Origin of the sequence: Streptococcus sp. AM43-2AT (assembly GCF_003603405.1) — a bacterium.
GTDB lineage: Bacteria > Bacillota > Bacilli > Lactobacillales > Streptococcaceae > Streptococcus > Streptococcus ilei.
In genome coordinates, this window is the sequence record NZ_QTND01000001.1 from 690,183 (window position 1) to 747,853 (window position 57,671).

The 57,671-nt window shown below is 41.6% G+C and carries 48 protein-coding genes and 1 pseudogene (2 of these 49 cut by a window edge); 6 read left to right on the forward strand and 43 right to left on the reverse strand.

Annotated elements, in window-relative coordinates:
- The 6 genes from obgE to cdaA all read right to left on the reverse strand — a co-directional run.
- A protein-coding gene (obgE, locus tag DW930_RS03425; protein ID WP_023022769.1) for a GTPase ObgE crosses the window boundary here: on the reverse strand, positions 1 to 386 show its beginning. Its footprint begins 928 nt before the window's first position; 386 of the gene's 1,314 nt are visible here — the first part of the coding sequence; it begins with the start codon at positions 384 to 386; its stop codon lies beyond the left edge, outside the window.
- A 45-nt stretch (positions 387 to 431) separates the two neighbouring features.
- Positions 432 to 563, reverse strand: coding sequence for a DUF4044 domain-containing protein (locus DW930_RS03430; RefSeq protein WP_023022768.1), 132 nt, complete (start codon positions 561 to 563; stop codon positions 432 to 434).
- A gap of 194 nt (positions 564 to 757) precedes the next feature.
- The gene (locus DW930_RS03435) at positions 758 to 2,077 is read right to left on the reverse strand and encodes an Ig-like domain-containing protein (protein ID WP_123159328.1); all 1,320 of its coding nucleotides are present in this window, start codon (positions 2,075 to 2,077) and stop codon (positions 758 to 760) included.
- Between the two features lie 42 nt (positions 2,078 to 2,119).
- The gene (gene glmM / locus DW930_RS03440) at positions 2,120 to 3,475 is read right to left on the reverse strand and encodes a phosphoglucosamine mutase (RefSeq protein ID WP_023022766.1); all 1,356 of its coding nucleotides are present in this window, start codon (positions 3,473 to 3,475) and stop codon (positions 2,120 to 2,122) included.
- A gap of 27 nt (positions 3,476 to 3,502) precedes the next feature.
- The gene (locus DW930_RS03445; RefSeq protein WP_123159329.1) at positions 3,503 to 4,243 is read right to left on the reverse strand and encodes a CdaR family protein; all 741 of its coding nucleotides are present in this window, start codon (positions 4,241 to 4,243) and stop codon (positions 3,503 to 3,505) included.
- On the reverse strand, positions 4,240 to 5,088 hold the full coding sequence (cdaA, locus tag DW930_RS03450; RefSeq protein WP_123159330.1) for a diadenylate cyclase CdaA: 849 nt from the start codon (positions 5,086 to 5,088) through the stop codon (positions 4,240 to 4,242). Before cdaA ends, DW930_RS03445 begins: the two co-directional genes overlap by 4 nt.
- Before the next feature lie 182 nt (positions 5,089 to 5,270).
- On the opposite strand from cdaA, the gene murT reads away from it, so the two are divergent.
- The 3 genes from murT to DW930_RS03465 are packed head-to-tail and all read left to right on the forward strand — an operon-like array spanning position 5,271 to position 7,711.
- Positions 5,271 to 6,611, forward strand: a complete 1,341-nt coding sequence (gene murT / locus DW930_RS03455; RefSeq protein WP_023026640.1) for a lipid II isoglutaminyl synthase subunit MurT — start codon at positions 5,271 to 5,273, stop codon at positions 6,609 to 6,611.
- The gene (gatD, locus tag DW930_RS03460; protein ID WP_023022762.1) at positions 6,611 to 7,399 is read left to right on the forward strand and encodes a lipid II isoglutaminyl synthase subunit GatD; all 789 of its coding nucleotides are present in this window, start codon (positions 6,611 to 6,613) and stop codon (positions 7,397 to 7,399) included. The genes murT and gatD overlap by 1 nt, the downstream gene beginning before the upstream one ends.
- A gap of 9 nt (positions 7,400 to 7,408) precedes the next feature.
- Positions 7,409 to 7,711, forward strand: a complete 303-nt coding sequence (locus DW930_RS03465; protein ID WP_023026638.1) for a lipopolysaccharide assembly protein LapA domain-containing protein — start codon at positions 7,409 to 7,411, stop codon at positions 7,709 to 7,711.
- An 86-nt stretch (positions 7,712 to 7,797) separates the two neighbouring features.
- Here DW930_RS03465 and DW930_RS03470 read toward each other — a convergent pair whose 3' ends face one another.
- From DW930_RS03470 to DW930_RS03605, 26 genes are all read right to left on the reverse strand, one after another.
- Complete coding sequence (locus tag DW930_RS03470; protein ID WP_120702133.1) at positions 7,798 to 8,973, reverse strand: MFS transporter; 1,176 nt, start codon at positions 8,971 to 8,973, stop codon at positions 7,798 to 7,800.
- A gap of 109 nt (positions 8,974 to 9,082) precedes the next feature.
- Complete coding sequence (locus tag DW930_RS03475) at positions 9,083 to 10,261, reverse strand: MFS transporter (RefSeq protein WP_123159331.1); 1,179 nt, start codon at positions 10,259 to 10,261, stop codon at positions 9,083 to 9,085.
- Between the two features lie 25 nt (positions 10,262 to 10,286).
- Positions 10,287 to 11,159, reverse strand: coding sequence for an XRE/MutR family transcriptional regulator (locus tag DW930_RS03480; RefSeq protein ID WP_023022758.1), 873 nt, complete (start codon positions 11,157 to 11,159; stop codon positions 10,287 to 10,289).
- A gap of 4 nt (positions 11,160 to 11,163) precedes the next feature.
- Entirely contained in the window at positions 11,164 to 11,517 is a 354-nt protein-coding gene (locus DW930_RS03485) for a hypothetical protein (RefSeq protein ID WP_123159332.1), read from the reverse strand.
- A gap of 30 nt (positions 11,518 to 11,547) precedes the next feature.
- Positions 11,548 to 13,452 carry an ABC-F family ATP-binding cassette domain-containing protein gene (locus DW930_RS03490; RefSeq protein ID WP_123159333.1) on the reverse strand — a complete coding sequence of 635 codons (1,905 nt, stop codon included), beginning with the start codon at positions 13,450 to 13,452 and terminating at the stop codon, positions 11,548 to 11,550.
- A gap of 82 nt (positions 13,453 to 13,534) precedes the next feature.
- Entirely contained in the window at positions 13,535 to 13,906 is a 372-nt protein-coding gene (locus DW930_RS03495) for a hypothetical protein (RefSeq protein WP_023022755.1), read from the reverse strand.
- Entirely contained in the window at positions 13,903 to 14,628 is a 726-nt protein-coding gene (locus DW930_RS03500; RefSeq protein ID WP_117744057.1) for a matrixin family metalloprotease, read from the reverse strand. The genes DW930_RS03495 and DW930_RS03500 overlap by 4 nt, the downstream gene beginning before the upstream one ends.
- Before the next feature lie 166 nt (positions 14,629 to 14,794).
- The gene (locus DW930_RS03505; RefSeq protein WP_207801601.1) at positions 14,795 to 15,607 is read right to left on the reverse strand and encodes a DNA/RNA non-specific endonuclease; all 813 of its coding nucleotides are present in this window, start codon (positions 15,605 to 15,607) and stop codon (positions 14,795 to 14,797) included.
- Positions 15,608 to 15,712: 105 nt separating this feature from the next.
- The gene (locus tag DW930_RS03510) at positions 15,713 to 15,901 is read right to left on the reverse strand and encodes a DNA-directed RNA polymerase subunit beta (RefSeq protein WP_023022752.1); all 189 of its coding nucleotides are present in this window, start codon (positions 15,899 to 15,901) and stop codon (positions 15,713 to 15,715) included.
- Entirely contained in the window at positions 15,891 to 17,174 is a 1,284-nt protein-coding gene (gene murA / locus DW930_RS03515; protein WP_023026629.1) for a UDP-N-acetylglucosamine 1-carboxyvinyltransferase, read from the reverse strand. Before murA ends, DW930_RS03510 begins: the two co-directional genes overlap by 11 nt.
- A gap of 66 nt (positions 17,175 to 17,240) precedes the next feature.
- Positions 17,241 to 17,471, reverse strand: coding sequence for a DUF1146 family protein (locus tag DW930_RS03520; protein ID WP_023022750.1), 231 nt, complete (start codon positions 17,469 to 17,471; stop codon positions 17,241 to 17,243).
- Positions 17,472 to 17,711: 240 nt separating this feature from the next.
- Positions 17,712 to 18,131, reverse strand: coding sequence for a F0F1 ATP synthase subunit epsilon (locus DW930_RS03530; RefSeq protein WP_023026627.1), 420 nt, complete (start codon positions 18,129 to 18,131; stop codon positions 17,712 to 17,714).
- A 13-nt stretch (positions 18,132 to 18,144) separates the two neighbouring features.
- Positions 18,145 to 19,551, reverse strand: coding sequence for a F0F1 ATP synthase subunit beta (atpD, locus tag DW930_RS03535; RefSeq protein WP_123159335.1), 1,407 nt, complete (start codon positions 19,549 to 19,551; stop codon positions 18,145 to 18,147).
- A 92-nt stretch (positions 19,552 to 19,643) separates the two neighbouring features.
- Entirely contained in the window at positions 19,644 to 20,525 is an 882-nt protein-coding gene (locus tag DW930_RS03540; protein ID WP_123159336.1) for a F0F1 ATP synthase subunit gamma, read from the reverse strand.
- A gap of 15 nt (positions 20,526 to 20,540) precedes the next feature.
- The gene (gene atpA / locus DW930_RS03545) at positions 20,541 to 22,046 is read right to left on the reverse strand and encodes a F0F1 ATP synthase subunit alpha (RefSeq protein ID WP_123159337.1); all 1,506 of its coding nucleotides are present in this window, start codon (positions 22,044 to 22,046) and stop codon (positions 20,541 to 20,543) included.
- Between the two features lie 15 nt (positions 22,047 to 22,061).
- Entirely contained in the window at positions 22,062 to 22,598 is a 537-nt protein-coding gene (locus tag DW930_RS03550) for a F0F1 ATP synthase subunit delta (RefSeq protein WP_023022745.1), read from the reverse strand.
- A complete protein-coding gene (gene atpF, locus DW930_RS03555) occupies positions 22,598 to 23,092 on the reverse strand; it encodes a F0F1 ATP synthase subunit B (RefSeq protein WP_023022744.1) in 495 nt (164 codons plus the stop codon). Before atpF ends, DW930_RS03550 begins: the two co-directional genes overlap by 1 nt.
- Before the next feature lie 18 nt (positions 23,093 to 23,110).
- On the reverse strand, positions 23,111 to 23,827 hold the full coding sequence (gene atpB, locus DW930_RS03560; protein WP_031573421.1) for a F0F1 ATP synthase subunit A: 717 nt from the start codon (positions 23,825 to 23,827) through the stop codon (positions 23,111 to 23,113).
- A gap of 32 nt (positions 23,828 to 23,859) precedes the next feature.
- Entirely contained in the window at positions 23,860 to 24,060 is a 201-nt protein-coding gene (locus DW930_RS03565) for a F0F1 ATP synthase subunit C (protein ID WP_023022742.1), read from the reverse strand.
- Positions 24,061 to 24,327: 267 nt separating this feature from the next.
- The gene (locus DW930_RS03570; protein WP_123159338.1) at positions 24,328 to 30,261 is read right to left on the reverse strand and encodes a ZmpA/ZmpB/ZmpC family metallo-endopeptidase; all 5,934 of its coding nucleotides are present in this window, start codon (positions 30,259 to 30,261) and stop codon (positions 24,328 to 24,330) included.
- Positions 30,262 to 30,662: 401 nt separating this feature from the next.
- Positions 30,663 to 32,090: a glycogen synthase GlgA gene (gene glgA, locus DW930_RS03580; RefSeq protein WP_123159339.1), complete on the reverse strand. Its 1,428-nt coding sequence runs from the start codon at positions 32,088 to 32,090 to the stop codon at positions 30,663 to 30,665.
- Positions 32,090 to 33,226, reverse strand: coding sequence for a glucose-1-phosphate adenylyltransferase subunit GlgD (gene glgD, locus DW930_RS03585; RefSeq protein WP_117744047.1), 1,137 nt, complete (start codon positions 33,224 to 33,226; stop codon positions 32,090 to 32,092). Before glgD ends, glgA begins: the two co-directional genes overlap by 1 nt.
- The gene (locus tag DW930_RS03590; RefSeq protein ID WP_117744046.1) at positions 33,216 to 34,358 is read right to left on the reverse strand and encodes a glucose-1-phosphate adenylyltransferase; all 1,143 of its coding nucleotides are present in this window, start codon (positions 34,356 to 34,358) and stop codon (positions 33,216 to 33,218) included. The genes glgD and DW930_RS03590 overlap by 11 nt, the downstream gene beginning before the upstream one ends.
- 117 nt (positions 34,359 to 34,475) lie before the next feature.
- A complete protein-coding gene (gene glgB / locus DW930_RS03595) occupies positions 34,476 to 36,377 on the reverse strand; it encodes a 1,4-alpha-glucan branching protein GlgB (RefSeq protein WP_120702147.1) in 1,902 nt (633 codons plus the stop codon).
- A 383-nt stretch (positions 36,378 to 36,760) separates the two neighbouring features.
- A complete protein-coding gene (gene ptsP / locus DW930_RS03600) occupies positions 36,761 to 38,497 on the reverse strand; it encodes a phosphoenolpyruvate--protein phosphotransferase (RefSeq protein ID WP_123159340.1) in 1,737 nt (578 codons plus the stop codon).
- 2 nt (positions 38,498 to 38,499) lie between these two features.
- Positions 38,500 to 38,763, reverse strand: a complete 264-nt coding sequence (locus DW930_RS03605; RefSeq protein ID WP_006596636.1) for a phosphocarrier protein HPr — start codon at positions 38,761 to 38,763, stop codon at positions 38,500 to 38,502.
- 429 nt (positions 38,764 to 39,192) lie between these two features.
- Here DW930_RS03605 and nrdH point away from each other — a divergent pair, with 429 nt between their 5' ends.
- From nrdH to nrdF, 3 genes are all read left to right on the forward strand, one after another.
- On the forward strand, positions 39,193 to 39,411 hold the full coding sequence (gene nrdH / locus DW930_RS03610) for a glutaredoxin-like protein NrdH (RefSeq protein ID WP_006596951.1): 219 nt from the start codon (positions 39,193 to 39,195) through the stop codon (positions 39,409 to 39,411).
- 131 nt (positions 39,412 to 39,542) lie between these two features.
- The gene (nrdE, locus tag DW930_RS03615) at positions 39,543 to 41,702 is read left to right on the forward strand and encodes a class 1b ribonucleoside-diphosphate reductase subunit alpha (protein ID WP_123159341.1); all 2,160 of its coding nucleotides are present in this window, start codon (positions 39,543 to 39,545) and stop codon (positions 41,700 to 41,702) included.
- Positions 41,703 to 41,824: 122 nt separating this feature from the next.
- The gene (gene nrdF, locus DW930_RS03620) at positions 41,825 to 42,784 is read left to right on the forward strand and encodes a class 1b ribonucleoside-diphosphate reductase subunit beta (protein ID WP_023026617.1); all 960 of its coding nucleotides are present in this window, start codon (positions 41,825 to 41,827) and stop codon (positions 42,782 to 42,784) included.
- Positions 42,785 to 42,892: 108 nt separating this feature from the next.
- On the opposite strand, the gene alaS is transcribed toward nrdF, so the two are convergent.
- The 11 genes and pseudogenes from alaS to DW930_RS03675 form a co-directional block, all read right to left on the reverse strand.
- Positions 42,893 to 45,511: an alanine--tRNA ligase gene (alaS, locus tag DW930_RS03625; RefSeq protein WP_123159342.1), complete on the reverse strand. Its 2,619-nt coding sequence runs from the start codon at positions 45,509 to 45,511 to the stop codon at positions 42,893 to 42,895.
- A 36-nt stretch (positions 45,512 to 45,547) separates the two neighbouring features.
- A complete protein-coding gene (locus tag DW930_RS03630) occupies positions 45,548 to 46,030 on the reverse strand; it encodes an LURP-one-related family protein (protein WP_123159343.1) in 483 nt (160 codons plus the stop codon).
- Positions 46,031 to 46,337: 307 nt separating this feature from the next.
- Positions 46,338 to 47,492, reverse strand: a complete 1,155-nt coding sequence (locus tag DW930_RS03635) for a GIY-YIG nuclease family protein (protein WP_123159344.1) — start codon at positions 47,490 to 47,492, stop codon at positions 46,338 to 46,340.
- Complete coding sequence (locus tag DW930_RS03640; protein WP_123159345.1) at positions 47,485 to 49,410, reverse strand: DEAD/DEAH box helicase family protein; 1,926 nt, start codon at positions 49,408 to 49,410, stop codon at positions 47,485 to 47,487. Before DW930_RS03640 ends, DW930_RS03635 begins: the two co-directional genes overlap by 8 nt.
- Positions 49,407 to 52,205, reverse strand: a complete 2,799-nt coding sequence (locus DW930_RS03645; RefSeq protein WP_123159346.1) for a DNA methyltransferase — start codon at positions 52,203 to 52,205, stop codon at positions 49,407 to 49,409. Before DW930_RS03645 ends, DW930_RS03640 begins: the two co-directional genes overlap by 4 nt.
- Before the next feature lie 264 nt (positions 52,206 to 52,469).
- Positions 52,470 to 52,583, reverse strand: a pseudogene (locus DW930_RS03650) (spermidine/putrescine ABC transporter substrate-binding protein); the annotation flags it as partial.
- Positions 52,584 to 52,592: 9 nt separating this feature from the next.
- Positions 52,593 to 53,534: a peptidylprolyl isomerase gene (locus DW930_RS03655; RefSeq protein ID WP_123159347.1), complete on the reverse strand. Its 942-nt coding sequence runs from the start codon at positions 53,532 to 53,534 to the stop codon at positions 52,593 to 52,595.
- 77 nt (positions 53,535 to 53,611) lie between these two features.
- Positions 53,612 to 54,325, reverse strand: coding sequence for an O-methyltransferase (locus DW930_RS03660; RefSeq protein ID WP_123159348.1), 714 nt, complete (start codon positions 54,323 to 54,325; stop codon positions 53,612 to 53,614).
- 1 nt (position 54,326) lies between these two features.
- A complete protein-coding gene (gene pepF / locus DW930_RS03665) occupies positions 54,327 to 56,129 on the reverse strand; it encodes an oligoendopeptidase F (protein WP_123159349.1) in 1,803 nt (600 codons plus the stop codon).
- Between the two features lie 69 nt (positions 56,130 to 56,198).
- Positions 56,199 to 57,149 carry a competence protein CoiA family protein gene (locus tag DW930_RS03670; protein WP_123159350.1) on the reverse strand — a complete coding sequence of 317 codons (951 nt, stop codon included), beginning with the start codon at positions 57,147 to 57,149 and terminating at the stop codon, positions 56,199 to 56,201.
- 154 nt (positions 57,150 to 57,303) lie between these two features.
- Positions 57,304 to 57,671 carry the 3' portion of a hypothetical protein gene (locus tag DW930_RS03675; protein WP_123159351.1) on the reverse strand. 187 nt of this gene lie beyond the right edge of the window, so only the last 368 of its 555 coding nucleotides appear in the window; its start codon lies off the right edge, out of view; it ends in the stop codon at positions 57,304 to 57,306.

The window sequence follows — 57,671 nt, forward strand, 5'->3', positions numbered from 1 at the left end:
ATATTTCCGCGTCCTCCACGTCCGCCATGGGCTACAATATATTCTTGCCCATTTTCAACCAAGTCGGTAATGACCTTACCAGTCTCCGCATCTCGGACAGTTGTCCCTTGCGGTACTCGCACATAGAGGTCTTCTGCTCCCCGTCCGTGCATCCCTTTGGTCATCCCCTTCTCACCATTTTGAGCTTTAAAATGCCGGTTATAGCGGAAGTCCATCAGCGTGCGCAAGCCTTCGTCTACAACGAAGATGACATTGCCTCCGCGTCCTCCATCACCTCCCCAAGGTCCGCCATTGGGAACATACTTTTCACGACGGAAGGCGACCATGCCATCTCCACCATTCCCAGCCTTGACCTTGATTTTGGCTGTATCTAAAAACATACTCATAATTTAACGTTTTCCTTTTATTACCAAGTGCTGCTTGGAATCCTCTTAGTAGGATAGTGCACCAAATGCTGCAGCAAAAATTGCTCCAACCGTTACAATTAACATAATCACAATGACTAGCATAGTCAATTTTTCAAAAAATGTTTTTTTGCGTTTTCCGTTATCTCCAAAAGCCACGTTTTTTACCTCTATTACAATAAATTCATTAGCCCTATTTTACCACGAAAAAGGGCATTTTTCAAACATCCACCTTTTACAAGAAAGATAGCTAATTTATGGCAGGTGTTTTTTACAACCATACTTTTGCATATTTATTTCTAGCATCCAATTAAAAAAGACTGGAGTAATTTCCAGCCTTTTAAAAACGAGGATTATTTTGTTAACTTCTTAGAGCGAAATACTGTAATAGCAACTGCACATCCCAAGATACCGACAAGGAAGATAACAGGCGTCATCTTTTCACCTGTACTTGGAAGAACTTTTTTCTTCCCAGTTTTTGGAGTTTCTTCTTCTTTGACAGAAGTTGATGATGAGTTTGATGAAGTACTAGAACTTAACGAAGATGATGAACTTGACGAAGAGCTAGAACTTGATGAAGACGATGAACTTGACGAAGAGCTAGAACTTGACGAAGAACTTGAACTTGATGAAGAACTTGAACTTGGTGTCGGTGGGGTTTGTTCTTTCTCACCCAATCCTTCGCCAGACCCCGATTCTAATCTTACTTCGCGTGTTAAGCTACGAGGCTCAGGGAAATTGGTTGCTTTCCATGTCAAAGTATTATGAACTAGATCGCCTACTTTTGTACCCGGAGCCACTCTAGTAGAGTATTCAATATACATTGGCCAATTGTAGTTATCTCCAAATTCAATAGTAAATCCTGTGATCTGACCAGCTGCATTCTTGTCGAAGACAGCTTTTTTACTGAAATTATCTAAAACTGGCAGACTTAAAATATGGGCTTCGTTTCTAATTCCACCATCTACTGGACTAAAGCGAACCGCACGGAAACTACCTTCTACCAGTGTCAAGCCATCTCCAAATTGATCTTTAATGACCATGCCACGAAGAATATCTTGACGAGCATTTAAGATAATCCGCCATTTTACAATCGTTGGATCCGTTTGGTCTTGGTAGCCATATTTCATTTCATAGTCACCAGCTTGACCATCTGTTTTTTCGTAGTTTAATGAAAAATCTGTATTGCCAATTTTAAAGGTCAATGGGGATGTTTTTGTAACAACCTCTGGATCCACTTTCACATCAAAACGCAAAGAAACGCGTTTATTGAGGGGGTGTGAAGCAAAGTAATCGTTAAATGTAACCGTTACGGTCTTGTTTGCCGAATTAACAACAGCTTTCCCGACTGTCTGACCATTTGTTTGGCCTTCTTCTACCACATCAAATTCTAGAGCTGTATAGAAGGTTAATTCTTTAGGCAAAGACAAGGTCAGGGTGTCTCCTGCTTGAATGGATTGTGTATCTGGAAAGGCTACATTGATGGTAGCTGACAATTTTTCATTTGATAAGACTGTAGTTCCATTGGTTACTACTTGGTTGTCCTTGCTTAGGCTTGCTGTTTGCGTATAAGACAGGACTTCTGACGCCTGAATCGTTTGCACAAAAGCCTTCGAAAAGAGGACAGTAGCAACAAGGGCTAGAGACCACATCATTCGACGTAAATATTTCATATTGACCTCCTCAACTCTCGCTTGGAGAGTTTACTTCTTTATTTAATCTTCAAGACCAATTTCATCTTTGACCACAGCGGCAATTGTATCCACATAGTAATCCACTTCGTCATCAGTCGGAGCTTCTGCCATAACACGAAGCAGTGGCTCGGTACCACTTGGACGCACTAAGATGCGGCCATTCCCTGCCATTTCAGCTTCCATTTTTTCAATAATTGCGCGAATAGCCGGAACTTCCATAGCCTTATCTTTCATGCTATTTTCAACACGGATATTGACCAATTTTTGAGGATAGATGGTCACTTCTGATGCAAGGTCTGATAAGGTTCGACCAGTTTCTTGCATAATCTTAGTCAATTGAACGGCACTCATCTGGCCATCTCCAGTGGTATTGTAGTCCATAACAATCACGTGACCAGATTGCTCTCCACCAAGATTATATCCGGACTTCCGCATCTCTTCAACTACATAGCGGTCTCCTACCGCAGTTACAACCTTATTAATACCTTTAGCATCCAAGGCTTTATGGAATCCTAGATTGGACATGACCGTCGTTACGATGGTGTTATCTTTTAAGAGGCCCTTATCAGAAAGGTAGGTTCCAATGATGTACATGATTTTATCACCATCGACTAGGTCCCCATTTTCGTCAACCGCAATCAAACGGTCACTATCACCATCAAAAGCCAAACCAATAGCTGCACCAGACTCTCGAACAGCCTCCTGCAAAGCCTCAGGATGGGTAGAGCCTACTTGATCATTGATATTAAGACCATTTGGGCTTTCTCCAATAACTGTTAAACGTGCTCCTAAGTCAGCAAAGACTTGGCGGGCACTTGTAGACGCTGAACCATTCGCAGCATCTAGAGCCACGTGCATTCCTTCAAGCTGGGTTCCAGTTGAAACTAAGTATTCTTGATACTTACGAAGTCCTTCAGGATAGTCCATTACCGTTCCAAGACCTTCCGCACTAGGACGAGGAAGAGTATCAGACTCCGCATCCAATAAGGCTTCAATCTCTAGTTCACGGTCATCGTCTAATTTATAGCCGTCATTTCCAAAGAATTTAATCCCATTGTCTAAGGCTGGATTATGACTGGCAGAAATCATGACCCCAGCACTTGCACCTTCAGAACGAACCAAATAAGCTACACCTGGTGTCGCGATGACACCGAGTTTATAAACTTTAATCCCTACAGATAGGAGACCTGCTACGAGAGCACTTTCTAACATTTCACCAGAAATACGGGTATCTCGTCCCACGAAAACAAGGGGAGTTTCTTTCTCATGTTGGCTGAGAACGTAACCTCCGTATCGACCGAGCTTAAAGGCCAACTCTGGCGTCAATTCGACGTTTGCTTCTCCACGGACTCCGTCCGTTCCAAAATATTTACCCATTATGATAATCCTTTCGATGATTCTTTATTAATTGCTATTATTTGATGAGGAACTAGATGAGGAGGAGCTAGAACTTGTCTGTTTCAACTCAACCTTCATGTATAGTTCTGATGGAGAGATAATAACTGGTAAATCATTTCCCTCGCTATCTACTGCCTTCAAGGAGACGGTTGCCGTATAGGTATTGTTTAAAAGATCTCCTTCAGGGAAGATGGCTTCTACATGATCAACTTTGGCTAAAGTGTCCTGGTCGCTGGTTACAGAGACCTTATCCTCAGAAAAAGTAACATGTGAGAGACTCCACCCTGGGGCAATTTGTTTGTCTGGTACCGTGACAGAAACATCAAACTTTTTCGTTTTTTTCTTACCAATTTTTGCAGTAACTTTCTGAGGTTCGATGGTTGCAGTCAATCCTGAAGGCAGGTCTTCGACCTTTAAGGTGATTTCATGCTGGCCCTCTTTCAGATTGCTCAGATCAGCTACCACTTTAAATTTACGAGTACTAGCCTGCATTTCTGATGCTAAGGCGACACGGTTAGATCCCTTCAGAAAAACTGTTACTTCTGAACTAATCCCGCTAACAAAATATTTACTATCGTTATATTTTACATCAATCGGAATATTGGTTAAGGTGTTCGTGTAAGTTTCAGAGCTCACTTGACGCGCACTACTGTTATTCTGGAAATTAACAGAGGTGGCAATGATGAATAAGAGACTTGAGAAAAAGACTGATGTCACAATATAGACAATTTTTCTTTTTGGAATCATTTGATACGTCCTCCAAAAATTCTTGATTTCAAATCTTTTTTTCCTTGATCTTCTGGAATAATGAAGGAACGCAATTCTTGTTCAAATTCTTCGATACTGAGGTCGTGTCTAAAGCTCCCATTTCTCGCAATGGAGATACCACCCGTTTCTTCCGAAACAACAAAGGTGAAGGCATCACTTACCTCAGACAAGCCGATTGCAGCCCGGTGTCGCGTACCGAACTCTTTTGAAATTCCCGTGCTTTCTGTTAAGGGGATATAAGCACAAGATACAGCAATTTTATCATTGGTGACAATCACTGCCCCATCGTGAAGCGGGGTGTTGGGAATAAAAATATTAATCAGAAGTTCACCCGAAACATCTGCATCGAGGGGAATACCCGTAGAAATATATTCTTGAAGGGTTCTACTCCCTTGAATAGCAACCAAGGCACCAATCTTTCGAGGACTCATATAAGCAACGGCTTTTACATAGGATTGAACCAATTTTTCTTCTGTACTAATCTGGTTGGTTGAGAAAAATTCAGTTGCTCGACCTAATCGTTCTAATCCCGTCCGAATTTCCGGAGAGAAAATCACTACCGCAGCAATGACCCCGTATGTGATGATTTGGTTGATCAACCAAGAAATGGTCGTCAGACCAATCATATTGGCAACTAACTCAAATAAGAAAAAGGTCAAGACACCACGGACTAAAATCATAATTTTAGTGCCGACAATGGCTTTTATAAAATAATACAATAACCAAGCTACTAGGGCAATGTCAATCAGGTTGACAACCACACTCCAGGGAGTGGGAAATAAACTGGCCCAATACTGGGGATTTGACAGTTGTTGGATGTTCACGATCTCATACCTACCACTTCTCTTCTAGGCTTATCGAACGGCTAACAAATTGTAGAATCTTACTAGCAACAGCAAGGCTTCTATCAAAAGGATAGCGCGTTCAAACCACTCTACATCATTATATCATGTTTCAACAGATTTTTCTGTAACCTTCTGTTGGTTTTTGTGATAAAATATGAATTATGAAGATTAAGACTAGTATGGGGCTTATTGCCGGAAAAATGAGTAGTCACCTCTTGCGCATGCTTGGACGTGGCTCTACCCTTCCTGGAAAAATCGCCCTTCAAATTGATAAAGACATTTTACAACACCTGGCCCAGAACTACGAAATTGTGGTTGTCACTGGTACGAATGGGAAAACACTGACAACAGCTCTCACTGTTGGAATTCTTCAGGAGGCTTTCGGACCTATCGTGACCAATCCTAGTGGAGCCAATATGATTTCAGGGATTACGACTACTTTCTTGAACGCAAAGGGTTCTTCTGGTCGTCCAATCGCTGTTCTTGAAATCGATGAAGCCAGCCTGTCTCGAATTTGTGACTACATCACTCCGACCTTGTTTGTAATCACCAATATTTTCCGGGATCAAATGGACCGCTATGGGGAAATTTACACAACTTATCGGATGATTTTGGATGGGATTAAAAAAGCGCCACAGGCGACTGTTCTGATGAATGGGGATAGTCCTCTTTTCCATACCCTTCCCCTACCAAATACCGTTCAATATTTTGGCTTTGATACAGAAAAAACTGCTCCCAAGTTGGCCCATTACAATACGGAAGGAATTGTCTGTCCAGAATGTCATGGCATTTTGACCTACCAGTTGAATACCTATGCGAATCTAGGGGATTACCTCTGTGAAAACTGTGGCTTCCACCGTCCTCCTTTGACAGTCGCTGTCGATGAATTGACCGAGTTAACCAATACTTCTTCTCACTTCAAGATTAACGGCACAAATTACCACATCAATATCGGGGGCCTCTATAATATTTATAATGCCCTTGCTGCAGTTGCTGTTGCCCATTATTTTGAAGTAAGTCCAGACGTCATTAAGCGTGGTTTCGACAAGAGTAAGGCTGTCTTTGGTCGTCAAGAAACTTTTAAGATTGGGGACAAGGAATGTACCTTGGTCCTGATCAAAAATCCAGTCGGTGCGACGCAGGCTATTGAAATGATCAAGCTAGCACCTTATCCATTCAGCTTGTCCGTACTTCTCAATGCCAACTATGCTGACGGGATAGACACCAGCTGGATCTGGGATGCAGACTTTGAACAAATCACTCAAATGGACATTCCAGAGATCAATGCTGGAGGGGTGCGCCACTCTGAAATTGCTCGGCGACTTCGGGTTACAGGCTATCCTGCTGAAAAGATCACAGAAATAGCTGAATTAAAAGAGGTCTTCCAACGCATCCAGCAACAGGAAACCCCTCACGCCTATATTTTAGCCACCTATACGGCCATGCTAGAATTCCGTGAACTTCTAGCTCAAGAACACCTGATTGGAAAGGAGATGAATTAATGACCTACACTTCACTACAATCCCCTGATCAGGAAACCTACCAATACGAATTGAGAATTGCCCATCTTTATGGGAATCTGATGAATACATATGGCGACAATGGAAATATCCTCATGCTCAAGTACGTTGCGGAGAAGCTTGGTGCTCATGTCACTGTGGATATCGTTTCTCTCAAAGACCGCTTTGATCCAGAAGTCTACGATATTGCCTTTTTCGGTGGAGGTCAAGACTACGAACAGACCATTGTATCAGAAGATCTACCAGATAAAAAAGAAGACCTCGAGCGCTTTATTCATGACGATGGTGTAGTCCTTGCTATCTGTGGTGGCTTTCAGCTTCTAGGTCAGTACTACATTGAAGCTTCTGGTAAACGCATTGAAGGTCTTGGTATTATGGGGCATTACACTCTCAACCAAGAAAACAACCGCTATATTGGCGACATCAAGATCCATAACGAAGAGTTCAATGAAACCTACTATGGTTTTGAAAACCACCAGGGTCGGACCTTCTTGGCAGAGGATGAAAAACCGCTGGGCAAGGTCGTCTATGGAAATGGGAACAACAAGGAAGATGGGTGCGAAGGCGTTCATTACAAAAACGTCTTTGGGAGCTACTTCCACGGCCCTATCCTCTCTCGTAACGCCAATTTAGCCTATCGCTTGGTGACAACTGCTCTAAAGAAAAAATATGGACAAGACATCGACCTAGCGACTTACAATGATATCTTAAGCCTTGAAAAAGCAGAAGAATACGCTGATGTGAAAAGCAAGGCTGAATTAGAAGAATAAGGAGACAAAATGAATAAACGAAAACTACAATATGTTACACTACTGATTTCTGTACTGCTCATTGCAATTATTTCCTTGGCCAATATGCAAACGGTGACTGTGAACTTTTTGCTGGTCCAATTTAAACTCCCTCTCATCATTTTGATTCTGATCTGTGTCCTTCTCGGTTCGCTAGTGACTTTCTTAGTCAGCCTTCCAAAAAATTTCTCATTAAAACATGAATTAAAATCTGCGAAAAAACAACTAGGACAAAAGATGTCGAGCGAAAAAGAAGAAAAAATCGAACAAATCGAAAACAAAAGCACCGATTGATTTTTTAGCATCGCTTCGGTTGTTTTCTGTAAAATAGTTTGTCTAGATCAAAAAAAGCACCAGTCGGTGCTTTTTTTCATGCTGATCTAATGACTTTTTGATGGTAGCTGCTTGGCTACTAGTTGGGCTAGGAAGGAAAAGAGAATGACGCCAGCGCCAATCAGGAGAAAGGATTCTACTCGGACGCTTGGCAACCAAGTCATCAAGCCTTTGGCAATGGGCATAAAGAGAATGGCCAGGGTAAAAATGGTGCTTAAGACCCTGCCTAGATAGTCTCCTTCCACCTTGGTTTGCACTTGGGTAAAAAAGTGGATATTAAAAATCGTCATAAAGAGTTCACAGACTAAATTTCCAGAAAAGGAAAGGAGAGGAGGAAGAGGTAAGCCCATCATGAATACTCCTACTCCTGTTAAAATCAATAAGAAGAGAAGCATCTCCATGCTTGATTTAAATTTATTGGCGATCAAGGCTCCGATAATGGACCCGATAGCTCCCAAGGTTAAGATGGTCGCATAAGCCCCCTTGACTCCGTAAAGTCGATTGGAAAAGGGAAGTAAAAACTCAAAAGCTGCAAAAAAGAAATTGACACTGGAAGCAACCAACAAGAGAAAGAAAATGTCTTTCTGCTGCCAGATGTAGTGCAATCCATCCTTTATATCAGAAAAAATATCCTTTGCCGTAAACCCTTTCTTTTCTTGAACCTTTTCTTCTTTCGGCAGTAAAGCAACCAGTACAAAAGCAATGAAAAAGGTCAGTGCATCCAGTAAGAGGGTCGCATGGAGACTGGCAAATTGTAAAATAAGAAAAGAGAACACGGGAGAAGTGACACCAATAACCTGTAAGACCAACTCCAAGTGGGCATTATAAGTCACAATCTCGTCTTTCTCTACAAGTTCTGTAATAATGGCTTTATTGGCAGTTCTAGAAAAAGCGAAGGCAATGGCTTGGACAATATTGGCAACAATCAGGGCTGCAATCATCCAACGATCGTTCCTGATAAAAGAAATGCCCAAACAAAGAAGCCCACAAACCATGTCGGTCGTCATCAAAATCTTGCGACGGGAAAAACGATCTGAGATCACGCCTCCAAATGGATTAACTAGAATGGAGGTCACAAGTTCAGAAATCTGATAAATCCCCAATACTGTCTTTCCTACCGTCCCCATCGAGGCCAGCCAGACACTATTCCCATAATCATAGAGCATATTCCCCATTCTATTGATCGCACCACGAGAAATTAACTGGACTGCATGTCGCTTCATAAAAAAACCTCCTTCATTTTCTGAAACTATTGTATCAGTTCATGAAAGAGGTTTTCATTTTGTCCCTTATTTGGGAAAAATAATAGATTGCAATTTTATAAAAGGATACCTACTGTTCTTTTGATTGAAACTGCTTAGCTACTAGCTGAGCAAAGAGTGAAAAGAGAATAACTCCAGCTCCAATCAGGAGAAAGGATTCTACTTGGACACTTGGTAACCAAGTCATCAAACCTTTGGCTATGGGCATAAAAAGAACAGCCAAAGTATAAATCGTGCTCAAGACTCTCCCCAGATAATCATCTTCCACCTTGGTTTGCACTTGACTAAAAACGTGGATGTCGAAAATGGTCACAAAAAATTCACAGACCAGATTTCCCGAAAAGGAAAAATAAGGCGGAAGAGGCAAGCCCATCATGAACACTCCGACCCCCGCCATAATCAGTAAAAACAGGAGAATTTTCATACTTGATGCAATTTTATTGGCAACAAGTGCTCCTAGAATAGACCCAATTGCACCCAGTGTTAAAATAGTCGCATAAGCCCCCTTGACTCCGTAAAGTCGATTCGAAAAGGGAAGTAAAAACTCAAAAGCTGCAAAAAAGAAATTAACGCCGGAAGCCACCAAGAGGAGAAAGAAGATGTCTTTCTGATGCCAGATATAGTCTAACCCCTCCTTGATATCAGAAAAAATATCTTTCACCGTAAACTGTTTCTTTTCTTGAACCTTAGCTTCTTCTTTCGGAAGGAATGCCACTAGGACAAAGGCAATGAAAAAGGTCAGCGCATCTAGTAAGAGGGTCGCATGGAGACTGGCAAATTGTAGAACTAGGAAAGAAAACACAGGTGAACTGACACTAACAACCTGTAAGACCAACTCCAAGTGCGCATTATAGGTTACAATCTCTTCTTTCTCTACCACCTCTGTGATAATGGCTTTATTGGCAGGTCGAGAAAAACCAAAGGCAATGACCTGAACAATATTGGCAAAAATCAGTGCCGCAATCATCCAACGATCACTTCTGACAAAAGAAATCGCCAAACAAAGGAGTCCACAAACCAAGTCGGTCGTCATCAAAATCTTGCGACGAGAAAAACGGTCTGAAATCACTCCTCCAAAAGGATTGACGAGAATCCCTGTCACTAACTCAGAAATCTGATAGATTCCTAATACCGTCTTTCCTATAGTCCCCATTGAGGCCAGCCAGACACTATTCCCATAATCATAGAGCATATTTCCAATTTTGTTAATCGCTCCACGACTAATTAATTGGACCGCATGTCGGTTCATAAAATCTCCTTTATCTCTTGCTTATTTAGGAACATTCATCTATTACAAATTTATCAAAGTGTTCTTGATAGTAAGCTACCTGCTCTGGTAGTCCCAACACATCAAAAATATTCATGGCTTCCTGCATTTGCTGACAGCCTTCTTTCTTTTGCCCCTTCTGATAGAGGGCAAATCCCTTGAGGTAATGAAAGACATTGCGCTCGTAGAGTTTAATTCCCTTGCCGATAATCTTTTCCACATAGGCTTCAAAATAACTAGCATTTTCAAAAGAACGGTGTTCTAAACAATGCTGGTAACAATTCAGAGCTAGAATCAAGACCAGTTTTCGATGGCGACCAATTTCCTTGTAGAAATCTTCACGCTCCATCACTTCTCTCCCAAGCCGAGTGACATAATCCACATCATAAAAGCTATAAAGATTGCCAAAGAGGATCAACTCATACATGGTCCATTCTTCCGTTTGAAAGAGATAATCCGCCACCTTTTCCAGATCACTTTGCTTTATCGTGTAGCTGGCATATCTCTGGCAAATCAGCCCTTGTAGCAAAATCCAGTTCAATTCAAAATAAAGGGGATTGGTCGAACTTTTAGCCTTTTCAAGTTGTTCTCCTTGAAGCCTTTGAAAACCAGTAATATCATTTGAATAGTAAAGAGGAATAATCTGAGCCATCAAGGCCACATGTTCATGGTGTTGAAAATTTCTGGCCTTGTCCATAAAATTCTCAATCGTCACATGGATATTGTCTAATATCTCAAAGAAACGCGAGACTGCTAGATCCGACTCCCCCAATTCAAAGCGGGATAACTGAGAGGTCGAGCAGGCCTCTCCTGCAGCTTCTTTCAATGAATAATTTTTACTCATTCGAAATTCACGAAAAACTTTGCCTAAATCTTCCATTTGATTACCACTTAAATTCCTTTAAGTACCTTTCTAACTCTTGCAAGTATCCTTCGTAGAATCCATGCTCTTCTTTAACGGAAAAATCTAATTGTCTTAAGTAAGAAATCAGCCAATCAACCAATAGATCATACTGATGAAGAGGTAGGCGTTTCATCTGCTCTTCAACAAAAGAAATGGCCTCTGCAAAGCGCTGCTCTTCTAAAACTTGCTGAAGATAGTGATTCCCGTTGATGAGTCTTCCTTCCTCATCCTCATACTGCCCCAAATCTAAATTCTGAATCTGTAGGCGCAAAGCTGTACCAATTATATCGGCCACACCTTTAATCTGATTCATAAACCAATCATTTTCAGTCATCACAATGTTCTCCTTAGGCAAATTAGAAAACTACACTCTCTCCGCCAGTTCTGCCCACTCTTCCATGACCGCTTCCTGTTGGATGGTCAATTGATCCAGATTGCTTTGCAATTGAACTAAATCTTCCGCATCATTGGTGCTATGCATGCTTTCGGTAATGGCTTGAATTTTTTGATCCAGCTCTTCCATCTCCGCTTCCAATTGCTCAATGCGACGAGTGATTTTACGGAGTTCCTTTTGGTTTTGCTTTTGTAAGTGATAATCATTGCTGGTGACTTCTTCCATTGAAGCAGCGGGCACAGCTTCTGCTTGCGCTGCGGCAAGGGCCTCTAACTCTGCTTTTTTCTCCAGATAATAATCATAGTCTCCTAGGTAAAGAGTTGAACCCTCTTCTGAGAGTTCTAAGACTTGGGTGGCTACCCGATTGATAAAGTAGCGGTCGTGGCTGACAAAGAGAAGAGTCCCGTCAAAATCAATCAAGGCATTTTCCAGCACTTCCTTGCTATCGATGTCCAAGTGGTTGGTCGGCTCATCGAGAATCAAAAAGTTGTTATTCTCCATGGATAGTTTAGCCAAGAGCAGGCGCGCCCGCTCTCCACCTGACAGCATGCCGACGGTTTTCTTGACATCGTCCCCAGAGAAAAGGAAGGCTCCCAGGCGATTGCGAATTTCCACTTCTGGTGTTAGCTTAAAGTCATTCCAGAGTTCATCCAAAACACTGTTGTGAGGGGTTAGCTTACTTTGGGTCTGGTCATAGTAGCCTACCTCGACATTGGCCCCAAAACGGGCTTCTCCTTTGATAAAAGGAATCTGTCCAACGATGGACTTGATAAGAGTCGATTTCCCGATCCCATTTGGTCCTACAATAGCGACCGCATTCATCTTGCGGATATCCAGATTGATGGGCTCTGATAGGACTTGATCGTCATAGCCGACAGCTGCCTCTTCTACTGTCAAAACGACATTGCCAGAGGTCTTATCAGAATGGAAGGTCATATGGGCAGACTTGGTCCCAGCTTCGGGCTTGTCTAGGCGCTCCATTTTTTCCAACTGCTTGCGACGAGACTGGGCCCGCTTGGTGGTCGAAGCCCGCACTAAATTGCGATTAACAAAGTCTTCGAGAGCAGCGATTTCTTTTTGTTGCTTCTCGTAGTTCTTGGCTTCGGTCAGGAGTTTTTGCTCTTTTTGCTCGACAAAGCTGGAGTAATTGCCGACATAGCGGTCCAAAGAATGCTTGGTCAAGTCCAGAGTAATGGTTGCTACCTTATCTAGAAAATACCGGTCGTGACTGACAATGAGAAGGGCCCCACTATAATTGACCAAGTAATTTTCCAACCAGGCGATGGTCTCAATATCCAAGTGGTTGGTCGGCTCATCCAGTACCAAAAGATTTGGCTTTTCCAAGAGCATCTTGGCCAGAGCTAAACGGGTATTTTGCCCTCCAGACAACTCTTCAATCTTCATCTGCCACATAGATTCATCGAACTTGAAGCCGTTTAAAATGGCACGGATATCTGCCTCATAGGTAAAGCCACCAGCCTGACGGAATTCTTCCGAGAGCCGGTCATAATCCTGCATGAGTTTCTCCAAATCGGCTCCAGTTTTTTCCCCCATATCGAGCTCCATCTGCCGTAAGGTTCTTTCCGTCTTACGGAGATCGTCAAAGACATGGAGCATCTCATCGTAGATGGTATTGGACGACTCAAAGCGGCTATCCTGGGCCAGATAAGAGAGAGAAAGGTCGCGTTTTTTATTGATTTCTCCTGAGGTCGGCTCTTCTTCTCCCACCAAGATTTTCAAGAGCGTAGACTTGCCTGCGCCGTTCTTTCCGACCAGAGCAATTCGATCCCGTTCATCCACTTGCAGGCTGATATTATCAAAAAGAACCTCCCCTGCAAAAGAGCGTTCAATTTTGTTGGCTTGTAAAATAATCATAGTTTCATTGTACCTTACTTTTGACAAATTGACAATTGAAGAAAAGGCCAAACGCTAGACGCGCTTGACCTTTCTTCACTTTTTAAATCGCTGAGACATTGGAAGCCATTTGACTGTACTGACAGGCTAGGAAAAGCCCGATGCCAATCACTAGCAAAAACAAGCCCCATTTGATGACGCCCTTCACAAAGCGAATCACAAGCAGGATAATCATGGAGCCAATCAGCCAAGTAATGGCCGAATGGGAGAGGAAAGCTTGAACAGCTTCCCTATTGTTCCCGAAAAATTGACGGACTCCCTCAGGAGCATAATTTTCCCAAGCCTGTTGAATGCCTAATTCATGGGAAATTACTTGCCCTTTTTGGGATATCCAAAGAAAGATTCCAGAGTTAAACACAAAGAGTGCCACTTGTTCTGGAAAGGTTCGAATAAGATACAGTATCCGTTTGATCATTCTGACTCCTTATATAGTTGACGAACAGCTTCAATATCCCTCGCTTGGATGCTATAAAAGGAACCAGCCGACTGCATGACGGACTCTTCCTCATTATGGTCCAAACCAATGGCATGGCCTAGTTCATGCTCAGCTGTATTCACAATCCGTTGATGGGAATAGTTGTACTGCTTATTTAATAGGTAATAGCGATTCAAACGAACAATCACACGTTTGAATCGATGGGTTAAAACATTGGTCTGGGATTCTGCTTCACCTGCTGCAGAAACCGTGCTATCATCCATCTCTGTTAGGAGGATATCCGCCTCTTCTTCACTGGTGACAAGTTGGAAAGTGAAGGCCCCTGTCTGATTCCAAGACTCAAGCGCTTCCTCATAAGCAAGGGTAAAGGTCTCATCCATCGCAGGATCTAGATAAACTTTTGCAGTTGCCTGATCCCACCTTGCTCCTGTAGAGGTATGGCCATCAGTTGCTAGGCCTTCTTGAGCAGATGGGCTCCCTTGACTTAGCATAGGACCAGTTCGATGAAAGTAAGCATCCACCTGCGTGACAACCGTTTGGGCCGCACGACTGACGCCGTCTATCCCGCTACCGGTTTTGCCACTAAAGAACAGAACACCAACTACTAGGGCAAAACTGAGGGCCAGGGTCCAAAACAAGCCCCAAACAAGACTCCAAATGGCCCTTATTAGAAAACGAATCATGGCTATAATAGTTCTCATAAGCTCCTCCTTTTCTTGGAAAGACCTCTGTTTAGGTCTAGAAGAGCATAGTATACCTTAATTTTCTTAAAATAAACTAAAGATTGCAGTCATGAAAAGAAAAAGATTCAGTTGACTACAAAGCCAACCGAATCCTTCTTATCTTGCTTCTTCTTTTCCGTTTAGCTTAACGATGCACTGTTACTTTTCCCGTACGATAATCCAAACTAATCCCACTCTGAACATTTGGAACAAAAACATTAAACTCTAGACTACCATCACTAGATTTTGCTTCAATTTGACTGCCGACTGGTACCAAATCATCATCCGATGCATAGTGGAGAGTCACCCGATAACGAACCCGCTTATTATTGTCTAAGGCCTTCCGAACAAGGGTCTCATAGTAATTTTGTCCTGTCGAAAAACTATCACGCGCTTGATTCGCCCAAGCTGTTTGAACCGCTATATTTTTTGGATTGCTCGTTGAGGCATCAAAGCCATCAAGCTTGCCAATCAAGGCATAGCCGAGAAGGTGTCCCCGATCAACCGCATGGTCATATTCCCCAGCTAAATTGGTTACTTGGTGCCATCCAGCTGGCGTCCAATCTACATCTGTCTGCTCTCTCTTTTGGTATTGACGAGTCGCCTTGGTCATCAAAGCGTTGGCAACTGTGGGAATTTCTCGTCCTTTTACAGTCTTTGTCTTCGTATCTGCATAAGGGAGACTCGCAACATCTGCATCCAGATTGGTTTTGTTCTGGTTAATAATGAAAGCGCCCGCTTCGTTCCATTGAATGTTCTTTCCTAGTTTCGTACGAACACCATCCGTCAGAACACTCTCTGCTAGTTCCTTACTCGGTGTTGCTTGTTGACTCGAAGTGACAACCGTTTGAACTTGAGAGTGACTAGCGACTGGCTGGGGATGACTAAAATAATCCCCGCCGATCGAGAGAGCTGCAGCCACCACCAAGCCTAGTAAGGTTTGTCCCGATTTTTTCATTTTAAGTGGTTTCTTTTGATTGTTTGCCACAATGATTTCCTCTATTTCTACTGAATTGGAAAGAGCCTGGGATCACGATCTCAAGCTCCTCTTTTTGATAAATAGTTACTTACCTGTAAATTTCTGAAGGATTTCCTTCCATGTATCTGGCGAGAGAATAGACCAAGGATCCTTCCCATTACCAATGATACCATATCCAATGACCAAGCCAAGAGCGAAGACAATCGCTAAAATAGTAAGAACCAATAGGACGATTCCCAATTGTTTTCCAATTGCTTTTAATTTAGTTTTCATCATCATCTTCCTTCACACGACGTACATCTGCTCCAAGAGCCACCAATTTCTCATGGAATTTAAAATATCCACGGTCAAGGTGTGTTAACTTGCTAACTTTGGTTTCTCCCTCAGCTACAAGCCCCATTAAAATCAAGGTCGCACTAGCACGCAAGTCTGTCGACATCACTTCAGCCCCTTGTAAGCTAGCTCCACCTTGGATGCGGGCTGTATCTCTCATAATGTCTGAGTGTAAGCCCATCCGACGCATCTCTTCCAAGTGTTGGAAACGATTTTCAAATACTGTTTCAATCATAGTCGATTCACCAGAGGCCATGGCCATCAAAGCAGTAAATTGAGCTTGCATATCTGTAGGAAAACCTGGATAAGGCAAGGTTTTTACCGTCACTGGTTTCAATTTAGAGACATCTGAGCGAATGCGAATACCATTTTCTTCTTCCGTTACTTCAACACCCATTTCTTGCATCTTAGAAAGAAGAGGACGGTTGTGTTCCCAGATAGCATCCTCGATTAAAACGTCTCCACCTGTCATGGCTGCACCAACCATGAAAGTGCCTGCCTCAATTCGGTCTTGAACGACATTATGAACCGCTCCATGCAGGCGATCCACCCCAACAATCGTCAAGGTTTCTGTCCCAGCTCCACGCACCTTAGCGCCCATCTTATTCAAAAGAGAGGCCAAATCCACAATCTCAGGTTCGCGGGCTGCATTTTCGATAACCGTAGTTCCATCTGCCAAAGTTGCTGCCATCATGATATTTTGGGTGGCACCTACAGATGGGAAATCCATATAGATATGCGCTCCATGAAGACGATCTGCTTTTGCTTCAATATAGCCCGCAGTTTGAGTGATCTTCGCCCCCATAGCTTCCAATCCCTTCAAGTGCAAATCGATTGGACGACTACCAATGGTACATCCACCCGGCATGGAAACTTTGGCATGACCATTCCGAGCCAAGACAGGACCTAATACGACGATCGAAGCCCGCATCTTGCTGACATATTTGTAAGGCGCTTCTTCTGTTAATGGTTGAGTTGCATCAACGACTACTGTATTGGTCTCTTCATCAAACGTCACTTGAGTGTTCAAGCCACGAACGACATTATTCATGGTAAAGACATCAGATAAAACAGGAACATTGGTCAAAGTCGTTGTTCCTTCACTGGCCAAAACAGTTGCTGCTAAAAGGGGAAGGACGGCATTCTTTGCTCCTTCAATCTTCACAGTTCCAACTAGGCGATTTTGACCACCGTTTACAATAATTTTATCCATACTCGTTATTACTCCATTTCATTCAGTCACGACTACTATCATACCATAAATTCATCAAAAAAGAAGCTAAAAGTTCCCGTTAAACAACTGCCGACTGAATTCATAGATACTGATAAAGAAGCTACTCGTCAAATACCCTAAACTAATGCTGATCAATAGAATAAGAAGACGAATTTTCAAGGCTGTATCAGCACTTACCTTTAAAAAACGCTCCCACTGAACCACCGTTGAAAGAAGGTGGTAGGCAAAAGAAATAAATAATAGGTGACTGCAAAAAGTAAAAATCATTTGAATCATACCTCTATTATACCACAAGAAAAAGTTTCCCTTTATATTCTTTAGATTCAAAAAAAGAGAGTGGGACAGAAATCGGTTATTCGTTAGAATTCGATTTCGTCATCCCACCTCCGCACAGTTGAGTAGGGCTGTAAAAGCTGATGAAATCAGCGTAGTAGAAGCCACTCAACCACTGTGTATTGCGCGACAGTCCAAAGACAATTGAGAGGCTAGGACTTTTGTCCCAGCCTCTTTAACTTTTTATAATCGATTTCCGACATTAATCCGGTTAATAGCTCGTTGAAGGGCAATTTTTGCACGACGCTCCATATCAACAGAATGTTGATCTTTGGCCTCTTCAAGGGCTTTTTCAGCACGCATTTTTGCACGCTCAGCCCGGCTAACATCAATGTCTCGAGCGCGTTCCGCCGAATCCGCTACGATGGTAATGACATTATCTGCCACTTCAATAATCCCACCATTGACTGCAATCCAATCAATATGTTTGTCATCGTCGACACGACGAACCTTGACTTGGTCTACAGCCAAAACCGCAATGGTATTGATATGATGAGGTAAAATCCCTAATTCACCATCAATTGTCTTGACAGATACAAATGCGGCATGATGATCATAAACCAGTCCATCCGGTGTAACGATTTGGACGTTCATTTGACTCATCTTTCACCTCTTCTTAGAATCCCATTTTCTCAGCTTTCGCAATCACATCTTCGATCGAACCGACACCACGGAAGGCATCCTCAGGCAAGTGATCATGCTTCCCATCCAAAATTTCCTTAAAGCCACGAACAGTTTCTGCAACCGGTACATAAGAACCTGGTTGACCAGTAAATTGTTCCGCCACGTTAAAGTTTTGAGACAAGAAGAATTGGACACGACGGGCACGAGCCACCAAGGTCTTTTCATCATCAGACAATTCATCCATCCCCAAGATAGCAATGATATCTTGCAGTTCATGGTAGCGTTGAAGGACGCGTTTGACCTCAGAAGCCACTGCATAGTGCTCTTCTCCGACGATGTCTGGAGAAAGGGCACGAGAGCTAGATGCCAATGGGTCAACGGCAGGGTAAATCCCTAATTGTACCAATTTACGCTCCAAGTTGGTCGTTGAGTCCAAATGGGCGAAGGCTGTTGCTGGGGCAGGGTCTGTATAGTCATCGGCTGGCACATAGATGGCTTGGATCGATGTAACAGAACCTTTATTGGTTGAGGTAATCCGTTCTTGCAATTGTCCCATTTCCGTTGCCAAAGTAGGTTGGTAACCAACGGCTGATGGCATCCGTCCCAAAAGGGCTGATACTTCTGAACCGGCTTGGGTGAAACGGAAGATATTGTCGATAAACAAGAGAACGTCCTGACCTTCCACATCACGGAAGTATTCCGCAATAGTCAAACCAGTCAAAGCTACACGCATCCGTGCTCCTGGTGGTTCGTTCATTTGTCCAAAGACCATGGCTGTTTTTTCGATAACGCCAGATTCCTTCATTTCCCAGTACAGGTCATTCCCTTCACGGGTCCGTTCTCCAACCCCTGTAAATACAGAGATCCCACCATGCTCTTGGGCAATGTTGTGGATCAATTCTTGAATTAAGACGGTCTTTCCAACTCCGGCACCACCGAAGAGTCCAACCTTCCCACCTTTCAGGTAAGGGGCCAAGAGGTCAATGACCTTGATCCCTGTTTCAAGAATTTCTTCTGAAGTAGAAAGCTCATCAAAGGATGGAGCTTTTTTATGAATGGATTCACGAGGAGCATCTTCTGGAAATGCTTCTTCCAAGTCAATGGTATCTCCCAAGACGTTAAAGACCCGTCCAAGAGTTTCTTTTCCGACAGGTACAGAGATTGGACGACCAGTGTCCAATACTTCCATCCCACGAGTCAAGCCATCTGTTGATTCCATGGCAATGGTGCGAACGACACCATCCCCAAGTTCAAGAGCTACTTCAAGAACGACTTTTGATTTTTGTTGGTCATTTTTATAGACTACAAGCGCATTATTAATCTCAGGGAGTTTATCGCCCGCAGCAAAAGCTACGTCAACGACAGGACCTACAACCTGAGAAATTTTGCCTAAACTCATGTCATTCTCCTATTCTATTAAGTTTCTAAGCTTGTTAATAACTGCGATCAAGCTTATTTATTTATTTATTGTTAAAATGTGCATCGAATCAACTACTCAAGCGCACTCGCTCCTGCAACAATTTCCGTAATTTCTTGCGTAATGGTTGCCTGACGAGCTCGGTTGTATTGAATGGTCAATTCATCAATTACTTTCTTGGCATTGTCTGTTGCGGTTTGCATGGCCATCATACCGGCAGCATTTTCAGCTGTTTTGGCATCAATAATGACTCCATAAATCATACTTTCCGCAAACTGTGGAAGCAATTGATCCAAAATCGCATCACGGTCTGATTCCAACTCCAGATTCAAGATATAATCTTCATCTGCTTCATTGGGGTCCAAGTCAATAATCGGAAGCATTTGCTCTACCCGCAATTGACTGGTCAAACTATTGACGTGGTGATTATAACAGACATACAATTCATCAAACAATTCATTTTGATACATTTGGACTGTCTTGTTAATGATCTTCCACACTTCATCAAAGCTTGGTTGATCCGCTAGGCCACGTAGTTCATAAACCGGCTGAATGCCTCTTGCTCTAAAGAAATCTGCCCCAATACTTCCAATACAGATGACTTCAAAATCCTCACCCGTTGGATGGTATTCTTCCTTCAATTCCATGACTGACTTGAGGATAGAGGCGTTGTAGCCTCCCACTAGTCCACGGTCAGAAGTGATAACAATATAAGCAGACTTTTTGACAGGACGACTCTTTAAAAATCGATGGTACTTAGCATTCTCTGCCTCGTGTCCATGTAAGAGGTCTGTCAATAGTTTACGAACCTTAGATGCGTAAATTTGGAAGTCCTTGGCAGCTTGCTCAGACTTCCCAAGTTTGGCAGCAGATACCATCTGCATAGCATTCGTAATTTGACTGGTATTCTTTGTCGATGCAATTTTATTTTTGATATCATTTAAAGAAACTGCCATCTGCCACTCCTATTTCTATTTGAAACTTGATTGGTTGACAAAATCAGTAATCACTGCATCCATTGTTTCTTCACTTGGAAGATCTTTGGTCGTACGAATGGTTTCATAGATTTCTGGATGATGCGCTTCTACAAAGGCAAACAATTCCTCTTCAAAGCGAAGGATATCATCAACTGGTACACTATCCAAGAATCCATGTGTCAAAGCATACAAGATCACCACCTGTTTTTCGACAGTTAATGGTTCATGGACCGGTTGCTTCAAGACTTCTACAGTTCGGCGACCACGGTTCAATTTCGCTTGAGTCGCAGCATCCAAGTCACTACCAAATTTCGTGAAGGCTTCCAATTCACGGTATGAAGCAAGGTCGATACGAAGGGTACCCGCAACTTTCTTCATAGCCTTGATTTGGGCAGCTCCCCCTACACGGGATACAGAAGAACCTGCATCAATGGCTGGACGAATACCAGCATTGAACAAACTATCTTGCAAGAAGATTTGTCCATCTGTGATCGAAATTACGTTAGTCGCGATATAAGCAGAAATATCCCCTGCTTGGGTTTCAATAATTGGAAGGGCAGTAATAGAGCCCCCACCCAATTCATCTGAAACTTTAGCTGAACGTTCCAACAAACGGCTGTGGAGATAGAAGACATCCCCTGGGAAGGCTTCACGTCCTGGTGGACGACGAAGAAGAAGGGACAATTCACGGTAGGCTACGGCTTGTTTTGACAAATCATCATAGACGATCAAAACATGTTTACCGTTATACATGAACTCTTCTGCCATAGCAACCCCGGCATAAGGTGCCAAGTAAAGCAATGGAGACGGTTGAGAAGCCGAAGCGGTTACCACAATCGTATAATCCATGGCTCCGTATTTACGAAGAGTTTCTACTTGCGTACGAACTGTTGATTCTTTTTGACCAATCGCCACATAGATACAGATCATGTCTTGATCCTTTTGGTTCAAGATGGTATCGATGGCAATAGAGGTTTTCCCTGTTTGACGGTCTCCGATGATCAATTCCCGTTGGCCCCGTCCGATTGGAACGAGGGCATCAATGGCTTTCAAACCGGTTTGAAGGGGCTCTGAGACAGATTTCCGTTGCATAACACCAGGAGCTGGTGTTTCAACTGGACGGAAGGTATCTGTTACGATGTCTCCCAAGCCATCCACTGGTTGACCAAGAGGATTGACAACCCGACCAATCAAGGCATCCCCGGCAGGGACTTCCATGATTTTACCAGTCCGACGGATCGAGTCTCCATCACGAATATCCGTGAAATCACCCAAGATGATAATCCCGACATCCGTTGTTTCTAAGTTTTGGGCCATCCCGTATGAGCCATTTTCAAAGATCAACAACTCACCACTCATGGCATTTTCAAGCCCATGAGCGCGAGCAATCCCGTCACCAATGTAGGTTACAACACCTGTCTCAGTGACGTCAAAGTTTGGCTTGAAATTTTCAATTTGTTGCTTAATTAAAGCGCTGATTTCTTGTGCGTTAATCGCCAAAATTCACACCACTTTCTATTTCAATTTAGATTTTATAACTTGCAATTGGTGTTTGAGACTGGTATCCAACGTTTTATGATTGGCTGTCACGACAAAGCCACCAATTAAATCTGGATCGATCTTTTGTTGGATCGAGCGAACTTGAACCCCAAATTTTCTTTCGATAATGGGTACTAGCTTTTGCTCTTGAATGGGATCCAAACCTGCAACTGTCGTAACTGTGACGACAAAAGCGTTGCTCAGTAATTGAATCTGCTCCAAACAAACCGTTACAATGTCATAAAATAAGGCTTCACGATGATTGAGAATCACCACTTCAATCAAATGGTCGAGTAATTGTGAATCAGAGGGTTGAAAAAGCCGTAGACTTTTTGCTTTCTCTTCATCCTCTACACCGATATGAGCTAAGAAGTTCGCAAGTCCAGTCTCCTCAAGAATGCCCTTGATTTGGGTCAATTTTTCAAAGACAAGATCTTGTTCTCCTTTTTCAAAGACCAATTGAACAAAAGGCTGGGTATATTTCTCAATCACCATCAGTTGCTTTTTGTCCATTAGGCTTCTCCTAATTCATCAAGATAGCGATCGATCAGTTGGCGTTGACCTTCAGTATCCAGCTGTTGGCTCAACAATTTGCTGGCAAGATTGACAGTGAGATCTGCCACATCGCCTTTGATACTGTTCAATGCTTCTTCTTTGTTATGCGCAATTTCTTGTTGCGCTTTTTCTTTCAAACGTACTGCTTCTTGAGTGGCTTCTGAAAGAATCTGAGATTTGTTCTTTTCTGCAGTTTCCTTTGCATTTTCGACGATAGACGCAGCTTCTTTGCGGCTACCTGCCAACTCTTCTTCACGTTTACTTGCTAGTTCCTCAGCTTTTTGACGAGCTGCTTCTGCTTCATCAATATCATTGGTAATTTTTTCAGCACGCGCATCCAAAATACTGGTAATATTGCCCCAAGCATATTTCTTTACTAAAAAGATTAGTAATAGGAAGGAACCAGCGATCAGAATAAAGTCACCAATAATGGTACCAATAGTTAAATCCATCTTCTACTCCTCCTCTACTTACTCTTCCTCACCGTTTATTTTTTTACCAATGTACATCGAAGACAACATGGTAAATACATAAGCTTGGATACATGAAATGAAAATCGAAAAGGCTGTCCATAACATGCTTCCAACAAAGGCTGCTAGATACCAATAAAAGGCCAGTTGCGACAAGCTTAGTAACAAGGATGCTAAGACTTCACCAGCAAAAATATTCCCGTAGATCCGAATCGCTAAGGATGCAAAATTAGTCACCTCTTCTAGGAGGTTCATCGGGGTCATAAATCCTGGTGTTGCAAAAGCCTTCAAGTATTCCTTAATGCCTCGGCGACGAATTCCTTCCACATGAGCAATCAGGGTGATCAAAAATGAAAGAGATAGGTCATATCCAAGGTTAGCCGTTGGGGAAGTCCATAAGTTATAACCGTTTGTTGTCTGAATTTTTGCCATCAAGCCAATATTATTGGCTACCAAGATAAAGAGAAAGAGAGAAAACAAGAATAAAGAGTAATCCTTCATATAATGTTCCCCAATGTTTCCCTTGGTAAAACCGATAACAAAATCATAAATCATCTCCAGAGCATTTTGCTTGCCCTTTGGACGAAGGGTCATTTTGCGACTTGCCCAATAGACAAAGGCAAAGACCGTCAAAACAGTTACAAGAGACATGGCAAGTAGGGTCAAATCAAAGGATACTGGTCCAATATTTAGGGTTGGATTCACACTTTCTTCCAAGGTTTGACACCTCCTTTTCTAAATAGAGTTGTCTATTTAATAACGAAGGCCATGGCCAAAGTTACAAAGAAAGTACCTTCGACAAAGGCAACACCAAGAATCAAGAGACTACGCAATTGACCAATAATTTCTGGTTGACGTGATGCAGATTTGAACAGATTGCTCATCATCAAACCTTCCGCAAGTGACACACCAAAACAGGCTAAACAAAGACCTAAAAATGTTAAATTCATGATGAATTCTCCTTTTATAAATTTTACTCCTTTAGTTTACTCCTAAAAGATATAATAGTCAAATGTTTGCCTAGAAAGAAAACGTTTTATAGCAATTCTGTTACTACTTTCAAAATTCCTCTTGTCACTAGCTTTCAAAAGATTCTAATCATTTTTAGACGCTTTGTCTATTTTTGCTTTCAATAAAAATTTATACTATTTTTATCAGCAGGAGACCTAATTTTACCAAACATAAAAACTCATCTGCTCAGCAGATGAGTTCTTCGATTATTTGAAAATCGAGGTTTTGAAACTGTCCGTTTCTTGTAGCAATTTCTTAAAGACTTTCTCTTTCAGTGAAACAGTATTGTCAAATTTGACAGAGCCGTTACTTAGGGTTGCTTTATCTTTATCCACTGCTTCAGCAAATGCACGTTTCAAGTCTTCATAGCTATTGTAGGTTTTACCGTCGATGTCAATAGATTGAATTCCTTTTTTAGCGTTATTCACTACTTCTTCGAAGTAAGCTTTATTCCAATCTTCAAGGTTATTAAATCTACCTTCAGAAATTTTCTGAATAACGAAATCATCTCCTAGAGTGGCAAGTCCAGCTTGTTTGGATTCTTGTTTATACTTGTTTGAAGCATATCCTAGGAAGCCTTTTTCATAGCCATAATAGCCCCAAATTCTAAAGGTATTGTGTTTAAAGGACATAGCTCCTGGAGCCCCTTCACTGGTGTTTCCACCATAGATACCCGTCATCATTGGCACAGTCACATAGGCTGAACCAAAGTCTGATGGATTATAGACTCCATTTCCAGGACCACGGTTGGTCATGAAGTTGTTGGTAATGAGGTCATCTACTGTATGCAAAGCAATGGCTTTTTCCTCATCACTCAAAGGACGGACCTTATCGAATTGATTCTTGGTGTTAGCTCCTCGGTATTGTTTATCGACCTTCTTGAACCAAGCATTGTTCAAGTCCTGACTGCCTTTATTGAGGACAGCTTCTCCTTCTAGATAATCCAGAAGCATGAGCGTATCATTATAGCCCTTCATGTAACGATCAATTTCGTCACGTGAGGTGAGGTCATTTGGATTGGTATTGTACCATTGGTTGCCATCGTTTGGACGTTCATAGGCCATGTTGAGACCTAAGGCTTTGTATTCCCCATTTGGATTGGATACAGATGGGGTTTGGAGCATTCCTTGGGCAAAGGCTTCAATATCTGTTCCTTCGCGGTGTCTCCAACCACCTAAGTAAACCATACGGTCATTGACGTGCGTCGTTTCGTGCGTAAAGGCAGAAACCCCAAAATCACTGATCATATCCGTTACCATGAAGAAGACGGAATCGTCTTTATAAGGATTTCCGTAAATTCGAGCTACAGCCCCCATCCGCCAATCTGTCGCATGGTAACGATCGGTAGGCCCGTACAATTCACGGACTGGAGCAACATCTTTGCCACTATCTGTATGTCCATAACGATCTGTACTAATGCCTTTATAGTTTTGGTTATCAAGGACAGGGGTCGGCACCATATTATTGCTTTTCAAGAGCTGATTGCGAACCTTATCCGTTGCTAGACGAGACCAGAAATCTAGGTAATTTTGTTGCCCTTTAGCGACCTTATCAATTTCCGCCTTGAAGGCATTTCGTTCCGCTTCAGTGTTCTTACCGTATTTCTCGAAGGAACTGTAGGCAATGGTATTGTAGGTTGAAATCAAGAACATATGGGCATCTTTTAAGTTCAAGAGTGGTAAAATCATCTTGCCATGCACATCGTTATTTAAGCCTTCGTAAGCTCTGTGTTTCTTATCCGCAAACTCAGGAGTTGTTGTTGCTGGTTCAACGATATAGACATTCTCTTTGGTTGCTTTGATGAACCAATCATTTAGGTCTTTGTCTTCTGTGAATAGACGCATATTATAGTCTAAGAAACTATTTAACTCGCCTATACCGATAACTCCTCCGATAGCTTCGCGATAAGCTTCTAAAGTTCTATCGCCTTTAATATTACTTTCTTTAGAACCAATCTGAATCAAGAAGTCTAATACATCAACATTCTTCCCATAGAAGTCTGGTTTAAACAACATGAGTTGCTTGAGATTGACATCATCGAATTTCACCCCGTAATAACGGTTGAGGTAAGAGAGCCCCAAAAGAACTGCCGCCTTGTTGTCATCAATTTTCTTGATAAGGGCCCGTTTGGCAGCCTCATCTGTGTTTAATTGATGGTCCTCATTTTCAACCAACTGTTTCACAAAATGGGTCAAATGATCCTTCACTTCTTTGAAGGATTCTTCCAGATAGAGGTTCTTAATGGCATTGACTTTATTTGGACCAGTTCTACCAAGGTGCGTGTAGATTGGATCAGATTGTAATTCTACAGGACTTAATTTTTCAACAATAGCACTAATTAGCTCAGTCCGGTCTTTGTCAACCATATTTGGCGTGTAGACCACTTCACCAAGTTCTGCTACACTGTACTCTTTCACTTGTTTGACTTTAGAATCTTTCGGTGAAATGCTAAAGATATCTTTTGTCTTATCCGAGTAATGGATCAGAATGTGGTCGGCATCAGCCAATTCTGTGACAAAATCATTGCCCTTCATGGCCGTCACAGATAAGACTTCCTTGGTCAAGAGAGGACTAGCCGCAGCCAATTTGTTTCCTTGGTCGACAATCCATTCTTTATTATAGAAAGGCTGTAATTTTTCTATATTGCGGTAAGCAAGTTCGCGAGCGGCGTCGTAGCCATCAATTGCCTTGTATTGATCCTCTTTGTTAACAAGGTTATTGAGCTTGTCTTCAATCGGTTTGTCGCTGGTGAATGTATTAGCAGTAATCCCCATTGCTTCAATTTTATTCTCAGCTTCTGCAAGGGAAATGCTAGGGATTTTACGGGAGTTGTTATAGGTTTTCTTACCTTCACTCACGTCCTCCACACTGTAATTCCGTTTGGTTCTTGAATAGGTGAAGTAATCATCTGCATCGATATCCGAGTGTCCGAAAACCATCTCACCTGTTTTGACTTTCATCATGGTGATGTTGTCTTCAATGGCACCCAAGGCCCAGTTGGTCCCCAGTAATCCACCAGATTGAACCGCTTCTTTCAGCTCGATAGAACCTTTAGCAACTGAATTTCTGAGAACTCCTTCTTTACCTACTGTGTGGTTATTTCCACCGTTTTGAGAAGAATAAACTAAACCTGCAGCTTTTGCTTTATTACCAGTAATTTCAGCATCAACGTAAGCTTTTTCTACGATACCTTTCCAGTTCTCGCCAACAACACCTGCTAGATAGCCACCTTTATTCCCAGCAGCGTGCAGTTTACCGATGAAGGCAACATTACTTACCTTCCCACTGCCATCAATTTTATTGATAATACCAGCTACATCGTTTCCCCCAACAACATTACCTGTTACTTTAACATTTTCGACAGTCGCATTATTCTTGATAACATTTGCAATTGGTGCTACTCGATCTACCGTAGGTAGGTCGATAGCGATGTTTTCAAGCAGAAGATTCTTAACCGAACCACCTTCGATGTTCCCAAATAATGGTCTCGTAATGTTATGAATAGCAAATTTATTACCTTCTGTACTTTCCAAAATTCCCTTGAAGGCATTGGTCACATAGGATTTTCCTGCTGGTTGGACATTGGCTGCATTCATATTGCTACCAATCTTAAAGGTTCCAGTCGGATTGGCTTGCATGGCTTTTACAAGTTCGTTGAAATTGTAGTAGACATCACCTTCATGAGCTTTTGGTTTCGCAATATAGTGGACATAGTCCTCATTGAACTGGTTGTCTGCAGTCCGTTGGACCAAATCTGGAGCTTTGGCTGTTACTTTGTAGAGGGTCGCGCCATCAACCGTCACTTCTTCGATTTTATCAACGGCTAGTTTCGTGACCTTATTATCATGAGTAGTAACCTTTAAGTAATAAGGTTTTACATCTGAAGGTGTTTCTGACAAGAGGCTACGATCGCTCTCAAGGCCTTGGTCATCCACGCTAATCAGACTGGTTTCCTTGATGTTTTTGATTTCAACTTTTTTAAGGTCAAGTCTTAATGGTTCTTCCTTAAGGACTTCTTCTTCATCCCCATTTCCACGATCATAGACCATGGTCGTCGCAAGCGTATAATCCTTGTAGTAGTCTAAATCCAGTAAGGCAGCTGCTAAATCAGCCTCTGAAAGGGCAAAAGTTTTCACAACTTGATCACCCTTCTTCAACACAGCCTGGATGGACTTGATGGTTACCCCCTCTGGTTTGTCTAACTGATAGGTAGCTTTAGCACTGCGCTTCAATTCTTCCTTATCAACCTGAGTCAAGGTCAAGGTTGGCTTAGCTAGTTCTTTGGTCCCTTTTTTAATAATTTGATCTTGAGCTTGTTCAACGACTTCTTCCGAAACCGTTGGAGCATCCGCAGTTTTTACACCTTTAATGGTCTTATAGACCTTGGTGATTTTCTTCTTCCCATTTTTTCCTGCTTGGGAAACCGTTTCGCTTCCTTTTAGCAGGGTGGCATCTTGTTCGGTTACCGTCTTAAATGGAATTTCCTCAAAAGCAACTTCCTCTGTTTGCCCTTCAATCGCCTTGGTCCCACGACTAATTTTTTCTGTCACAGGTGCTTTTACCGTTTCAGTTGTTGTGCTAAGAGGCTCACCAATAATCTCGCCATTGACCGTTTTATAGACACGGCGAACTTCCTGGCTACCTGCCTCTCCTTTCTGAAGGATACTTTCTTCATCAGTATAGCGATTTGCATCTGCTACATATTCGGTTTCATACGGAAGGACCACTGTTTCTGTAACCGTTCCTTCCGTTATTTGGTAAGCTGGATTCTCAGGCTGAATCGGGGCTTCACCTACATGGCCTTCTTCTTGCGTTCCCTTAGCTTCCACAACACCGGTATAAGCTGGATTTTTTGGTTGTACAGGAGCTTCCCCTACATGGCCTTCTTCTTGCGTTCCCTTAGCTTCCACAACACCGGTATAGGCGGGAGCTTCTGGCTGTACAGGAGCTTCACCAACATAGCCTTCCTCTTGCGTTCCCTTGGCTTCCACAACACCGGTATAAGCTGGATTTTCTGGTTGTACAGGAGCTTCACCTACATGACCTTCTTCCTGTGTTCCCTTGGCTTCCACAACACCGGTATAAGCTGGGTTCTCTGGCTGTACAGGAGCTTCACCTACATGACCTTCTTCCTGTGTTCCTTTAGCAGTTACAACTGGAGCAGGTTGAGGACTTGGTTGACTCTCCTCCTTTGTTCCAATGGCAATTATTTGTGGAACTGCTTCTTTTGTTACAGTTCTTTCAAGTACTTTGCGGACTTCCTGACCATTTACCGTACTCACTTCTATTAAAACAGTTTGTTCCCCATTTTGCCCAGCTCTTAGAACCCTTGTTTGACCTTTGGTCAACGTAGGATCTGTTTGTTCTACAGTTTCAAATGGAATACTTTCTGTTGATACTTCAACTTTTGGATTTTCCACTACAGGGAAAGTAGGACCTTCTTTTGGTGTAACCTGAGATAGAGTCTCCTCTTTCGTTGCAGATTGATAGAGACCGGATATGGCCGGCTTTTCTTCAACTTTCACGACAGGCGTTTGCCCATCCAATTTAGGAGTAGCTGAATATCGGAGATAGCCGACATAGTCATAACCTTCAATCGGAATAACACCATTGGCTAATTCTTTACTGCTTGCAATGGAAAGAGTTTGATTGTAGCTTCGTAATTCAATATTTTGCAAGGCCGCTGCATCGATAGACAAGAGCAGACTCTGCCCCATGGAACCAATTAATAAAAGTCCCATTACTTTTTTACGGTGCTTCTTAGACAGCAAAAGAACTGCAAAGGATGCAGTCGCTAAACTAAGGCCTGCCATCGCCAGTTCAGTCGTCCCTGTTTGTGGCAGTATACCTTGGCTAGCTGTTTTCTTCCTATACACCAGATAAAAGGTATCTTCGTTTTGATACTCTTCCGGAATAGCATGAATCACCTGGGCTTGTTCTTCGGGTGTTAACTCATTTTCCGTAACATAGCCTAAATGAACTGTCGCTTCTCGTGTCAGTTGATCTGCTTGTACGGATGGTGATCCTAATAGGCTAATTGCAAAGAAAAAGGCTCCAATAGCAACTGGTCCTACTCCGACAGATAATTTTCGAATCGAATACTTCGTAATCTTTTCAACAGCTTTTCCTGTTTGTTTCATCCTATAACTTCCTACATAGTAATATTAGCACATCATAAGAAGCCACATTTATTTTTGGAGTAGATACTCCCTTTCTCTAAACTAGCTTCCTGTGATTTTTTACCTTTACCTATCTTATCTTTTTTCAGTGATTTTAGCAACATATCTTACTCAGATTTCTTCCTTTTTTTGATTCCCTATATTTTAGTAGTAAATTTTTCCTTCTACAAGCCAAAAAGAGGCTGGGACAAAGGTCCTAGCCTCTCAATTGTCTTTGGATTGTCGAGCAAGACGCAGTGGTTGAGTGGGCTCTACTACGCTGATTTCATCAGCTTTTATAGCCCTACTCAACTGTGCGGAGGTGGGACGACGAAATCGAATTCTAACGAATTACCGATTTCTGTCCCACTCTCTCATTCATCTTATAATGATTGATAGAGATCAGCATAGTGTTGACTAGCTGTATCCCATGAGAAGTCACGGCTCATGGCTTGTCTTTGGAGACCAAGCCAAGCCTCCTTATCATGAGTATAGACTGTCAATGCTTGATCTACAGCCCAGTTTAGCCAGTAACCAGAAAGGTTGTTAAAGCTAAAGCCAGTACCACTACCATCAAGCACATTATAGGCTTGTACTGTATCTCGAAGTCCTCCTACCTCGTGAACCAATGGTAGCGTGCCATAGCGCATGGCCATCATTTGAGATAGTCCACATGGTTCAAAACGACTTGGCATCAAGAAGACATCAGAAGCAGCATAAATTTCCTGCGCTAACTGGACATCAAACATAATATTGGCAGAGAGTTTATCTGGATAAGCTTGACCAAACCAAGAAAAGGCATGTTCAAAGCCAGGATCTCCTGTTCCCAAAAGAACGATTTGGATATCCTTTTGTAAGAGGTTATGTAATTCTTCAACTACCACATCAAACCCTTTTTGGTGAGTCAAACGAGAAACGATTCCAAACAAGGGAACATCATCACGAACCGGAAGTCCGACACGTTCCTGAAGAGCTCGCTTACTTGCTGCTTTTCCTGATAAATCATCTTTACTGAAATGATAGGTCAAGAGCGGGTCTGTCTCAGGATTGTATAGGTCTGTATCGATTCCATTCACAATCCCCGTCAATTTACCAGATTCCATGCGCAAGATTTGATCAAGGCCACAACCATATTCAGCTGTCCTGATTTCATAACTATAACTTGGTGAAACAGTGGTCACTCGATCAGCATAGAGGATCCCAGCCTTCATCCAGTTCAAGCAATCCTTCCACCGAAGGGTACCATCTTCGTAGCGCTCAAAACCAACTCCAAACAGATCCCACAACATTCCTGGGTCAAACTGACCTTGGAACTCCAGATTATGAATGGTTAAGACAGACTTAATCCCATTGTAAGCTTGAATCCAACGGTATTTCTCCTTTAGTAGGAAAGGAATCATGGCTGTATGATAATCATGAACATGGATGATGTCAGGAATAAAGTCTACTCGTTCCATCATCTCAAGCGTTGCCAATTGGAAGAAGGCAAAACGCTCCCCATCATCAAAATCTCCATAGACGTGTCCTCTAAAGAAGTACTTTTGATTATCAATGAAGTAAAAGGTAACACCATCTCTAAAAATACGTTTTACCCCAACATACTCACTTCTCCAACCTACCTTTGTAGTAAAGTGTAGCACATCTTCAATCTGATCGCCAAATTTCGCCTCCACCATATCGTAATAAGGAAGGACGACACGGACATCATGTCCCTTTTTAGCCAAGGATTTAGGAAGTGCCCCAATCACATCTCCTAGGCCCCCTGTTTTTGAAAAGGGAGCTCCTTCAGCGGCAACAAACAATAATTTCATTATCCAATATCCTCTGTAATCACAGCACCTTTTTTAATCACAAGAGGTGCTTCTTTGGTTCCACGAATGGTTACACCAGTCTCAACTACGACGCCCTTGTCAAGAATCGCATGCTCTACGACAGCTCCCTCATGGACAACGACTCCCGGGAATAAGAGACTGCTACGAATTTCTGCCCCCTTGTGGAGATGAACACGACGAGAAATGACAGAATCATGTACCAAAGCTTCGACAATGCTTCCTGATGCAAATTGCGAATTCTTAATTTGCGAACCAGGAGCATAGTAAGTTGGCTCTTCATTTTTCACCTTGGTATAAACTTTTTGATTTGGTGAGAAGAGAGACATGAATTTATTGGTTTCCAACATATCAAGATTAGCGCGGTAGTAGGATTCAACAGAATGAATATTGGCAATATAGCCAGTGTATTCGAATGCGAATGCTCCGTATTCAACCGCCAAATCACGTAGGATATAACGCAATTTTTCTGGATGTTCCTTGTGAACCTCTTGTTCCAATTTTTCAATCAACCATGGTGTATCAACGATAAAGATATCCGTTGACATATTATAGAGAGCATCTGGATCTGTTCCATCAAACAACTTTTGTCCACGTACATGATCTGTCTCATCGATTTCTAAAACCGCATTTACTTCAGAGATGTCACGATGATGCATCTTTTTGTAGACCACTGTGATTGGTCTGTCAACGGTATTGTGCAAGTGGAAGACTTGGTTCAAATCAATGTTTACTAAGATATCACAGTTAAGAGCGACTGTCTGGTTCGAACCAGAGCGTTTCAAATAGGTCAATAGTTGCTCATAATATTCCTTGCCAACGTTTGAACTTTCTACTGGAGTGTTGTAGATACCGAGATAGTAGTGGCTCAAAAGAGTTGACAAGCCCCACTCACGACCAGAGCGAATATGGTCAAAGACAGAACTGATATTTTCTTGCTGGAAGATACCAAATACACTACGGATTCCTGCATTAGCGAGGCTAGAAAGCGGGAAGTCGATCAAGCGATATTTCCCATCAAATGGCAGACTGGCAACAGGACGATGATCTGTCAATGATGACATATCATGGAAGCCTACTGTGTTTCCTAAAATAGCTGAATACTTATCAATCTTCATCTGTTGCTACCCCCACTTTTTCGTTATATCCAACGACTTGTACTTCTTCCGTTCCATCAATGACAACACCTTCTGAAACAACTGCTCCTTCACCGATAATAGCACGTTTAATTACAGCACCTTGACCGATAATGGCACCACTCATGACGACAGAATCTTCAACGACTGCACCTTTACGAACTTGTGCTTCCGTAGACAAGATAGAATGTTTTACTGTTCCGTCTACCAAGCACCCATCCACTACCAAGGAATCTTCAATATGGGCATGTTCGCCAAAGAAGTTTGGTGGTGAAATCAAGTTACGAGAATAGATCTTCCAGTGACGATCACGGCTGTCCAAGGCATTGTTTGGATCAATGTATTCCATATTCGCTTCCCAGAGAGATTCAATAGTTCCCACGTCTTTCCAATAGCCCTTGAATTCATAAGCATAGACGCTTTCTCCAGATTCAAGGTAAGTTGGAATAACGTTTTTACCAAAGTCAGACATATCCATGTCACTCTTCTCTGCAGCTACTAACATGTTGCGAAGACGAGACCAGTCAAAAATGTAGATCCCCATAGAAGCTTTTGTTGATTTTGGCTCTGCAGGTTTTTCTTCAAATTCGACAATTCGATTGTTGGCATCCGTATTCATAATTCCGAAACGACTAGCTTCTTTTAAAGGGACATCCAATACAGCTACGGTAAGGCTGGCATTATTGTCTTTGTGAGACTGAAGCATTTCGTCATAGTCCATCTTGTAGATATGGTCTCCAGAAAGGATCAACACATACTCTGGATTGATGCTATCGATGTAGTCGATGTTTTGGAAAATCGCATGACTTGTTCCTTCAAACCAACGATTTCCTTCACTTGCAGAATAAGGTTGAAGGATAGAAACCCCAGTATTAATACCATCAAGACCCCAACTAGAACCATTTCCGATATGGTTGTTTAAGGCAAGCGGTTGATACTGAGTAATCACGCCAACATTGTGGATACCTGAGTTGGCACAGTTGGATAAGGCAAAGTCAATAATACGATAACGTCCCCCAAATTGCACTGCAGGTTTGGCAATGCTTTGAGTGAGTTTTCCAAGGCGAGTTCCTTGCCCACCAGCAAGGATCAGAGCTAGCATTTCATTCTTCATTGATTACTCCTTTTTGGATTGACGAGACCTTCTTCCCACTTCTGAGAAGAGGTGCTGTAACTTCTTCTACAAAGTTAGGAATGGGATCATAGACTGCGATCAGTTGATCACCAACAACTATTTTTTTGTTTTAGACACATTGGAACGAAGTTTACGTTTCACTTTCCATACACTAGCTCCAAGAGCCGGTAAGGTGAAGGTCAAGGTTTGTGGATAATCTTTCCATAATCCCTCTTGAGTCTTCACTTCCTGGTTGTGCTCTTTCCAGACACCTCCCCATTTCTCTAATTCTGTATTCCAAATTTCTTCATAGACTCCAGCAACAGGGACGCCGACTGTAAAGTCCTTGCGCTCTACTGGGGCCATATTAAAGATACATAGCAGATGATTCCCTTTTTTATCCTTACGAGTAAAGGTCAAGACACTTTGATCTCGGTTATCTGCATCAATAATCTCAATACCATCATAGCTATCATCAATTTCCCAGAGCATCTTGTTATCTTTGTAGAATTGATTGAGCTGTGAAGTAAACTCTTGCATCTTGCGGTTCATGTCATCTTCCAGATTGGACCATTCTAGCTGTTCTTCAGACTTCCATTCTAAGAATTGGCCGAACTCTGAACCCATGAAGAGCAATTTCTTACCTGGGTGACAAATCTGATAGGTCAAGAGGTTTCGCAAGCCAGCGAACTGGTTGTAGCGATCTCCCCACATCTTATGCATAAGACTCTTCTTCCCGTGGACCACTTCATCGTGAGAAAATGGCAACAAGAAGTTTTCAGAGAAAGCATACATAAAGCTAAAGGTCACCAAGTTAAAATCAAATTTCCGATAAATAGGATCTTCCTCGTAGAAGCGAAGGATATCATTCATCCAACCCATATTCCACTTGTAGTCAAATCCTAAACCACCATACTCTTCTGGACCAGTAATCTTGGTGCCAGATGAACTTTCCTCCGCTACCATGATAACATCCGGATGTTCTGATTTAATCACAGCATTCATCCGCTTAAGGAAATGGATCCCCTCATAGTTGAGATTTCCACCATCAATATTTGGTGTCCATGGTCCACTATCATAGTCTAAGTAAAGCATGTTGCTGACCGCATCGACCCGAATTCCATCCAAATGATAAAACTCAATCCAGAACTTCACACTAGAGATGAGGAAGGATTGGACCTGGTTTTTCCCTAGGTCGAAGTTCAAAGCTCCCCAGCCATAGTTGTGGGCACGATGATGGTCTTGGTATTCAAAGGTTGGTGTTCCATCGTAATAAGCCAAGGCATCATCATTGATGGTAAAGTGTCCTGGAACCCAGTCCACAATCACCCCGATGTTATTCAAGTGACAGGCCTCAACAAAATCCTGAAACTCTTCCGGTGTTCCGTAGGTATGCTCTAAGGCAAAGTAACCCATCAATTGGTAGCCCCAACTTAATCCAAGCGGGTGAGCCATCACCGGCATGAACTCCACATGGGTATAGTTCATTTTTACCAAGTAAGGAATCAAGTCTTCCTTCAACTGAGCAAAGGAATAAGGGCTTCCATCTTCGTTGCGTTTCCAAGAACCTGCGTGAACTTCATAAATATTTACTGGACGAGATCTAAAGCCAAGTTTTCTCCGTCTCGCCATCCAGAGTCCATCTTTCCATTTCCGCTCAGGAATCTCCGTAATGACTGCTCCAGTACCCGGACGTTTTTCCATGCGGACTGCTAAAGGATCCACCTTCATCAAGCGATGGCCATTTTGTCTTGTAACATGGAACTTATAGATATCGCCAACTTGAGGTGCAGTTGTAAAAACTTCCCAAACACCAGCTTCGTTTCGCACCATAGGAATTTCATTTTCTTCCCATTGGGTAAAATCACCTACTAGGTGTACTGCCTGAGCATTTGGAGCCCATACACGGAAACTATACCCTTCCACACCATCTACTTGCTCTTTATGAGCCCCTAGATAATGTTGAAGATGAAAGTTCTCCCCAGTTCCAAATGTATACAATGCTTGTTTCGTATCCATTCACTCACCTCTCTCGCTTTTATGTAAGCGCTTCCTATTAGTATTATTCTACTATAAATAGTTGAAATATTCAAGATTTTTTCTTGAATAATACGATGAAAATTTATGAAAAGAATTTGAAACTTCCATTATTTCCCTGATATTTCCTAAAATAGATTCATAATTGTTCAGCTTTCAAACTATCTTTCCAATATTATACTATAAAAATAAGTGTAATTAAAGCTATTTCCGAAAATTTTTAGAAAATTTAGATTTTTTTGTTTTGATATAGCGACACCTAGTCCATTTTTGTTCAGCTACTTCATTTAAAGAAACAAATACAGGTTTAAAATAAAAAAGCTATCACCTCTTCCGAGGTGATAACTTTTATCAGATTTTTAACATCAATAGTCTACGTTCACGTATTCTTTAGAAAGTTCAAGAACTTCTTCCATTGTTGAACATTCAGTAAGAGCACGGTTAGCGTATTCTTGCATCTTAGTTGTATCCAATTTCTTCATCAAGCTACGTGTACGAAGGACTGAAGTAGCTGACATAGAGAACTCATCCAAGCCCATTCCGACAAGAAGTGGAACAGCCGTTTGGTCACCGGCCATTTCACCACACATACCAGCCCATTTACCTTCAGCATGAGCTGCTTTGATCACATTGTTGATCAAACGAAGGATTGATGGGTTATATGGTTGGTAAAGGTATGAAACTTGTTCGTTCATACGGTCAGCAGCCATTGTGTATTGGATCAAGTCGTTTGTACCAATTGAGAAGAAGTCAACTTCTTTGGCAAATTGATCAGCTAGCATTGCTGCTGCTGGGATTTCAATCATGATCCCTACTTCGATGTCGTCAGCAACGGCAACACCTTCAGCAACCAATTTCGCTTTTTCTTCTTCCAGAATACCTTTAGCAGTACGGAACTCTGTCAACAAAGCAACCATTGGGAACATGATCCGCAATTTACCGTGAACAGATGCACGAAGCAAAGCACGCAATTGTGTACGGAACATTTGGTTACCTGTTTCAGAGATAGAGATACGCAAAGCACGGTAACCCAAGAATGGGTTCATTTCTTTAGGAAGATCGAAGTAAGGAAGTTCTTTATCCCCACCGATATCCATTGTACGAACGACAACAGGTTTACCGTTCATACCTTCAAGAACCGCCTTGTATGCTTCGTATTGGTCATCTTCAGTTGGGAAGTCTTGAGAATCCATGTACAAGAATTCAGTACGATAGAGACCAACAGCTTCTGCACCATTTTCGTTCACACCTTCAACGTCTTTAGGTGTACCGATGTTAGCAGCCAACTCGAAGTGTTTGCCATCAGCTGTCACTGTTTTCGCATCTTTTAAAAGAGCCCATTCAGCTTTTTGTTTGGCATAAGCTTCACCAGCTACTTTAAAGGCTGCAATTTGTTCTTCACTTGGGTTGATGACTACTTCACCAGTGATTCCAGATACGGCCAACACATCACCATCTTTTACAAGATCTGTAATGTTATTTGTACCAAGAACCGCTGCGATTTCAAGCGTACGCGCCATAATCGCTGAGTGACTTGTACGACCACCAATGTTTGTAACAAAAGCTTTAACAAACTGTTTGTTCAATTGAGCGGTATCGGATGGAGTCAAGTCATGCGCAACCACAATTGCTTCTTCATTGATGGTCGCAGGGTTTGGCAATTTTTTACCAAGCAAGTTTGCAAGAACACGTTTGGTCACGTCGCGAATATCTGCTGCACGTTCTTGCATGTATGGGTTATCTTCCATTCCTTCAAAGATGGTGATAAACATGTCTGTAACTTCTTTTAAACCAGCCTCAGCATTCACCTTCTTCGTGCGAATTGTTTCCTTGATCTGACCAACCATTTCAGGGTCAGAAAGAACCATCATGTGAGCATCAAATACTTGTGCCGCTTCCTCACCAAGGCTCGCTACTGCATTCTCCCGAATAAGAGAAAGCTCGTTTTGTGAAGCTTCTAGAGCTGCATCCAAACGAGCTTCTTCTGCATTTGTATCTTCAACTGAGATCGTTTCAAATGACAAGTCGGGTTGAACAAGTAGATATGCCTTAGCAACGGCAACACCATCAGATGCTGCAATTCCTTTAAGCATTTCTGTCATGTTTATGCCAATCCTTCTTTTTCCATTGTTTCAGCGATTGCTGCAAGAGCATCATCAGCGTCAGCACCTTCAGCTGAGATTACAACGTCAGCTCCTTGACCAACACCAAGGCTCATAACACCCATGATTGATTTCAAGTTAACTGATTTACCTTTGTATTCAAGAGTAATATCTGAAGCAAATTTGCTAGCAGTTTGAACCAACAAAGTTGCTGGACGTGCGTGGATACCTGTTTCTGCCACGATGTGGAAATCTTTAGAAGCCATAGTTTGACTCTCCTTTTAAAATTAGTTTTGAGTTATCTGTGATAACCCTTACAATTTGCTATTATATCATCTTCTCCAATATTTTTCAAGATTTTTATCACACACTTACTGAAAATACTTACAGGAAGCACTCAATTTTTCTCTTCTTTTGAACTGCTTTTTTACTTTCTTCTATTAAATAAATAGAATTAGTTTCACGGACACAGTATATAGAATTTTAGGAAAAAGATAGGAATTCCTTTGACTTTAAAAACCTATATTTTATCACGTTTTCCTCAATTTTCACTAATTCTTACAATACTACATATTGTGGTATCTTCCGGTATAGTTAATTTATGTGCACAATATTTAGTTAAAACTCTTGACAAGGAAAAACCTTTTGTTTATACTAGATACAGATTTATGAATTTAGAGGAGTTAGATCACATTATGGTGACAATTTATTCAAAAAATAATTGCGTTCAATGTAAAATGACCAAACGTTTTTTAGATACCAATCACGTTGAATACCGTGAAATTAATCTAGATGAGCAACCTGAGTTTGTGGACCATGTGAAGAACCTTGGTTTCAATGCTGCGCCAGTTATCCAAACGGCAGATGAAGTCTTCTCTGGCTTCCAACCAGCTAAGCTCAAAAAATTATCTTAACATTATCAAACAGGATCTGATTGGTCTGGGGAATGAATTATTGTAGTCCTTGACTATGGTGTTCCCTGGCCCTTTTACTTGTACAGGGGAGCTTGCCTCCCCTTTGTTTTTGAACTAGAAAAAGGAACATTATGGGATTAAAATCACTTGAAGACGTAACCTACTTCCGTCTTAATAATGAAATCAACCGTCCAGTAAACGGTCAAATCATGCTTCATAAAGACAAAGAAGCCTTGGATGCTTTCTTTAAAGAAAATGTTGCGCCAAATACTATGGCCTTTGATTCAATAACGGATAAAATCAACTACCTTATTGAACACAACTATATCGAAACAGCTTTTATCAAGAAATATCGTCCAGAATTCTTGGAAGAACTTTATCAATTTATCAAAGACCAAAACTTCCAATTCAAGTCCTTCATGGCTGCCTATAAATTTTATAACCAGTATGCGCTGAAAACAAATGATGGAGAATACTATCTCGAAAGCATGGAAGACCGCGTCTTCTTCAATGCTCTCTATTTTGCGGATGGAAATGAAGACATTGCCAAAGACATCGCAAATGAAATCATCCACCAACGCTACCAACCTGCTACTCCTTCTTTCTTAAATGCTGGACGTGCCCGCCGTGGAGAATTGGTTTCCTGTTTCTTGATCCAAGTAACAGATGATATGAATGCGATTGGACGCTCTATCAACTCTGCCCTTCAACTGTCACGTATCGGTGGTGGGGTTGGAATCTCTCTCAGCAACCTTCGTGAAGCTGGAGCACCGATCAAGGGTTATGAAGGAGCTGCTTCTGGTGTCGTTCCAGTTATGAAGCTTTTCGAAGATAGCTTCTCTTACTCTAACCAACTTGGTCAACGTCAAGGGGCGGGGGTTGTTTACCTCAACGTCTTCCACCCAGACATTATCGCCTTCCTTTCTACTAAGAAAGAAAATGCCGATGAAAAAGTCCGGGTTAAGACTCTCTCACTTGGTGTCGTCGTACCAGACAAGTTCTATGAGTTGGCTCGTAAGAACGAAGAAATGTATCTCTTCAGCCCATATTCTGTAGAGCGTGAATACGGAGTGCCATTCAACTACATCGACATCACTGAAAAATACGATGAGTTAGTCGCTAATCCAAACATCCGTAAGACAAAAATTAAAGCCCGTGATTTGGAAACAGAAATTTCTAAATTGCAACAAGAATCTGGTTATCCGTATGTAGTCAATATCGATACTGCTAACCGCGCAAACCCAGTTGATGGCAAAATCATCATGAGTAACTTGTGTTCAGAGATCCTCCAGGTTCAAGAGCCAAGCTTGATCAACGATGCTCAAGAATTCATTAAAATGGGGACCGACGTCTCATGTAACCTTGGTTCAACCAACGTGGTCAACATGATGACCTCACCTGACTTTGGTCGTTCTATTCGTGCCATGGTTCGTGCTTTGACCTTTGTGACAGATAGTTCTCACATCGTCGCTGTTCCTACGATCGACCACGGAAATAGCCTAGCGCATACCTTTGGTCTTGGTGCGATGGGACTTCATAGCTATCTTGCGCAACAATTGATCGAGTACGGATCACCTGAGTCTGTTGAGTTCACTAGCATCTACTTCATGCTCATGAACTACTGGACCCTCGTGGAATCAAACAACATCGCGCGTGAACGTGGCGTTACCTTCCACAACTTTGAAAAATCAGACTACGCAAACGGCACTTACTTTGATAAGTACACGACTGGAGAATTTGTTCCAAAATCAGAGCGTGTCAAAGAACTCTTTAAAGACATCTTCATCCCTAGTGCAGAAGATTGGGCTGAACTTCGTGATAAAGTGAAAGCAGATGGTCTTTATCACCAAAACCGTCTTGCTGTGGCACCAAATGGTTCTATCAGCTACATCAATGACGTGTCTGCTTCTATCCACCCAATTACACAACGGATTGAAGAACGTCAAGAGAAGAAAATTGGGAAGATCTACTATCCTGCAGCAGGATTGTCAACGGAAACGATTCCTTACTACACTTCTGCCTACGATATGGATATGCGGAAAGTCATCGATGTCTATGCTGCCGCAACTGAGCACGTAGACCAAGGGCTTTCACTGACTCTCTTTATGCGCAGTGACATTCCAAAAGGACTTTACGAATGGAAAACTGAAAACAAACAGACCACTCGTGACTTGTCTATCCTTCGCAACTACGCCTTTAATAAGGGAATCAAGTCTATCTACTACGTCCGTACCTTTACAGATGATGGTGGAGAAGTTGGCGCGAACCAATGTGAAAGCTGTGTCATCTAAGACACTCTGATCCACTGCTACCAAAAGTCGGTCCGCCGACTTTTTGTGCGGGATGCTAACAATTGTGTTAGAATAACAATGATTGTATGATCGAATGAATTAGAAAAAGAAAGAGATTTCAAATGGAAACTTACTACAAAGCCATTAACTGGAATGCCATCGAAGATGTCATCGATAAATCTACTTGGGAAAAGCTAACCGAACAATTCTGGTTGGATACACGGATTCCTTTGTCAAACGACTTGGACGACTGGAGAAAGTTATCTCTCAAAGAAAAAGACTTGGTCGGTAAAGTCTTTGGTGGATTGACACTCTTGGATACTATGCAGTCCGAAACTGGTGTGCAAGCCCTTCGTGCAGATATCCGTACTCCCCACGAAGAAGCTGTCTTTAACAACATCCAATTCATGGAATCTGTCCATGCTAAGTCTTACTCTTCAATCTTTTCTACCTTGAATACCAAGTCAGAAATCGAAGAGATTTTCGAATGGACCAATACCAATCCTTTCCTTCAGAAGAAGGCAGAAATCATCAATGAAATCTACCTCAATGGAACTCCTCTAGAAAAGAAAGTAGCCAGCGTCTTTCTTGAAACCTTCCTCTTCTACTCTGGTTTCTTCACACCGCTCTACTATCTCGGAAACAACAAGTTAGCCAATGTGGCTGAAATCATCAAGTTGATCATTCGGGACGAATCTGTTCACGGAACCTATATCGGCTACAAGTTCCAACTCGGATTTAACGAATTACCAGAAGAAGAACAAGAAAAACTCAAAGAATGGATGTATGACCTGCTCTACACCCTCTATGAAAACGAAGAAGGCTACACAGAGAGCCTCTATGACGGTGTGGGCTGGACTGAGGAAGTCAAGACCTTCCTTCGTTACAACGCTAACAAAGCCCTCATGAACCTGGGACAAGATCCACTTTTCCCAGACTCAGCAGATGATGTCAACCCAATCGTCATGAACGGAATCTCAACCGGTACATCCAACCACGACTTCTTCTCTCAAGTCGGGAATGGTTACCTTCTCGGTGAAGTAGAAGCCATGCAGGATGACGATTATAATTACGGACTATAAGTCAAAAACCTTTCCAGACGGAAAGGTTTTTTGTTGCAATCTTTTTCTGATTGGAGCCGCTTCTTTTTTAAAATAAGAGGTTGGACAAACATCCAACCTCTTCGATTCTTACAATTTACTTGCTACGGCATCCAACAAGTCTTGAATCTTGGCTTGGTTGCTTCCTCCTGCCATGGCCATGTCTGGTTTTCCACCACCACGACCATCGACGATTGGAGCCAATTCTTTGACAAGGTTTCCTGCATGGATGTCTTTGCTCTTGCTTGCTACGAGAAGGTTAACCTTGTCACCGATAGCTGCGACAAGAACAAGCACATCAGAGTAGTCTTTTTGTTTCCAGTTATCCGCAAAGGTACGAAGTGCACCTGCATCTGATACAGAAACTTGACTGGCAATGTAACGGTGGCCGTTTGCTTCTTGAACATTCTTGAAGACATCGCCTGCTGCCGCTGCTGTTGCTTTTTCCTTCAATTCAGCATTTTCTTTTTGCAATTGACGGAGTTGTTCTTGAAGGCCTTCCACCTTGTGAGGAACTTCTTTGAGTTGAGGTGCTTTCAAGGTTGCTGCGACTGCTTTTAGGGCATCTTCTTGTTCACGGTAAGCTTCGAAGGCTTCTTTACCAGTCACTGCCAAGATACGACGAGTTCCTGATCCAATCCCTTCTTCTTTGACAATCTTGAAGAGTCCGATTTCAGAAGTATTGCCAACGTGGGTACCACCACAGAGTTCCACTGAGTAGTCTCCGATAGTGACAACACGGACTTCCTTACCATACTTCTCACCAAAGAGGGCCATAGCACCCATTTCCTTGGCTGTGTCGATGTCTGTCTCAACAGTTTCCACTGCGATAGCTTCCCAGATCTTCTCATTGACTTGTTGCTCAATAGCACGTAATTCTTCTGGAGTTACGGCTTGGAAGTGGGTGAAGTCAAAGCGGAGGAATTCTACTTCATTAAGTGAACCTGCTTGAGTTGCATGGTGGCCAAGGATATTGTGAAGAGCCGCATGGAGCAAGTGAGTGGCTGTGTGGTTCTTCATGACACGGTGACGACGATTGCTATCGATGGCCAAAGTGTATTCTTGGTTCAAAGCAAGAGGTGCAAGAACTTCAACAGTATGAAGAGCTTGTCCATTCGGTGCTTTTTGAACGTCTGTCACTGTCGCTACGACGTTACCTGCAGCATTCAAGATTTGACCGTGGTCAGCTACTTGTCCACCCATTTCAGCGTAGAATGGAGTTTCTGCAAAGATCAGAGATGCAGTTCCTGCAGATACAGCTTCTACTTCTGCATTGTCCGCTACGATAGCCACCAACTTAGAAGACAATTGGCTAGCATTGTAGTTGAAGACACTCTCAACTGTAATGTTTTGAAGGGTTTCATTTTGCATACCCATAGATCCGCCTTTGACAGCAGATGCACGCGCACGTTCTTGCTGCTCTTTCATGGCTGCTTCAAAGCCTTCACGGTCTACAGTCATACCAGCTTCTTCAGCGATTTCTTCTGTCAACTCCACTGGGAATCCATAAGTATCATAGAGTTTGAAGACATCTTGCCCAGCAATAACTGTTTGGCCTTTTTCTTTCAAGTCTGCTACGATGCTTTGGGCAAAGTGTTGACCTGAGTGAAGAGTGCGGGCGAATGACTCTTCCTCGCTCTTCACGATTTTTTCAATAAAGTCACATTTTTCAAGCACTTCTGGGTAGTAGCTTTCCATGATTTTACCTACAGTTGGAACCAATTTGTAAAGGAAAGGTTCATTGATGCCCAATTTTTGACCATGCATAGAAGCACGACGGAGGAGACGACGAAGGACATAACCACGACCTTCATTTCCTGGAAGGGCACCATCACCAATGGCAAATGAAAGCGAACGGATATGGTCAGCAATGACCTTGAAGCTCATATTGTCTCCATCTTGGTCGTAGACCTTACCAGATAATTTCTCAACTTCACGAATGATTGGCATGAAGAGGTCTGTTTCAAAGTTAGTCTTGGCCCCTTGGATCACTGCTACCAAACGCTCTAAACCAGCGCCCGTATCAATGTTCTTGTGTGGCAACTCCTTGTACTCGCTACGAGGTACAGCTGGGTCCGCATTGAACTGTGACAAGACGATGTTCCAGATTTCGATGTAACGGTCGTTTTCGATATCTTCTGCAAGCAAGCGAATTCCAATGTTTTCTGGGTCAAAGGCTTCTCCACGGTCGAAGAAGATTTCTGTATCTGGTCCAGAAGGTCCAGCACCGATTTCCCAGAAGTTATCTTCAATTGGGATCAAGTGACTTGGATCCACGCCCACTTCGATCCAGCGGTTGTATGAATCTGTGTCATCTGGATAGTAAGTCATGTAGAGTTTGTCTTTAGGGAAGTCAAACCACTCAGGACTTGTCAAGAGTTCATAAGCCCAAGTAATGGCTTCGTCACGGAAGTAATCTCCGATTGAGAAGTTCCCCAACATTTCAAACATAGTATGGTGACGTGCAGTCTTCCCTACGTTTTCGATATCGTTGGTACGGATGGCTTTTTGCGCATTGGTAATCCGTGGGTTTTCAGGGATGATGGTCCCATCAAAGTATTTCTTAAGAGTTGCAACCCCTGAGTTGATCCACAAAAGAGTTGGGTCGTTTACTGGAACCAAGCTAACAGATGGTTCTACTGAGTGGCCTTTTGTAGCCCAGAAATCAAGCCACATTTGGCGGACTTGTGCACTAGATAATTGTTTCATGTTTTCTCCTCTATTTATTGTTTTCTATTGATCGGCTTAAGAGCCATTCTCCATCATTTCTACATAGTCAATGGCAAGACACAAGGAAATCACGAGATTAGCATATTCCTCTTCATAGACGGATACCTGATAAGTCGACGTCATGGTAAAGACTTGTTTGCTAATCTCTGCAACCAGCTGGTCGCGATCATCCAATAACTTGAAATCCAAATCCCAGATATTGCCTTCGATGCGTAGTCCTAGGTTAGAAATATCGTACTTATCACGGAGTAAGGTTAGTTTTTTACGGATGAAAAAACTGGAGCCATCCGCCAACTCTACAGTGAATTGGGGTAAGAGGCTAAAAGGCTTCTTCGTGATATGGCTGACCTTCTGGCCTTCCACATCAAATATCGTAAAGGTTTTGGGAATTTTCAAAAATGAACCTTCTACCTGGTATTCTACCATTCCCAGATCATTTTTGATGTCAAAGCGTTCCCCTCCAAGTCGAAACTTTTGTTTCACCAGATACGTTTTCATCAGTTTCCTCCTGCAAATCCATAGGAAGGTCTTTCTGCTACTAGAAAGAATCTCCGGTAGAAATGCTGAAAAAAAGACAAGCTCACTACGAAGGGCGAAAAACCGCGGTACCACCTTCATTCAATGAACTTGTCATTCTCTTATTCTTATGCAATTGTATGATTGAGTAGCATGACTTCCTAGCTTAGATGGCTCGCAGCACCGCCATTTCTCTGGACTAAGATGACTGAAAATCAATTCTCAACTCTGCTATTATATCGTTTTTTAAAGTTTGAGTCAACTGGTAAAGAAGAGTAAGTTCTTTACTTTATTGTACACAAATTTCAAGTCCGATTTTTGAAATTGCTTCCTGAATTTCATCTAATGATACTAAGAACCATTCTTTAGGAACAAAATTCTCTCCATTTGGAGCTATTAGTTCCACCTCCAATTGTTTATCTGCAAAATAATGATGAATAGTAGTTTCAAGTTTTCTAGCGCTAAAATTTTGAACCTCAAAACTGGCTACTAATTGAACCGGAGCATAAAGATAGGTTCCTTCTCTTTCTGCATTTGCTAACCGTTTTGTAATTTGATCCTCTGTAAAACCGATTTTATAGAGATTACTGATATTGGCAATTTGAGGATTGCTACTCAAGGATTTCACCACATAGATATATCCAGTTGTAATTCGTTCACTCGGACTGATGCCAGTCATCACATCATCTATCAATTCGGTTACCATTCGTCCATGTCGGGTTCTATCGTGTAAATTTGAGACAAAAGAACGGAGTAAGGCCTTCTCATTTTCTGTACCATTTTCGTATACGAGATGAAGTTCAGCATTTGTATAGCCATTCTTGTCAGTGAAATCTTCTCCTTTAGAAACAACATAAACCATTACTCCATTATCCACATAGAACATACCAGGTTTTATTTCTTTTTCTTTTATCACATCAGACTTTCTGACTTGACGACGACCTTCACTAATTTCATCATGAACACGAGTAAATAATCCTTGATAATCTTCAAAATTGCCCATCCGTTTACGTGTTCTTGTTTTATCACGCGCTTGAATCGTTCGCTTATAACGTGAGATATCAAATAAAGATTTTTCATCACTATTCACTGACTCAAACAATTCATCTGATAAAATTTCTTTTAAACTAGTAGGACTTGAAATAGGAGTATCAGACTCAACTACATCTATTTTTAGTAGCCCAAATTCATCATAAGGTTCTAATTTTCGGATACTATCAGGAGATTTTCTAATACCGTTCAATCGTGAATACAAACTACGCTCTTTAATATCTCTGGACTTTTGCGGTTCATGCCCATTATTTTCTCTCACCCAATCAACAATTTCTATAAATTTTTCAACTTCACGGTCCGCAACTTTTTTCTCGTTAGATTTTAAAGGAGATATTAAATGTTCAAAATCAGAATCATTAAAAATATCTTCTAAATTTTTAAAATCAGTCATTATCACTATCCCTCTTCATCCGAGCTAACTGGAGCAATGCATAAGCAAGTCTCTGTTCGTACATATCATTACTTGATTTATCAGGATAGCGATTATTTTCTTTTAAAAATAGTTTAATTTGAGGATATAGAATCAAAAGTTCTTCTTCAGAAAACTCCATCTTCTGACCATCCATATAATCTTGTATTAGACGCAAAGTCGGAGCATCAATTTCACGTGATATAACTTCGTAAGCTCTTTGGAAAGGATTAATCTTATCAATCAAATCAATAGATAATTCATCAATATTCACAAATTTATCTGCCATTTTTAGAAAATCGGTTTGTCCTACTCCCACTTTCCGTTCAGCTGATTGGACTACAGATTGGGTAATGAATTGTTGACGAACCTCTTCAACTTCCTCACCACTTAAGTCAGGATAAATTTGTTTAATGATTGCCGGAATCATCTGCTTATTAATCACGTCTGCATCTGTACCTGCAGCAATCGCAGTTTGAATACGAGGCTCTTGAAGTATGCTAGCACGTAAATCATTCATATCATTTTCTATGATATCCTTTGTTCTTTGTGTACTAGGGTCTTTTAAACCTTTCACAAATATTTCTGCACCAGAAAATTTCTGATCTTCTCGGCCTTTGCGCTTGAACTTGAAATTTGGTGCTAAAACAGATTCCATTAATAAACTAGCTGTAATAGCCTTCATAACATTATTTACAGCAAAGAAAACTTCATCATCTTGAGCATCTGGTTGAGCAATGAGGTTAGTAAATTGGGCATGTGTCTTATTAGAACAATCGCGTGTTATTCGACCTATAATCTGAACAATTTCTGTCAGCGACTGACGATAACCAATCGTTAAAGCATACTCAGCAAAAGGCCAGTCAAAACCTTCTTTAGCCATACCAAGTGCGATAATAATATCTAGATCATCTAAACTAGTCATATTATTTAGATAGTCCTGTACTTTTTCACGACCTTCTTCTGTAACAAGGTCAGCAACCTTCAATACACGACCTGTTTCCTCGGTTACCAACCATAATCCCGTCTTAGGATCTGGGACTGCTTGCCCTAATTCGTCTAAAATTCGGTCAACTTCATCATACTTATCTTTGGTTGACTCACCTGAATTAACATTGGGAATATGAATAATGGTTTTCTTACTTGTATCGAGTACTTCGTGCAAAGCATCCGTATAACGACCACGATAAAAGTTATAACCCATGGCAAAACTTTTCAGATATTGGTATCCCTCCAATTGTTCATAATAAGTATAGGATACCTTGTCAAATTTTTGCTCATCTTCAGGTGCCAAAATTGGAACAGAATCTCCACGAAAGTAAGAACCAGTCATGGCTACTACATGAGCTGTTGAATTGTCTAATATGTTTCTTAAGGCATTTCCTAAAACTGAATTATCATCTTGAGATACATGATGAAATTCATCGATAGCTAAAAGAACGTCATTAAAATCACTATCAGCTAGCTGTTCAAAGGCAAAACGCAAGGTAGCATGCGTACAGATTAGAACTTTATCGTCAGGTGACTCTGAATGCATAAAGTCTACAAACTGTTTAACCTTACTTTTGCTGGTCCCTTGGTCAGTCAAATTATTTTTTGGAAATACTTCCCAATCCCAGTAAAAACCATATTCTGTCAATTTAGTTGAACGAAACGATTTTCCGATAGACCTTTCTGGAACTGCTATTATAGCTTTTTTCAGGCCTTGAGCATGTAGTTTATCAAGAGCAATAAACATCAGAGCTCTCGACTTACCAGAGGCAGGAGGCGCCTTAATCAATAAGTGTTGAGAAGTTCTCTTAGCATATACGCGCGCCTGCATTTCACGCATACCAAGTGCATTATTAGATTGACTAGCACCTGTCCCATTGTAATTGATTTCAAATATATTTGAGGTCATTTCGCTTCCTTTTCTGTCATTTCTTTGTAGAGATTCAATAAGACACTGAGCCGTTCTTCATCTGATTCAAAAGGCTTTTGCTGGTAGGCACGTTCTACGATACCATCAATTTTTTCGTGTGCTTGACGAAGACGTTCGTTCATCGGTTTATTAGCACCACCGTACAACTCAGCCAATGTTCCACCTTCTTCTTCTCGAACATCCAGCATTTCAAAAACAGCTTCCTCAAGCATATTTTTCCGAGCTTCTGAAAGTTCTGGAAGTGGGAATGTATTATAGACCAGCCCAGCTGAATAACGATAATCTGTCTTTAATTTACCACCAATTGAACGAAGCCAAACCATATGCATTTTGGATTCTAAGATACCAAGAAGCCAGATAGGAGCATTGTAAATAACCATGGCTGAATTAGATATGACCGTATCATCTCCTACAAATCCCATAGGTACATAATCTCTAGACTCTGATGAGGTACATGGAACTATAATGGCTTGACAACCTTCTATATCGCCTTTTTCATATGCTTCGTCGTATCTGATTCTCTCTACAAATTCATAAGGTTTCTCAGCTGCTAATCTTGTTTCCTTTTTTGAACTATTTTCTCGCATATTTCTCACCATCCCTACTCGTTCTGATACTAGTGGATTTAATGCGAGATTTTCATAGCTATTTTTATCTAACCAAAATACAAAACGATTTTTATCATTAATATACTCCGAACCTCCAATATATTTTTTTATATATTTTTCTAATTCAGGATATTTTGATATGATTTTATTTTTTTCTTCTTTATTTTCTATGAGCAAATGTCCACCATCTCTTGGCATATTCCCAAATTTTATTTCAGGTAATGAAGATATAGCCGATGATTTTGAAAATACTAAAATTTCCTCGCCTTCAGCAAGATAAGCATTTATATGGCTTGCATCACGTATTTCTCCATCTTCGCTAAACAACTTTTTGGCGTGTTTATTTACTCTTGATAACCCAATAATAGCTACTGTAACACCTGCATTATGTGCTGCGCTATTGTTCCATTTAAAAGATGAATAAGCAAAAGATATCTCTACCCCTAATCTAAAGATTTCAGGCCATAAAATAGCAACTTGCTGTCCTTGGTTAATTGAATTTGTAGTTACAAAAGCAATTTTTGCATTATAATTATTTATAAATTTTGCACCTTTTATAAACCAACCTGCAATGTAGTCCAAAATCCTATGACTATTTATATTTACAAATAATTCATCTATATCTTTCTTCTGCGATAAAGTTTGTTTTTGACTCCCTATATACGGCGGATTCCCAAATATATAAACTTCGTCATCTTCCTTCGCATTCAAAACAGTTTCCCAGTCAATTCTTAGGGCATTCCCACAAACGATATTCCCAGCTTCTCTTAAGGGGAGTAGTCTTGGATGGACATCAGCAAGTGCTTCTTCCATTTCCACATTCATCTGGTGTTCCGCTATATACAAGGATAGCCTTGCTACTTCATGAGCGAAATCATCCAATTCAATTCCTGAAAACTGGAATAGAGAAATCTTAGAGGCATCAGCAATCAATTCTCCTTGATAAACAGCTTTTTCATTTAAGGCTTCACGAATTTCTCGCTGTTTGACTAAGATATTAATCTCTAAACGACGAAGTTCTTTATAGGTAATGATGAGGAAATTTCCAGAACCACAGGCAGGGTCTAAAAATTTGATAGATGCCATACGAGTAAGCAAATCATCTAGCTTGGGTAAGAGTTGTCGCAATTCCTTGCGACGATGGTCCTCGCTAAAGTCACCACCTCCTATATAGTAGTCAGCTCGTTCTTCTAATTCCGTAAATGCTGCTCGTAAATTATCTAAAAACAGTGGTTTGATGACCTTCATAATATTGGGCACGCTAGTATAGTGCATACCCGATGTTGATCTTGCTTCTGCATTTGCCACCGTTTGAATCATTGAGCCCAAAATATCTGGATTGATTTCATTCCAGTTTAGCAATTCCCCTGATTCAATGAGTAATTGACGAGTCCTTTTATTGAAAATAAGGTCATGATGTGGCTCCGAAAAAAGCTTACCATTTACGTAGGGAAAATCTGATAACCACGACTCAAAATCCTGACGACTAAAGTCAGGCATATCTAAAACAGTAAATAGCTTTCTAATACACTCATTCAAGTCAGAACCATCTCCGGACGTCCTCATCTTAATAACATTTGTGAAAGCTCCCTTGGAGATAATATTTGTATCTTCTGCAAATAATAGAAAAAGAACACGAATCAAAAATAGATTAAATGATTTACCATCCGTTTCAATGATTGCTAGTTCAGGATTGATAGAAATTAGCTCATCATAAAGTTTGGTAAAACGTTCTGCCGCTTTTACATCAGCAGGATTTTCCTTCTCATAATCAATCTTTTCAATACCATTCCAAGGCAAGAAGAAATCACAATAGGCTGGTAAATCATCAAAAGTAATTGCTAAAGTTAACTCTGTCTGTGTATCCTTTGCATATAATTCTTGAAAATCTGTTGTAATAATAAATCGAGGTTTACGAGCCTGTCCCGACATCTCTTTATCAATCTCAGTTAACGCAAGAAAAGGTTGGCTTTCAACTTTACGAAAATACAATTTGTTTTTTATTATAAAATCATTAGAAGCAGTTTTACTTGCTCTTGTTATGGTCGTTTTAGTAATATCAAACAATGAAACAAAATCAACAATAAATGTCGATTTATTAAGATTTTCTACTAAAACCTTGGTTCTATCCTCAATCTCAGTGATATTTAATAACTTTTTAGCCATTAGATACCTCCAAGAAACGCAAAAAGCCTACTGTATTTTCAGTAGGTTTCAGTATATATTTTCTACATTTTTTTATTAGGTTATATATATATATATATATATGCATTTGCGTGGTCCGGCTCATTTTGAACTCCTTTAGAATTAAATTTTCAGAGATGCTATAAACAATTCTAATAACTCTCAACCTAAAACTATTATACCATGATTTCTATTTTTTCTAAAAAACGAACCAGCTGTTACTGATTCGTTTTCTTTTATATACTCCTACTTCCGAAACATCTTAAATTGTAGGAAGAGGTCGCTGTAGATTCCTGTCCATTTATGGTCAAATTTCTCATAAACTTCTAAGTACTTCATAATTTCTGCATCCGGAAAAAAGAATTATCCTTATTTAGAAGATGAGCTGCCTTCTGTTGTTGCACCAATATTTTGCATATATTGGTTGAAGGTTGCCTTGAAGGCATCATCTTTCACCTTGATATTGGCATTTGTCATTGCTTTGGCGATGATGCTACGGATAAAGTTGGCATCATTTTTACGTCCTGCCGTCAGAATTTCTTTCAAGCGTTTTTCGTATTTCTTCCAGTCAGATCCTTTTTCTTCCTTCTTAGTTACTTTAACGATATAGTAGGCACCAGCGTTGTTTTGACTAGCAGGAACAATGACAACATCAGAAATACCATTTACATCAAGCTTAGAAGCTGCTTCCTTGACACGGGTTGGAACAGTTGTTGTTCCAGAGTCAAAGGTAATTTCTCCACCCTTATCTTTGGTGCTAGCATCTGTAGAGTTTTCTTTGGCAATTTGTGCAAAGTCTGCGCCTTCAGCTTTTACACTTGCAAGAACTTCATTGGCTTTTTCTTCTGAATCCAATTTTATCACATTTGCAGTGATTTCTGGTGTATAAGTTTCAAAGGCTTTTTTATAAGCTTCGTCTGTCAATTCTTTTGAAATAGCTTGGTCAACCGCATACTCTAACAAAAGATTGCTACGGATTTGTTGTTTGTTGGTTTCTTCTGTCAAACCTTGTTGAGTGAGGTAGCTATTGAAGGCTTCACCCAATTGTTTTTTCTGCTCATCAACTTTTTTCTCAACATCTTTGTCTGAGACTTTTGACCCGTATTCTTTTTCAAATACTTTATTAATGGTCATTTGGAAAAGGTATTGTTGTGCACCTTGGTTGTGTTTGATTTCATCATAGAAATCACCAACAGTGATCGTGTCACCCTTCATGGTGACGATATCTTTGTCACTGCCACTTTTTGCACAAGCTGCTAGCGCTACGACTGATAAAAGGGTCACCGCTCCAGCTACAAATTTTTTCTTCATGTTTATTTCTCCATTCTAAAATTCACTGCTACTATTTTACCACAAAATCAAAAGAATAACTTAAATAAGTCTAAAAGCTACTCTTCTGTCGGCAAAGAAACCTTTTCCTGATTTTTACGAATCATAAGAATGCCGTCACCGAGGGGAATCAGACTGGCTGTCAAGCCAGGATGATCCAAAGTGGCGTCAAAGAGACGTTGCAATCCTCGATAGATGGTGCGTTGTCCACGACGAACTTCCATGATATCACGCGCCACATCTCCTCCTTGGAAGATATCGTCCAAAATCACGACTCCTCCAACTTCCAATCGTTTGAGAACTTCTGGAAGAAAGACGATGTACTTAGACTTAGCCGAATCCATAAAAATCAAGTCAAAGCGTTGCTCAATATGCTCCAGCAGGTCCACCGCATCCCCCTCTAAGAGGGTGATCTGCTTGCGTTGATCAAAACGAGCAAAGTTTTCTTTAGCAAAACCAATCATTTCCTCGTTGCGATCAATGGTTATAATCTTTGCATCCGGCACTTGCTCCGCCATCAAGAGGGCCGAAAAGCCGATCGCTGTCCCAATTTCTAAAATAGACTTGGGCTGCATGGTCTGCAAAAAGAGACGAAAGAAAGCGACCGTTTCATGAGGGATAATGGGAATATTTTCCCGACGAGCAAATTCTTCGAGCTCCTTTAAAGCATCGGTTACCGGTGCTTGGCGCTCCCGCATGAAGGAGACAATTTCCTCCTTCACAACTGGGCGGCGCATATTGTGGTTAGCATTTTTACTATAAGACTCAACCATCCTAGGCCAATCCTAATTTTTCAACCAGGGCCTCAAATTCATTGAGACGACGTTCAAAGACTTCAAAGGCTGCATTGAGGTAGTCTTCTTTTTCCATATCGACACCCGCCTTGCGGATCACGTTGAGTGGATAATCAGAATTTCCGGCCTTCAAATACTCTAGGTATTTGTCCTTATCTTCCTGTGTTCCATGCACAATTTTCTCAGCCAAGGCAGAGGCTGCTGCAAAACCAGTTGAATATTGGAAGACATAGTAGTTATAGTAGAAATGAGGAATACGAGCCCATTCGTATTGGATTTCTGGGTTGTCTTCTTTTGAAAGACCATAGTATTTCTCGTTCAAGTCTGCATACAACTCATTCAAGAATTCGCTGGTCAAGACTTGTCCTTCTTGATCGGCCTTGTGAATCGCATGTTCAAACTCCGCAAACTGGGTTTGACGGAAGACTGTACCACGGAAGCCATCCAAGAAGTGGTTGAGAATAGCAAAACGAGTTTCATCATCTTCGACTTCTGCCAACAGTTGCTCGGTCAAGATATTTTCATTGGTTGTTGAAGCAATCTCAGCAAGGAAGATAGAATAGTCCCCATAGACATAAGGTTGAGTTTCACGGGTATAGCTGGAGTGCATACTGTGGCCAGTCTCATGCACCAAGGTGAAGAGATTGTCCAATGTATCTTGCCAGTTTAACAACATAAAGGCATTGGTGTCGTACGATCCACCTGAATAGGCCCCTGAGCGTTTTCCTTGGTTGACATGGACGTCAATCCAACGTTCCGTGAAGGCCCGCTTCACGCGTGATAGGTAGTCCTCACCAAGCACCGCCAAAGCCTGCTCAGACTTGGCAAGGGCTTCTTCATAGGTGAACTTGTAATCAGTAGAAGACAGTGGTGTGTAGACATCATACATCTTCAAATCTTCAATTCCCAAGATTTTTGAGCGGAGTTTCACGTAGCGTTGCAAGAGTGGCAAGTGTTTGTTAACCGCTTCTACCAAACTATCATAGACGCTTTCTGGGATAAAGTTAGCAGAAAGAGCTGCCTCACGCGCACTTGAGAATTTGCGAACCTTGGCATTGTAATTGTGAACCTTGACGTTGGTCTGAAGGGTCTTAGCATAGGTGTGTTGGTACTGTTCGTAGACACCATACAAAGCCTGGTAAGCTTCCTTACGGACTTGGCGGTCCTTCGACTCAACCAAAGAAATATAGTTTCCATGTGTCAACTGAACTTCTTGGCCTTGGTCATCCTTCACCATTGGGAAGACAATATCTGCATTGTCCAAGATCTCAAAAGTTTCACCCGCTGCAGCAAAGATTTCACCTGCTCCTGCTAACAATTCTTCTTCTTTTTGAGAAAGGACATGCTCTTTGGTTTTGAGCAATTTGTCAAAGTAATGAGCATAAGCTTCTAAAGCAGGGACTTCTTTCAAGAAGTTGGCATATTGCTCTTCGGTGATCTCCATAAATTCTGGTTCGTAGAAGGCAAAGGTCTCCCCTAAAAGGCTGTATAGGGACATGGCTTTTGATTGGAATTCTTGGTATTTGGCTACGCGTGTGTCCTGGTCATTCTTCATATGGGCGTAGACATAAACCTTCTCCAAACGACGGCTCAAGTCCAAATAAACTTCTGTGGTTTCTAATAGGTTGGCTGGAGAAGACAATAAAGAACCTGCAAAATGAGCAGCATCTTTAATGGCTGCAGCTAAGGCAGTTGCTTCTTCCTCCCAAGCTTGGTCTGTCGCAAAAATGGTCGACAAATCCCATTGGTATTTTTCATCAATTTCATTTCGTTGTTTTACCATTACAAAAATCCTCCAATGCTTCTATTCTATCACAATATTACCATTTGGGGGTATTTGATTGACAGAAATTTAAGCTTTCCAGTTCTGATAAAAACGAGGTGAATAAAGAGTCTGCGTCGCTTTCATTCCAGTTGAACGATAGTAGGTCATAAAGTTCTGATAATAGGCTTGCCAGTCTCCCCTAATCTGAATAAAATTCCTAGACTTCAGTGGCCGACACAGGGGATAAAAGGCTTCCAAGTCCAACTCCAGGAGATGCTTTCCTTTCAGATAGAGTTGTTCTTGGAGGGCCATCCACTTAGGATGGCGGTAATACAACTGCTGACGAAGATAGTCCTTAAACTGTCTGTCTAGAGAGACCGTCATTCGTTGCAAACCTTGTTGGGCATAGGGGGTCCGCAAAACATCTAACAAATTCCCACCAAAAAAAGGAAAATGTTGAGTCCGATAATGAAGACGCCCTCGCAAGTCTTGATGGATCAGATAGTGGAGCCGAACTTCCTGTTGCTCTAGATCCAACTCCCAGAGATGAAAGCCCCTATTTTGGCTAAAATAGACAAAACCTTCTTGCAGAGCTGACAGGCTTTTCTTGAGCCATAAGTTTTTCCCTAGCAACCAGTAAACTTGATAACCATGCTTGCGATAGGCATCGCTCCGTTCTTTTAAACGCTCCATGGATAAGGAACTACATTGCACTTCTAAGGCAAGCTTTTGATCTGGAAGGAGAATATCCGCAATCTGTTGGAAAGCCTGCAGAGGACTTTCCACTTCAGCATTGGAGTGTTGCTTGGCCCATTGATAAAGTGCCAGCTTTAACTCCAAATGCTCTGGACTCTCCGTTTCATGATGGAAGGGGCAAGCTTCTAGGTTGACGTGGGCAAAATGCGGACGCATCACAGGCCCTTTCTTTAAGATGACTTCCTTTCCACACAGGAGACAGAAAAAGGGACCCTCCTTTTTCATCGGAACCTTCTCCAAACAATTCCAACGCTGTTGCTTTGCATCAGTTGCAATAAACATATCATCACCTCCACTTATATAATTCGTAATAGGGGATACTTATATAAAGGAGACAGAAAAAAAGGAGGCAAGCTCCTTTTTTAGATATGATCTTATTTACATGTAAAGCGAATGTTCATCCATCCTAGACGAGACTTTACATAACGTCCCCCGCTTATTGATCTGACTCACTCGTTTTCTCGCCTGATGCCGGATCGGGAGTTTCCGATGATGGGGAGGTCCCATTTTCAGATGCTTCAGCTTGTTTTCGAGCCGTTTCAAATTTTTCAACAATGGTTGCACGAGTAGCTTCCGGGACATCGGTGTCTTCAGGCCCTATCGTATCCATGAATTCATTAAAACGGGCCTTGCTCGTTTCCATTTTCTCCTTCAAGTCTTTCAGATAAGTCTCATAGGTCTCTTTTGCAGAGCCCGTGAGGGATGCTCCTGCTTCTTCCGAATGAGCAACTGTTCGGTCCGTCATCAAAGCATAGAGAGCTTTAAAATCCCCCACGGTTCTAGCATTTTCAAGTTCCTCATCTG

What these genes read in the sequence shown, in the direction of transcription:
- glgB (WP_120702147.1), bottom strand. Translation starts at nt 36,377, where the DNA reads ATGGATACGAAACAAGCATTGTATACATTTGGAACTGGGGAGAACTTT.
- DW930_RS03475 (WP_123159331.1), bottom strand. Translation starts at nt 10,261, where the DNA reads ATGAACCGACATGCGGTCCAATTAATTAGTCGTGGAGCGATTAACAAA.
- DW930_RS03605 (WP_006596636.1), bottom strand. Translation starts at nt 38,763, where the DNA reads ATGGCTTCTAAAGATTTCCACATCGTGGCAGAAACAGGTATCCACGCA.
- atpD (WP_123159335.1), bottom strand. Translation starts at nt 19,551, where the DNA reads ATGAGTTTAGGCAAAATTTCTCAGGTTGTAGGTCCTGTCGTTGACGTA.
- glgD (WP_117744047.1), bottom strand. Translation starts at nt 33,226, where the DNA reads ATGAAGATTGATAAGTATTCAGCTATTTTAGGAAACACAGTAGGCTTC.
- glgA (WP_123159339.1), bottom strand. Translation starts at nt 32,090, where the DNA reads ATGAAATTATTGTTTGTTGCCGCTGAAGGAGCTCCCTTTTCAAAAACA.
- DW930_RS03445 (WP_123159329.1), bottom strand. Translation starts at nt 4,243, where the DNA reads ATGATTCCAAAAAGAAAAATTGTCTATATTGTGACATCAGTCTTTTTC.
- alaS (WP_123159342.1), bottom strand. Translation starts at nt 45,511, where the DNA reads ATGAAACAATTATCTAGTGCACAAGTCCGCCAAATGTGGCTTGATTTC.
- ptsP (WP_123159340.1), bottom strand. Translation starts at nt 38,497, where the DNA reads ATGACAGAAATGCTTAAAGGAATTGCAGCATCTGATGGTGTTGCCGTT.
- pepF (WP_123159349.1), bottom strand. Translation starts at nt 56,129, where the DNA reads ATGGTAAAACAACGAAATGAAATTGATGAAAAATACCAATGGGATTTG.
- gatD (WP_023022762.1), top strand. Translation starts at nt 6,611, where the DNA reads ATGACCTACACTTCACTACAATCCCCTGATCAGGAAACCTACCAATAC.
- murT (WP_023026640.1), top strand. Translation starts at nt 5,271, where the DNA reads ATGAAGATTAAGACTAGTATGGGGCTTATTGCCGGAAAAATGAGTAGT.
- DW930_RS03480 (WP_023022758.1), bottom strand. Translation starts at nt 11,159, where the DNA reads ATGGAAGATTTAGGCAAAGTTTTTCGTGAATTTCGAATGAGTAAAAAT.
- DW930_RS03435 (WP_123159328.1), bottom strand. Translation starts at nt 2,077, where the DNA reads ATGAAATATTTACGTCGAATGATGTGGTCTCTAGCCCTTGTTGCTACT.
- DW930_RS03590 (WP_117744046.1), bottom strand. Translation starts at nt 34,358, where the DNA reads ATGAAGAATGAAATGCTAGCTCTGATCCTTGCTGGTGGGCAAGGAACT.
- DW930_RS03635 (WP_123159344.1), bottom strand. Translation starts at nt 47,492, where the DNA reads ATGACTGATTTTAAAAATTTAGAAGATATTTTTAATGATTCTGATTTT.
- DW930_RS03565 (WP_023022742.1), bottom strand. Translation starts at nt 24,060, where the DNA reads ATGAATTTAACATTTTTAGGTCTTTGTTTAGCCTGTTTTGGTGTGTCA.
- DW930_RS03470 (WP_120702133.1), bottom strand. Translation starts at nt 8,973, where the DNA reads ATGAAGCGACATGCAGTCCAGTTAATTTCTCGTGGTGCGATCAATAGA.
- DW930_RS03630 (WP_123159343.1), bottom strand. Translation starts at nt 46,030, where the DNA reads ATGAAAACGTATCTGGTGAAACAAAAGTTTCGACTTGGAGGGGAACGC.
- DW930_RS03570 (WP_123159338.1), bottom strand. Translation starts at nt 30,261, where the DNA reads ATGAAACAAACAGGAAAAGCTGTTGAAAAGATTACGAAGTATTCGATT.
- DW930_RS03485 (WP_123159332.1), bottom strand. Translation starts at nt 11,517, where the DNA reads ATGACTGAAAATGATTGGTTTATGAATCAGATTAAAGGTGTGGCCGAT.
- DW930_RS03670 (WP_123159350.1), bottom strand. Translation starts at nt 57,149, where the DNA reads ATGTTTATTGCAACTGATGCAAAGCAACAGCGTTGGAATTGTTTGGAG.
- nrdH (WP_006596951.1), top strand. Translation starts at nt 39,193, where the DNA reads ATGGTGACAATTTATTCAAAAAATAATTGCGTTCAATGTAAAATGACC.
- nrdF (WP_023026617.1), top strand. Translation starts at nt 41,825, where the DNA reads ATGGAAACTTACTACAAAGCCATTAACTGGAATGCCATCGAAGATGTC.
- DW930_RS03490 (WP_123159333.1), bottom strand. Translation starts at nt 13,452, where the DNA reads ATGATTATTTTACAAGCCAACAAAATTGAACGCTCTTTTGCAGGGGAG.
- DW930_RS03660 (WP_123159348.1), bottom strand. Translation starts at nt 54,325, where the DNA reads ATGGTTGAGTCTTATAGTAAAAATGCTAACCACAATATGCGCCGCCCA.
- DW930_RS03495 (WP_023022755.1), bottom strand. Translation starts at nt 13,906, where the DNA reads ATGATCAAACGGATACTGTATCTTATTCGAACCTTTCCAGAACAAGTG.
- DW930_RS03645 (WP_123159346.1), bottom strand. Translation starts at nt 52,205, where the DNA reads ATGGCTAAAAAGTTATTAAATATCACTGAGATTGAGGATAGAACCAAG.
- DW930_RS03540 (WP_123159336.1), bottom strand. Translation starts at nt 20,525, where the DNA reads ATGGCAGTTTCTTTAAATGATATCAAAAATAAAATTGCATCGACAAAG.
- murA (WP_023026629.1), bottom strand. Translation starts at nt 17,174, where the DNA reads ATGGATAAAATTATTGTAAACGGTGGTCAAAATCGCCTAGTTGGAACT.
- glmM (WP_023022766.1), bottom strand. Translation starts at nt 3,475, where the DNA reads ATGGGTAAATATTTTGGAACGGACGGAGTCCGTGGAGAAGCAAACGTC.
- DW930_RS03550 (WP_023022745.1), bottom strand. Translation starts at nt 22,598, where the DNA reads ATGGACAAAAAGCAACTGATGGTGATTGAGAAATATACCCAGCCTTTT.
- DW930_RS03640 (WP_123159345.1), bottom strand. Translation starts at nt 49,410, where the DNA reads ATGACCTCAAATATATTTGAAATCAATTACAATGGGACAGGTGCTAGT.
- DW930_RS03465 (WP_023026638.1), top strand. Translation starts at nt 7,409, where the DNA reads ATGAATAAACGAAAACTACAATATGTTACACTACTGATTTCTGTACTG.
- atpF (WP_023022744.1), bottom strand. Translation starts at nt 23,092, where the DNA reads ATGGATTTAACTATTGGTACCATTATTGGTGACTTTATTCTGATCGCT.
- nrdE (WP_123159341.1), top strand. Translation starts at nt 39,543, where the DNA reads ATGGGATTAAAATCACTTGAAGACGTAACCTACTTCCGTCTTAATAAT.
- DW930_RS03505 (WP_207801601.1), bottom strand. Translation starts at nt 15,607, where the DNA reads ATGAAAAAATCGGGACAAACCTTACTAGGCTTGGTGGTGGCTGCAGCT.
- DW930_RS03500 (WP_117744057.1), bottom strand. Translation starts at nt 14,628, where the DNA reads ATGAGAACTATTATAGCCATGATTCGTTTTCTAATAAGGGCCATTTGG.
- DW930_RS03510 (WP_023022752.1), bottom strand. Translation starts at nt 15,901, where the DNA reads ATGAAAACTAAATTAAAAGCAATTGGAAAACAATTGGGAATCGTCCTA.
- DW930_RS03520 (WP_023022750.1), bottom strand. Translation starts at nt 17,471, where the DNA reads ATGATTCAAATGATTTTTACTTTTTGCAGTCACCTATTATTTATTTCT.
- DW930_RS03655 (WP_123159347.1), bottom strand. Translation starts at nt 53,534, where the DNA reads ATGAAGAAAAAATTTGTAGCTGGAGCGGTGACCCTTTTATCAGTCGTA.
- DW930_RS03530 (WP_023026627.1), bottom strand. Translation starts at nt 18,131, where the DNA reads ATGAGTCAAATGAACGTCCAAATCGTTACACCGGATGGACTGGTTTAT.